50 protein-coding genes (1 of these 50 only partly in view) are annotated in these 55,701 nt (G+C 71.2%); 20 read left to right on the top strand and 30 right to left on the bottom strand.

The annotated features are described in order from the left end of the window. The 4 genes from ACE3Q2_RS00970 to ACE3Q2_RS00955 all read right to left on the bottom strand — a co-directional run. A protein-coding gene (locus tag ACE3Q2_RS00970; protein WP_231697389.1) for a CYTH domain-containing protein crosses the window boundary here: on the bottom strand, positions 1-397 show its 5' portion. Its footprint begins 107 nt before the window's first position; the window shows 397 of its 504 coding nt (coding positions 1-397); its start codon is at positions 395-397; its stop codon lies beyond the left edge, outside the window. 2 nt (positions 398-399) lie between these two features. Then, complete coding sequence (gene rlmD / locus ACE3Q2_RS00965) at positions 400-1,728, bottom strand: 23S rRNA (uracil(1939)-C(5))-methyltransferase RlmD (protein WP_231697388.1); 1,329 nt, start codon at positions 1,726-1,728, stop codon at positions 400-402. A 65-nt stretch (positions 1,729-1,793) separates the two neighbouring features. Then, on the bottom strand, positions 1,794-2,405 hold the full coding sequence (locus ACE3Q2_RS00960; RefSeq protein ID WP_231697387.1) for a YdbL family protein: 612 nt from the start codon (positions 2,403-2,405) through the stop codon (positions 1,794-1,796). A gap of 11 nt (positions 2,406-2,416) precedes the next feature. Continuing rightward, positions 2,417-4,468, bottom strand: a complete 2,052-nt coding sequence (locus ACE3Q2_RS00955; RefSeq protein ID WP_231697386.1) for a YdbH domain-containing protein — start codon at positions 4,466-4,468, stop codon at positions 2,417-2,419. Positions 4,469-4,491: 23 nt separating this feature from the next. On the opposite strand from ACE3Q2_RS00955, the gene ACE3Q2_RS00950 reads away from it, so the two are divergent. After that, entirely contained in the window at positions 4,492-5,142 is a 651-nt protein-coding gene (locus ACE3Q2_RS00950) for a response regulator (RefSeq protein ID WP_374472100.1), read from the top strand. A gap of 9 nt (positions 5,143-5,151) precedes the next feature. Here ACE3Q2_RS00950 and recO read toward each other — a convergent pair whose 3' ends face one another. The 11 genes from recO to rpoE form a co-directional block, all read right to left on the bottom strand. Next, a complete protein-coding gene (recO, locus tag ACE3Q2_RS00945; protein WP_231697384.1) occupies positions 5,152-5,865 on the bottom strand; it encodes a DNA repair protein RecO in 714 nt (237 codons plus the stop codon). A gap of 3 nt (positions 5,866-5,868) precedes the next feature. Then, positions 5,869-6,783: a GTPase Era gene (era, locus tag ACE3Q2_RS00940; protein ID WP_231697383.1), complete on the bottom strand. Its 915-nt coding sequence runs from the start codon at positions 6,781-6,783 to the stop codon at positions 5,869-5,871. Next, entirely contained in the window at positions 6,780-7,436 is a 657-nt protein-coding gene (gene rnc, locus ACE3Q2_RS00935) for a ribonuclease III (RefSeq protein WP_231697382.1), read from the bottom strand. The genes era and rnc overlap by 4 nt, the downstream gene beginning before the upstream one ends. Further along, on the bottom strand, positions 7,429-7,788 hold the full coding sequence (locus tag ACE3Q2_RS00930) for a DUF4845 domain-containing protein (protein WP_374472097.1): 360 nt from the start codon (positions 7,786-7,788) through the stop codon (positions 7,429-7,431). The genes rnc and ACE3Q2_RS00930 overlap by 8 nt, the downstream gene beginning before the upstream one ends. A gap of 44 nt (positions 7,789-7,832) precedes the next feature. Further along, a complete protein-coding gene (lepB, locus tag ACE3Q2_RS00925) occupies positions 7,833-8,648 on the bottom strand; it encodes a signal peptidase I (protein WP_231697430.1) in 816 nt (271 codons plus the stop codon). A 35-nt stretch (positions 8,649-8,683) separates the two neighbouring features. Continuing rightward, complete coding sequence (lepA, locus tag ACE3Q2_RS00920) at positions 8,684-10,477, bottom strand: translation elongation factor 4 (RefSeq protein WP_231697429.1); 1,794 nt, start codon at positions 10,475-10,477, stop codon at positions 8,684-8,686. A gap of 125 nt (positions 10,478-10,602) precedes the next feature. Beyond that, the gene (locus tag ACE3Q2_RS00915) at positions 10,603-12,084 is read right to left on the bottom strand and encodes a Do family serine endopeptidase (protein WP_231697380.1); all 1,482 of its coding nucleotides are present in this window, start codon (positions 12,082-12,084) and stop codon (positions 10,603-10,605) included. Continuing rightward, the gene (locus tag ACE3Q2_RS00910; protein ID WP_231697379.1) at positions 12,081-12,533 is read right to left on the bottom strand and encodes a SoxR reducing system RseC family protein; all 453 of its coding nucleotides are present in this window, start codon (positions 12,531-12,533) and stop codon (positions 12,081-12,083) included. The genes ACE3Q2_RS00915 and ACE3Q2_RS00910 overlap by 4 nt, the downstream gene beginning before the upstream one ends. After that, the gene (locus tag ACE3Q2_RS00905) at positions 12,526-13,458 is read right to left on the bottom strand and encodes a MucB/RseB C-terminal domain-containing protein (protein ID WP_374472094.1); all 933 of its coding nucleotides are present in this window, start codon (positions 13,456-13,458) and stop codon (positions 12,526-12,528) included. The genes ACE3Q2_RS00910 and ACE3Q2_RS00905 overlap by 8 nt, the downstream gene beginning before the upstream one ends. Then, on the bottom strand, positions 13,455-14,081 hold the full coding sequence (locus tag ACE3Q2_RS00900) for a sigma-E factor negative regulatory protein (RefSeq protein ID WP_374472092.1): 627 nt from the start codon (positions 14,079-14,081) through the stop codon (positions 13,455-13,457). Before ACE3Q2_RS00900 ends, ACE3Q2_RS00905 begins: the two co-directional genes overlap by 4 nt. Then, a complete protein-coding gene (gene rpoE, locus ACE3Q2_RS00895; protein ID WP_374472090.1) occupies positions 14,078-14,671 on the bottom strand; it encodes an RNA polymerase sigma factor RpoE in 594 nt (197 codons plus the stop codon). Before rpoE ends, ACE3Q2_RS00900 begins: the two co-directional genes overlap by 4 nt. A 141-nt stretch (positions 14,672-14,812) precedes the next feature. Between rpoE and ACE3Q2_RS00890 the strand changes: the two genes are divergently transcribed. Beyond that, positions 14,813-16,852: a 3-hydroxyacyl-CoA dehydrogenase NAD-binding domain-containing protein gene (locus tag ACE3Q2_RS00890; RefSeq protein WP_374472088.1), complete on the top strand. Its 2,040-nt coding sequence runs from the start codon at positions 14,813-14,815 to the stop codon at positions 16,850-16,852. 480 nt (positions 16,853-17,332) lie between these two features. Here the strand turns inward: ACE3Q2_RS00890 and ACE3Q2_RS00885 are convergent, their stop codons facing one another. Then, positions 17,333-18,766 (bottom strand): transglycosylase SLT domain-containing protein, encoded by a 1,434-nt coding sequence (locus tag ACE3Q2_RS00885; protein ID WP_231697375.1) that lies wholly within the window; start codon positions 18,764-18,766, stop codon positions 17,333-17,335. 118 nt (positions 18,767-18,884) lie between these two features. Here ACE3Q2_RS00885 and ACE3Q2_RS00880 point away from each other — a divergent pair, with 118 nt between their 5' ends. Beyond that, positions 18,885-20,384, top strand: coding sequence for a helicase HerA-like domain-containing protein (locus tag ACE3Q2_RS00880; protein WP_374472084.1), 1,500 nt, complete (start codon positions 18,885-18,887; stop codon positions 20,382-20,384). 4 nt (positions 20,385-20,388) lie between these two features. Here the strand turns inward: ACE3Q2_RS00880 and ACE3Q2_RS00875 are convergent, their stop codons facing one another. Further along, complete coding sequence (locus tag ACE3Q2_RS00875; protein ID WP_374472082.1) at positions 20,389-22,113, bottom strand: DUF2207 domain-containing protein; 1,725 nt, start codon at positions 22,111-22,113, stop codon at positions 20,389-20,391. After that, the gene (locus ACE3Q2_RS00870) at positions 22,113-22,655 is read right to left on the bottom strand and encodes a LemA family protein (RefSeq protein ID WP_231697372.1); all 543 of its coding nucleotides are present in this window, start codon (positions 22,653-22,655) and stop codon (positions 22,113-22,115) included. Before ACE3Q2_RS00870 ends, ACE3Q2_RS00875 begins: the two co-directional genes overlap by 1 nt. A 115-nt stretch (positions 22,656-22,770) precedes the next feature. On the opposite strand from ACE3Q2_RS00870, the gene ACE3Q2_RS00865 reads away from it, so the two are divergent. Further along, positions 22,771-24,312: an AbgT family transporter gene (locus ACE3Q2_RS00865; protein ID WP_374472080.1), complete on the top strand. Its 1,542-nt coding sequence runs from the start codon at positions 22,771-22,773 to the stop codon at positions 24,310-24,312. Between the two features lie 3 nt (positions 24,313-24,315). Next, complete coding sequence (gene greB / locus ACE3Q2_RS00860; RefSeq protein ID WP_231697370.1) at positions 24,316-24,819, top strand: transcription elongation factor GreB; 504 nt, start codon at positions 24,316-24,318, stop codon at positions 24,817-24,819. Position 24,820: 1 nt separating this feature from the next. On the opposite strand, the gene rimO is transcribed toward greB, so the two are convergent. Continuing rightward, positions 24,821-26,155, bottom strand: coding sequence for a 30S ribosomal protein S12 methylthiotransferase RimO (rimO, locus tag ACE3Q2_RS00855; protein WP_374472229.1), 1,335 nt, complete (start codon positions 26,153-26,155; stop codon positions 24,821-24,823). Between the two features lie 99 nt (positions 26,156-26,254). Between rimO and ACE3Q2_RS00850 the strand changes: the two genes are divergently transcribed. The 3 genes from ACE3Q2_RS00850 to ACE3Q2_RS00840 are packed head-to-tail and all read left to right on the top strand — an operon-like array spanning position 26,255 to position 27,517. Then, complete coding sequence (locus tag ACE3Q2_RS00850) at positions 26,255-26,917, top strand: dienelactone hydrolase family protein (RefSeq protein ID WP_374472077.1); 663 nt, start codon at positions 26,255-26,257, stop codon at positions 26,915-26,917. Positions 26,918-26,919: 2 nt separating this feature from the next. Continuing rightward, a complete protein-coding gene (locus tag ACE3Q2_RS00845) occupies positions 26,920-27,342 on the top strand; it encodes an HIT domain-containing protein (RefSeq protein WP_374472075.1) in 423 nt (140 codons plus the stop codon). Positions 27,343-27,355: 13 nt separating this feature from the next. Beyond that, the gene (locus ACE3Q2_RS00840; RefSeq protein ID WP_374472073.1) at positions 27,356-27,517 is read left to right on the top strand and encodes a LiaI-LiaF-like domain-containing protein; all 162 of its coding nucleotides are present in this window, start codon (positions 27,356-27,358) and stop codon (positions 27,515-27,517) included. A gap of 13 nt (positions 27,518-27,530) precedes the next feature. Here ACE3Q2_RS00840 and dcd read toward each other — a convergent pair whose 3' ends face one another. Together dcd and apbC are read right to left on the bottom strand one after the other, a co-directional pair. Next, complete coding sequence (gene dcd / locus ACE3Q2_RS00835) at positions 27,531-28,100, bottom strand: dCTP deaminase (RefSeq protein ID WP_043803983.1); 570 nt, start codon at positions 28,098-28,100, stop codon at positions 27,531-27,533. A gap of 40 nt (positions 28,101-28,140) precedes the next feature. Continuing rightward, a complete protein-coding gene (apbC, locus tag ACE3Q2_RS00830) occupies positions 28,141-29,229 on the bottom strand; it encodes an iron-sulfur cluster carrier protein ApbC (protein WP_374472071.1) in 1,089 nt (362 codons plus the stop codon). 193 nt (positions 29,230-29,422) lie between these two features. Here apbC and ACE3Q2_RS00825 point away from each other — a divergent pair, with 193 nt between their 5' ends. The 4 genes from ACE3Q2_RS00825 (at position 29,423) to rsxB (ending at position 35,523) form a co-directional block, all read left to right on the top strand. Beyond that, positions 29,423-32,191, top strand: coding sequence for a TonB-dependent receptor plug domain-containing protein (locus tag ACE3Q2_RS00825; protein WP_374472069.1), 2,769 nt, complete (start codon positions 29,423-29,425; stop codon positions 32,189-32,191). A gap of 125 nt (positions 32,192-32,316) precedes the next feature. After that, positions 32,317-34,407, top strand: coding sequence for a methionine--tRNA ligase (gene metG / locus ACE3Q2_RS00820; protein ID WP_374472067.1), 2,091 nt, complete (start codon positions 32,317-32,319; stop codon positions 34,405-34,407). A 7-nt stretch (positions 34,408-34,414) separates the two neighbouring features. Then, entirely contained in the window at positions 34,415-34,996 is a 582-nt protein-coding gene (gene rsxA / locus ACE3Q2_RS00815; RefSeq protein WP_374472065.1) for an electron transport complex subunit RsxA, read from the top strand. Next, complete coding sequence (gene rsxB / locus ACE3Q2_RS00810) at positions 34,996-35,523, top strand: electron transport complex subunit RsxB (RefSeq protein ID WP_374472063.1); 528 nt, start codon at positions 34,996-34,998, stop codon at positions 35,521-35,523. Before rsxA ends, rsxB begins: the two co-directional genes overlap by 1 nt. Here the strand turns inward: rsxB and ACE3Q2_RS00805 are convergent. From ACE3Q2_RS00805 to ACE3Q2_RS00780, 6 genes are all read right to left on the bottom strand, one after another. Then, positions 35,502-36,383 carry a TraB/GumN family protein gene (locus ACE3Q2_RS00805; RefSeq protein ID WP_231697360.1) on the bottom strand — a complete coding sequence of 294 codons (882 nt, stop codon included), beginning with the start codon at positions 36,381-36,383 and terminating at the stop codon, positions 35,502-35,504. The two genes, rsxB and ACE3Q2_RS00805, sit on opposite strands and share 22 nt — an antisense overlap. Before the next feature lie 16 nt (positions 36,384-36,399). Continuing rightward, the gene (locus ACE3Q2_RS00800; protein ID WP_374472060.1) at positions 36,400-37,347 is read right to left on the bottom strand and encodes a DUF1684 domain-containing protein; all 948 of its coding nucleotides are present in this window, start codon (positions 37,345-37,347) and stop codon (positions 36,400-36,402) included. 5 nt (positions 37,348-37,352) lie between these two features. Beyond that, positions 37,353-39,161 carry a DNA mismatch repair endonuclease MutL gene (gene mutL / locus ACE3Q2_RS00795; protein ID WP_374472058.1) on the bottom strand — a complete coding sequence of 603 codons (1,809 nt, stop codon included), beginning with the start codon at positions 39,159-39,161 and terminating at the stop codon, positions 37,353-37,355. Positions 39,162-39,212: 51 nt separating this feature from the next. Continuing rightward, positions 39,213-40,562, bottom strand: coding sequence for an N-acetylmuramoyl-L-alanine amidase (locus ACE3Q2_RS00790; protein ID WP_374472056.1), 1,350 nt, complete (start codon positions 40,560-40,562; stop codon positions 39,213-39,215). 109 nt (positions 40,563-40,671) lie between these two features. Beyond that, the gene (gene tsaE / locus ACE3Q2_RS00785) at positions 40,672-41,133 is read right to left on the bottom strand and encodes a tRNA (adenosine(37)-N6)-threonylcarbamoyltransferase complex ATPase subunit type 1 TsaE (RefSeq protein ID WP_374472054.1); all 462 of its coding nucleotides are present in this window, start codon (positions 41,131-41,133) and stop codon (positions 40,672-40,674) included. Beyond that, on the bottom strand, positions 41,130-42,608 hold the full coding sequence (locus tag ACE3Q2_RS00780) for an NAD(P)H-hydrate dehydratase (protein WP_374472052.1): 1,479 nt from the start codon (positions 42,606-42,608) through the stop codon (positions 41,130-41,132). The genes tsaE and ACE3Q2_RS00780 overlap by 4 nt, the downstream gene beginning before the upstream one ends. 23 nt (positions 42,609-42,631) lie before the next feature. Here ACE3Q2_RS00780 and queG point away from each other — a divergent pair, with 23 nt between their 5' ends. Beyond that, positions 42,632-43,696: a tRNA epoxyqueuosine(34) reductase QueG gene (queG, locus tag ACE3Q2_RS00775; protein WP_374472050.1), complete on the top strand. Its 1,065-nt coding sequence runs from the start codon at positions 42,632-42,634 to the stop codon at positions 43,694-43,696. Between the two features lie 806 nt (positions 43,697-44,502). On the opposite strand, the gene ACE3Q2_RS00770 is transcribed toward queG, so the two are convergent. The 3 genes from ACE3Q2_RS00770 to grxC form a co-directional block, all read right to left on the bottom strand. Continuing rightward, a complete protein-coding gene (locus ACE3Q2_RS00770) occupies positions 44,503-45,513 on the bottom strand; it encodes an isocitrate dehydrogenase (protein WP_231696262.1) in 1,011 nt (336 codons plus the stop codon). Between the two features lie 120 nt (positions 45,514-45,633). Beyond that, positions 45,634-46,026, bottom strand: a complete 393-nt coding sequence (locus ACE3Q2_RS00765) for a carboxymuconolactone decarboxylase family protein (RefSeq protein ID WP_043803936.1) — start codon at positions 46,024-46,026, stop codon at positions 45,634-45,636. Continuing rightward, positions 46,023-46,268: a glutaredoxin 3 gene (gene grxC / locus ACE3Q2_RS00760; RefSeq protein ID WP_374472227.1), complete on the bottom strand. Its 246-nt coding sequence runs from the start codon at positions 46,266-46,268 to the stop codon at positions 46,023-46,025. Before grxC ends, ACE3Q2_RS00765 begins: the two co-directional genes overlap by 4 nt. Before the next feature lie 177 nt (positions 46,269-46,445). On the opposite strand from grxC, the gene ACE3Q2_RS00755 reads away from it, so the two are divergent. From ACE3Q2_RS00755 to ACE3Q2_RS00725, 7 genes are all read left to right on the top strand, one after another. Beyond that, a complete protein-coding gene (locus ACE3Q2_RS00755; protein WP_374472047.1) occupies positions 46,446-48,050 on the top strand; it encodes a M48 family metalloprotease in 1,605 nt (534 codons plus the stop codon). Positions 48,051-48,133: 83 nt separating this feature from the next. Continuing rightward, positions 48,134-48,826, top strand: a complete 693-nt coding sequence (gene phoB / locus ACE3Q2_RS00750; RefSeq protein WP_374472045.1) for a phosphate regulon transcriptional regulator PhoB — start codon at positions 48,134-48,136, stop codon at positions 48,824-48,826. A 16-nt stretch (positions 48,827-48,842) separates the two neighbouring features. Then, entirely contained in the window at positions 48,843-50,171 is a 1,329-nt protein-coding gene (gene phoR / locus ACE3Q2_RS00745) for a phosphate regulon sensor histidine kinase PhoR (RefSeq protein ID WP_374472044.1), read from the top strand. 35 nt (positions 50,172-50,206) lie between these two features. Continuing rightward, complete coding sequence (gene ppk1 / locus ACE3Q2_RS00740; protein WP_231696257.1) at positions 50,207-52,285, top strand: polyphosphate kinase 1; 2,079 nt, start codon at positions 50,207-50,209, stop codon at positions 52,283-52,285. Positions 52,286-52,289: 4 nt separating this feature from the next. After that, positions 52,290-53,807, top strand: coding sequence for an exopolyphosphatase (gene ppx, locus ACE3Q2_RS00735; RefSeq protein ID WP_231696256.1), 1,518 nt, complete (start codon positions 52,290-52,292; stop codon positions 53,805-53,807). Between the two features lie 79 nt (positions 53,808-53,886). Further along, a complete protein-coding gene (locus tag ACE3Q2_RS00730; RefSeq protein ID WP_374472225.1) occupies positions 53,887-55,017 on the top strand; it encodes a glycosyltransferase family 4 protein in 1,131 nt (376 codons plus the stop codon). Next, positions 55,014-55,556 carry a phosphatase PAP2 family protein gene (locus ACE3Q2_RS00725; protein WP_231696254.1) on the top strand — a complete coding sequence of 181 codons (543 nt, stop codon included), beginning with the start codon at positions 55,014-55,016 and terminating at the stop codon, positions 55,554-55,556. The genes ACE3Q2_RS00730 and ACE3Q2_RS00725 overlap by 4 nt, the downstream gene beginning before the upstream one ends. The last annotated feature ends 145 nt before the right edge of the window (positions 55,557-55,701 follow it).

Here is a 55,701-nt window from a genome sequence, read left to right as displayed (position 1 = left end):
CGAAGGCCTCGTCGGCGGAGGCGAGCTCGAGCTCGGCCACCACCAGGCCGGCGTTGTCGCCGGCGAATTCGTCCACTTCCCAGGTATGGCCGGCGTTCCGGACGTAATGCCGCACCTTCTCGATGCGACCGCCCACGCACAGCGCCAGCAGCGCCTCGGCGTCGGCCACCGGGATCGGGTAGTCGAACTCCTGGCGGGTGCTGCCCAGCTCGCGCGACTTGAGGTTGAGGAAGGCGGCGTCGCCGGCGATGCGCACGCGCACCGAGGCGTTCTGCCGGCCCTCGCGCAGCGCGGCCATGTCGTTGATGTAGCCCTGCGCCATGCGCACCGACTTCACCGCCGCTGCGCGCCAGCCGTCGCCGGCCAGCAGGAACTTGCGCTCGATCTCGATGCCCATGCTCAGGCGCCCTTCTTCTCGAACAGTGCGATCGACTCCACGTGCGCCGTCTGCGGGAACATGTCCATGGCGCCGGCGGCGACCAGGGTGTAGCCGCGCTCGCGCACCAGGAAGCCGGCGTCGCGCGCCAGCGAGCCCGGGTGGCAGGACACGTAGACGATGCGGTGGATGCCCTTGAGCGGCAGCTGCGCCAGCACTTCGGCGGCGCCGGCGCGCGGCGGGTCGAGCAGCAGCTTGTCGAAGCCCGCCTTCATCCAGGGCTCGCCGCCCAGGTCCTTGGCCAGGTCGGCGGCGTGGAACTCCACGTTGCCCAGGCCGTTGCGCGCGGCGTTCTCGCGGGCGCGCGCCACCAGTCCGGCATCACCCTCGACGCCCACCACGGTGCCGGCCTTGCGCGCCAGCGGCAGCGTGAAGTTGCCCAGGCCGCAGAACAGGTCGAGCACGCGCTCGCCCGGCTGCGGATCGAGCAGCTCGAGCGCGCGGGCGATCATCTTGTCGTTGAGGCCGGCGTTGACCTGGATGAAGTCCAGCGGGCGGAACGCCAGGTGCAGGTCCCAGGCCGGCAGCGCGAAGCTCAGGTCCACCTGCTCCGGCCACAGCGCATGCACGGTATCGATGCCGCCCGGCTGCAGGAACACCGCGAAACCGCTGGCCTTGGCGAACTCCACCAGGCGGGCGCGGTCGGCCTCGCCCATCGGTTCGAGGTGGCGGAACACCAGGGCCACGCCCTGCTCGCCGGCGATGAATTCGATCTGCGGCAGCGTGCGCTTGCCGTCCAGGCTGTCCACCAGCGCGGCCAGCTCCGGAATGCGCGCGCCGATCTCCGGCAGCACGGTGTGGCAGGTGGTGAGGTCGGCGACGAAACGCGGGTTGGTTTCGCGGAAGCCCACCACCGCCTTGCCCTTCTTCTCGACGAAGCGCACCGAGAAACGGCCCTTGCGGCGGTAGCCCCAGGCGGCGTCGGTGAGCGGCTCGAGCACGCGCTGCGGTTCGACGTGGCCGATGCGCCGCAGGTTGTCCATCAGCACGCCGTGCTTGGCGGCGATCTGCCTGGGCTCGGAAAGGTGCTGCAGCACGCAGCCGGCGCAGGCGCCGAAGTGCGGGCAGCGCGGCTCGACGCGGTCGGGCGAGGCGCGGAGCACCTCCACGGTGCGGCCCTCGTCGAAATGCCGGTTCCGGCCCGTCTGCTCGACCCGCACGAGTTCGCCAGGCAGCGCGCCGGCGACGAAGATGGCCTTGCCGTCGCGGCGTCCGACGCCCCGGCCGTCATGGCTGAGGTCGGTGATCTCGAGTTCGAAGGGGGGCAACTGCCTGAGGCGGGTACGGGACACGGGAGACGCCGAAACGAAGGGGCGCGGATTGTCGCAAATCCGCGCCCCCGGTGCTTGGCGGGGCCTTACTTCTGCTTCCAGGCGCCGTCGGCGGACTGGTACCACCAGCCGGCGCGGGCGCTGGCCACCCACTGGCGGGCGAAGGTCTCGCGGATCTGGGCCTCCCACTCGGGGTGGTTGTTGGCCACGGCGATCTCGCGGTAGACGGCGTTGCGGTCGCGGTTGTCCTCGGCCACCAGCTGGTTCACGGCCACGCGGTCCTTCAGCGCCACCTTGGTGGCGTCGCGCAGCACCAGCAGGCCGTCCTTGCCGAAGCCCAGCGCGCCGGAATCGAAATGCGGCTGCAGGCTGGCCTGGAAACGCGCGGCCATGCGGTCCTGGATGGCCTGGATAGCCGGGGTGCGGATGGTGATGTCGGCTTCCTGGGCCGCGGCGTCGCTGATGAGCAGCGAGAGCAGGCTGAAGCGGGCCGGGGCCGGCGCGTGGAAGGCCTGCGGGTTGTCGCCCGCCGGGGCCGGCGCGGCCTCGTCGCCCAGCACCTTTTCCACGAACTCCTCGGCCGCCTGCTGCGCCTCGGCCGCCGGGAAGTAGACATTGATGGTGACGCAGGCGCCCAGCGCGAAGACGGCCAGCGCCATCGTCGCCACGCGCAGGAACTTGGTCTTGAACTTGCCCATGTGCCGCTCCTTCAGTCGATGACCGGGGCCGTGCCCTCGGTGGCCGCCACCAGGCGCGCCACCAGGGTGGGCCAATCCACCCGGCGCCGGAAGCCCACCACCTGGATGCGTGGCAGGCCCGCGCCTTCCACGATGGTATAGCCATCGCCCGCTGAATCGACGCCGTCCATCGTGCAGACGTTGTCGCGCAGCCGGCAGGCCAGGCCCAGGCGCGAATAGCGGAAGTCGTCGAACAGCCGCAGCGCCTGCGCCTGCAGGCCGCCCATGAGCCCGCCGCCGCCGCCGATCTTGGAAATGTCCTCGACCGCGCGCTGGCTGATGCGGCGCCGGCCCTTCCAGGCCGGGTCCGAGCCCAGGCGCGCGTCGAAGGCCACCGGCGACCAGTCCACCATGCGCAGCCCGGCGATGCGGCCGTCCATGCGCCCGGTGATGGCGCCGAAACCGAAGGCGCTGGTCATGGGCTCCATGTCTATGTCGTCGATGGCCACGTCGGCCGACAGCGTGGGCGCCACGCCGAACGGGCGCTCCATCACCAGCTCCGACAGCGACACCGTGCCGCCGAAGACCTGCATGGCCAGGCCGCCGTCGAGCGTGAGCACGTTGTTTTCGTAGCGCGCGGAGGGAATGCGCCCGCCCACGGTGCCGGTGAAGGCCGGCCAGCCCAGCCGCTGCGACAGGCTGGCGAGGTCCAGGGCCTCCAGCGAAGCGCCCAGCTGGAAGCGCGCGCCCTTGCCACCGCCGGGCGGCTGCCAGCGCAGGTGTTCCAGCCGCGCCTGGCCTTCCAGCACGGGCAGCGCCACCGGTTCGCGCAGGCGCAGCTGGCCCTCGGCGCTGGCGAAACCCAGCCGCGCCGGCCCCAGGCCGATGCCGAACAGCGCGGCGTTGTCCCAGCCCAGCGTGCTGGCCACCGCCTCGCCCGCGGCGGTCCAGCGCAGGCCGCCCTGCAGGCCGGCCAAGGTGAAGCGCTGGCGCGGGTCGACCGCGTTGACCTGCTCGAGCGAGAGCGACATGGCCCGCAGTTGCGCGTCCTGCATCGACAGGTGCGCGCTGGCGGCGCCGGCGAGCACCAGGTCGGGGAAACCGGCCGGCGCCAGGAAGCCGCTGAGGTAGCGGTCGCGCGCCACCGCCAGTTCGCCCAGCTCGAGGTCGAGCGCGAGGTCGGCGAGGCTGCCGTCGGCGCCCAGGCGGGCCTGGCCACTGGCCTGCAGCACCCGGCCGTCGCGCAGCGAGAACTGCGGCAGGCGCCATTCGCCGCCCGGCTGCTGCTGCAGCTCCACCTGCAGTTCCACCGGCGTCGCCGGCAGTTGCGCGTACAGGCCCTGGGCCAGGAATTCACCGCCGCGGGCGACGAAGCGCGTGTGCACCCGGGCCAGCTCGCCCGCGGGCAGGTAGTCGAGCTCCAGCCGGCCGCCCAGGCCGGCCGCGGCCAGCCAACCATCCGGGGTTTCGAGGCCAAGCTCGGCCAGGTCCAGGCGGGCCCGGGCCTGCAGCGGCGCGTCCTCGGGCAGCCAGAGATCTACGTGGCCGGAAGCGCGGCCGCTGGTCCACTGCCCCTCGGCCCACAGGCCGGCCAGGAAGGCCTTCAACCAGGCCACCGGCACGGCTTCGAGCGACAGGCGCGGACGGTCCGGCGCGGCCGCGCGCGAGGCATAGGCCACGCGGCTGGGACCGACCTGCAGGCTGGCGTCGAGCGCGGCCGCGGAGAGCGAAACGCTGGCCACGGCCTGCCCGGTGGCGCTGCGCACGGGACCCTCGCAGCGCCACTGGCCCTGCCCGTCCAGGCTCAGCGGACAGCGCCATTGGATGTCGGAAAACGACTCGCCGAGCGTCGGGACTTCGATGCGCCCGGCCTGCAGCACCAGTTCGCCCGCGGGCGCGCCCTCGGGCCAGTGCAGCTTCACGTCGAGCGCGGACACGCTGGCTGCCTCGCCGCGCACGGCGGCCACGGACACCTGCAGTTCGCGCGCGGCAAACGCCGGCCCGGCGAGCAGCAGCAGCGCGCCGAACACCACCTTGCCGAGCAGTAACCGTCGCCGCATGCTGGCCAGCATAGTGCCTTGCATGGGCCGATTGAACGGGACCCGGAATGAACCCGCGCCTGCTGCTGCTCGAGGACGACCCGGTCAGCGCCGCCTTCCTCGCCCAGGGCCTCGCTTCGCTGCCGGCCAGCGTGGAAACCGTGGCCACGCTGGCCGCCGCGCGCGACGCGGCCCGGCACGGCGACCACGCGCTGTGGCTGTTCGACCTGCGCCTGCCCGACGGTCGCGGCGAAGACCTGCTGGCGGAGCTGCGCGCCGCCGGCCTGCGGGTACCGGCCGTCGCGCTCAGCGCCGACCCCGCCCCTGGGCTGGCGGGATTCGCGCGCGTGCTGGCCAAGCCACTGGGCCTGCACGAACTGCTCGAGGCCGTACGCGACCTGCTGCCGCCGGAAGCCCTGCCGCCCTGGGACGACACCGCCGGGCTGGCCGCCGTGGCGGGCCAGGCGGCCGCCCTGGCCACGCTGCGGGCGATGTTCCGCGAGGAACTGCCGAGCCAGTGCCGCGCGGTGCAGGCGGCCTGCCGGGACGGCGATGCCGACGCCGCCCGCGCCCACCTGCACCGGCTCAAGGCCGGCTGCGGTTTCGTGGGTGCCCTGCCCCTGCTGGCCGCGGTGCGGGCACTGCACGAAGACCCCGGCGACGCGCTGGCGCTGGCCCGGTTCGAAGCCTGCGTGGAGCGGGCGTTGGAAGCCGGCTGAGCCGGGGTTTCAGTCGCGGCCCAAGCGGGCCAGCTCCGACAGCAGGCCCCAGGATTTCAGCTTCTGCGGACCGAGGTGCGCGGAAAGCACGCCGCGCAGCGCGCTGCGCAGTTCCAGAAGTTGCTCCGGCGGCGGCAGGCGGTCGGCGGCCAGCGCCAGCAGGGCCGCGCCGCTGGTGGAGCCGGCCTCGTGGCTGCGGTCGCGCACCGGGCCGCGCTCGGCGTCGAGCCGGTAGCGCGCGGCGGGGTCCACCGGCACGCCGTGTTCGTCTTCGTCCAGCGGCAGGCCGTAGCCCAGGATCTCGAGCAGGTCGCGTTCGAAGCGGCGCAGGGTCCAGGCCAGCTCGCCGGGGCGGGCGAATTCGCCGCGCAGCTCGCCGTAGCGTTCGTACAGCGCCGGCGCCGGGTCCTGGCGCGGCACCAGCCGCAGCAGCAGCTCGTTGATGTAGAAGGCGGCCATCAGCGCCTCGCCCTGCAGCATCGGCGCGGCGTCGACGGCCTCGGCCTGCAGCAGGCGGGCCATTTCGCCCTGGGGCAGGAAGTCGGCGCGCAGGTGCTGCAGCGGCTGCAGCGCCGCGCGCAGCGGGTGGCGCCTGGCGCCCTGCACGCCGCGCGCCACCACGGCCACGCGGCCGTGGTCGCGGCTGAGCAGTTCGACGATCAGGCTGGTCTCGCGCCAGGGGCGCGCGTGCAGCACGTAGGCCGGCTGCGCGAGCACGCGCATGGCTCAGTCCGAATAGCCGAAGCGCCGCAGCGCGGCCTCGTCGTCGGACCAGCCCTCGCGCACCTTGCACCAGGTCTCGAGGAAGACCTTCCGGCCGAACAGCTTCTCCATGCCGACGCGGGCGCCGGTGCTGATGGCCTTCAGGCGCTCGCCGCCCTTGCCGATGACGATGGGCTTCTGGCCCTCGCGCTCGACCCAGACCACGGCGGCGATGCGCAGCAGTTCGCCGTCTTCCTCGAATTTCTCGATCTCGACCGTGGTCGAGTAAGGCAGCTCCTCGCCCAGGCGCAGCATGAGCTGCTCGCGCACCAGTTCGCCGGCCAGGAAACGTTCGCTGCGGTCGGTGATCTCGTCCTCGCCGTAGTGCGGCGCCGACTCGGGCATCAGGAAGATCAGGTCCTTCACCAGGGCGTCCAGGCCCTTGGACTTCATCGCCGACACCGGGTGCACCGAGGCGAATTCGCGCTCGTGGGTGATCTGGGCGATGAAGGGCAGCAGCGCGGTCTTGTCGGCCAGCTTGTCCACCTTGTTCACCACCAACACCACTGGCACGCCGGCGGAATGCAGGGCGGCGTAGGCCAGGCCGTCTTCTTCCGTCCAGCGGCCGGCCTCGATGACCAGCGCCGCCGCATCCACGCCCTCGACGGCGCCACGCGCGGCGCGGTTCATCATGCGGTTCATGGCGCGCTTCTGTTCGCGGTGGATGCCCGGCGTGTCCACCAGCAGCAGCTGCCCGGCCTCGAAGGTGGCGATGCCCAGCAGGCGGTGGCGGGTGGTCTGCGGGCGCGGCGAGACGATGCTCACCTTGGCGCCGACCAGGGCGTTGACCAGGGTGGACTTGCCCACGTTCGGGCGACCGAGCACGGCGACGGTGCCGGCACGGAACGGCGCCTCCGGGGTTTCGGGGGTCGGGCTCACTTCTTCTCCAGTTTCGCCAGCACGCGTTCGGCGGCGAGTTGTTCGGCGGCGCGCAGGGAGCTGCCTTCGGCCTGCTCCTCGTGCGGCGGCTCGGCGGTTTCGCAGGCCACGCGGAACACGCGGGCATGGTCGTCGCCGAGGGTTTCCAGCAGGCGGTAGGCCGGGCGCGGCAGCTGCCGGCCCTGCAGCCATTCCTGCAGGCGGGTCTTGGGGTCTTTCTCGGCCTTGCCGGTAGGCAGTTCGGCCAGGCCGGGCTCGAACCAGGGCAGCACCGCGGCCCGGCAGGCCTCGAAGCCAGCGTCGAGGTGGATGGCCGCGACCACGGCCTCGACCGCGTCGGCCAGGATCGAATCGCGGCGATGGCCGCCGCTCTTCATCTCACCGGGACCCAGCTCCAGCTTGTCGCCCAGTTGCAGGCGGCGCGCCACTTCGGCCAAGGCGGATTCGCGCACCAGGCTGGCGCGCGCGCGGGTCAGGGTGCCTTCGTCGGCCTTGGGCCAACGCTCGTGAAGCGCCTCGGCGACGAGCAGGTTGACCAGCGCGTCGCCGAGGAATTCCAGCCGTTCGTTGTGCGGCGACCCGGCGCTGCGGTGCCTCAGCGCCTGCTGCAGCAGCTCGGGCCTGGCGAAGCGGTGGGTGATCCGGTCAGTCACTCGCCGCCTTGCCGGCAAGGTCGACGGTGTTGTCGAACTTGCCCACCACGTCGAGGTTGCCGAACAGCGGCACGCGCACCTCGTAGGCGATGTTGAGCTTGCTCACGCCGCCCTCGCGGATGATCTTGATGTGTTCCTTCTTGACCGAATCCACGTAGGCGATGCCGAAGCGGCGGTTGAGCTCGGTGTGCATCTGCGCCGGCGGGATGGAGGCGGAGTTGGGCTGCGCCGCGTACTCCTCCATCACGCCCTTGAGGTTGAAGTATTCGCTGTACATCGGGAACAGCTTCATGGCGACCAGGGCGAAGAAGCCCACGACCACCAGGACGATCACGAAACTCATCAACGTCATGCCACGCGGCTTGCGAGCCATTTCCCTTCCCCTGGTTGGACCGTTCAGCGGATGGTATCGCCAATCCGGGTGTAGTCAAACGCCCCGCTGCAGAACCAGCCCTCGCAGTTGAGCCAGATCACGAAGGCCTTGCCGACCAGGTTCTGTTCCGGCACGAAGCCCCAGTAGCGGCTGTCCTCGCTGCGGTCCCGGTTGTCGCCCATGACGAAATAATGCCCGGCCGGCACGTCCCAGACGCCCTCCGCCCGGGGGCTGGAGAACGGGCTGGTTTCCAGGGTCTTGTGCACGCGGCCGCCCAGGTCCACCTCGAACTGGGTGGCGCCGGTCATGGAGTCCCGGCCGCGGCTGCCGTCCACGTAGACGCCGTCGGGGGTCTTGGCCACCGGCTGGTCGTTCACGAACACGGTCTGGTCGCGGAACGCGATGCGGTCGCCCGGCAGGCCAACGATGCGCTTGATGTAGTCGGCGCCCGCCCGCGGGTCGTCCGGGCCCATGCCCGGGTAGCGGAACACCACCACGTCGCCGCGGGCCGGTTCGCCCACGGGCACGACCTTGGTGTTGGCCACCGGCAGGCGCAGGCCGTAGGCGAACTTGTTGACCAGGATGAAGTCGCCGACGAGCAGGGTCGGCATCATCGAGCTCGACGGGATGCGGAAGGGCTCGGCCAGGAAGCTGCGCAGCACCAGCACGATGAAGATCACCGGGAACAGCTGGCGGGCGTAGTCCACCCACACCGGCTCGGCGACTTCCTCGCCTTCGGCCTGCATGAGCTTGCGCCTGGGCGCGAAGGCCAGGCGGTCGATCAGCCAGACCAGGCCGGTCAGGGCGGCCAGCGACGTCAGGATCAGGGCAAGGTCGATTTTCACGCGTCGGGGTTCCTCGCGGCGGGGGCCGCTTACTTGTTGTCCACCTGGAGTACGGCGAGGAAGGCCTCCTGCGGGATCTCCACCCGGCCGACCTGCTTCATGCGCTTCTTGCCTTCCTTCTGCTTCTCCAGGAGCTTCTTCTTGCGGGTGGCGTCGCCGCCGTAGCACTTGGCCAGCACGTTCTTGCGCAGCGCCTTGACCGTGGAGCGCGAGATGATCTGCGAGCCGATGGCGGCCTGGATGGCCACGTCGAACATCTGCCGCGGGATCAGCTCGCGCATCTTCTCGCACAGGTCGCGGCCGCGGCGGTCGGCCTGGCTGCGGTGCACGATGAGCGAGAGCGCGTCCACCTTGTCGCCGTTGATGAGCGTGTCCACGCGCACGAACGGGCCGGCCTCGAAGCGCTGGAAGTGGTAGTCGAGCGAGGCGTAGCCGCGCGACACCGACTTGAGGCGGTCGAAGAAGTCGAGCACCACCTCGGCCATGGGCAGTTCGTAGCTGATCTGCACCTGCGAGCCGAGGTAGCTGATGCCGACCTGGGCGCCGCGCTTTTCCTCGCACAGCTTGATCACGGCGCCGACGTAGTCGGGCGGCGTGAGGATGTTGGCGCGGATGATCGGCTCGCGGATTTCCTCGATCTTGTTCACCGCCGGCAGCTTGGCCGGGTTGTCGAGCGAGAGGGTGGAGCCGTCGGTGAGCAGCACCTCGTAGATCACCGTGGGCGCGGTGGTGATCAGGTTGAGGTCGTACTCGCGCTCCAGGCGCTCCTGCACGATTTCCATGTGCAGCATGCCCAGGAAGCCGCAGCGGAAGCCGAAGCCCATGGCCTCGGAGCTTTCCGGCTCGAAGCGCAGGGCGGCGTCGTTGAGCTTGAGCTTCTCCAGCGCCTCGCGCAGCGCCGGGTAGTCCTCGGCGTCCACCGGGAACAGGCCGGCGAACACGCGCGGCTGCATTTCCTGGAAGCCGGGCAGCGGGCCCGGGGCCGGGTCGCTGGCCAGGGTGAGGGTGTCGCCCACCGGGGCGCCGTGCACGTCCTTGATGGAGGCGGTGATCCAGCCCACCTCGCCGGCGCCCAGCTTGGGCAGCACCTTGCGCTTGGGCGTGAACACGCCGACCGAATCCACCTGGTGGGTTCGGCCGGTGGACATCACCAGCATCTTGTCGCCGGGCTTGAGTTCGCCCTGCATCACGCGCACCAGCGAGACCACGCCCAGGTAGTTGTCGAACCAGGAATCGATGATCAGCGCCTGCAGCTTGTCGGTGTCGCGCGGCTTCGGCGGCGGGATGCGCTTGACGATGGCCTCGAGCACGTCCTCGACGTTCAGGCCGGTCTTGGCGCTGATGGCCACGGCATCCTCGGCGTCGATGCCGATGACGGCCTCGATCTCCTTCTTCACGCGCTCGGTGTCGGCGGTGGGCAGGTCGATCTTGTTGAGCACCGGCACCACTTCCAGGCCCTGCTCCACCGCGGTGTAGCAGTTGGCCACGGACTGGGCCTCGACGCCCTGGGCGGCGTCCACCACCAGCAGCGCGCCCTCGCAGGCGGCCAGCGAGCGGCTGACTTCGTAGCTGAAGTCGACGTGGCCCGGGGTGTCGATGAAGTTGAACTGGTAGGTGATGCCGTCCTTCGCCGTGTACGGCAGCGTGACGGACTGGGCCTTGATGGTGATGCCACGCTCGCGCTCGATCGGGTTCGAGTCGAGCACCTGGGCCTCCATCTCGCGCGCCTGCAGGCCGCCGCAGATCTGGATGATGCGGTCGGCGAGCGTGGACTTGCCGTGGTCCACGTGGGCGATGATGGAAAAGTTGCGAATGTGCTGCATGCGGGCGGTCGAGTGGCCGGTTCGTGGCTGTAAACGGTCCATTATCGCACAGCGCCCCCGGCCCGGCCGCCCTGAACGGCGCGGACCGGGGAGCGCTGGCGCCTAGACGCCGTACCCGCGCTGGCTCAGCGCAGGGTGTAGGTGATGAAACCGGTGCTGCGGGCGCTGCGGACCAGCAGGCGGACCTCGTCGCCGGCCCCCAGGCCCTCGATGGCCTGCTCGAACTCCTCGACCGAGCCGACGTCCTGCCTGTTCACGCGCAGGACCACGTCGCCGGCGTTCATGCCCGCCTGCCGGGCCGCCAGGCTGGTCACCCGGCCCACCAGCACGCCCTCGCCCGCGGCCAGGCCCATGGCGGCCCGGGCCGGGCCGTCGAGCTCCTCGACCACCAGGCCCAGCGGGTTGCCGGCCTCCGGGGCCGGCGCCGCGGCCGGGGCGCCGCCCTGCACGGACGCCAGGTCGAGCGCCGACAGGGTGACGACCACGTCGCGGGCCTTGCCGTCGCGCAGCAGGGTGACGCTGGCGCGGCTGCCCGGGGGCAGCGCGCCCACCATCGGCGGCAGGTCGGCCGAACGCCCGACCTCGCGGCCGTTGAAGCGGGTGATCACGTCGCCCGGGCGGATGCCGGCGCGGGCGGCGGCGCTGCCGTTTTCGACCGAGTCCACGAAGGCGCCCATCGGGCGGGCCAGGCCGAGTTCGGCCAGGCGCTCGCGGTCCACGTCCTGGATGCGCACGCCGAGCTGGCCGCGCACCACCTTGCCGGTCTCGCGCAGCTGGCGCACCGCGTTCATGGCCACCTCGATCGGGATGGCGAAGCTCACGCCCATGTAGCCGCCCGAGTTGGAGAAGATCTGGGAATTGATGCCCACCACCTCGCCGTGGGTATTGAGCAGCGGGCCGCCGGAATTGCCGCGGTTGATGGCCACGTCGGTCTGGATGAAGGGCACGTACTGCTGGCTGGGGTCGAGCGAGCGGCGGCCGACGCCGCTGACGATGCCGGCGGTGACCGAGTGGTCGAAGCCGAAGGGCGAACCGATGGCCAGCACCCACTGGCCGGGCTTGAGCCGGCGCGAATCGCCAATGCGCAGCACCGGCAGGTTCTTGCCGGCCACCTTGAGCAGGGCCACGTCGGACAGCGGGTCGCTGCCGACCAGCTCGGCCTCGAGCTCGTTGCGGTCGCTCAGGCGCACCACGATGCGGTCGGCGCCCTCCACCACGTGGTGGTTGGTGAGCACGTAGCCGTCGCTGGAAATCAGGAAGCCGGTGCCCTGCGAGACGCCGCCGCGCGGGATGCCGTCGGGCCGGCCGGGCATGCCGGGCTGGCCGAAGAAGCGGCGAAAGAACTCCGGCATGTCCTCGGGCATCGGCGGCTCGTCGGGGCCGGCCTTCTCGTTGTCGTCGCCGGCGGCGGCCTGGCGGCCGCGCTGGCCGCTGGTGGCCTCGATGTTCACCACGGCCGGGCCGGTGGCCTCCACCAGGCGGGTGAAGTCGGGAAGGTTGACGATCGGCGCGGCGTTGGCCGGCGCCGGGTCCGCGGCCTGCGCGAAGGCCATCGGCGTCGCCAGGGCGAGCGCGAGGACGAGGACGCGGGAAAGCGGCAGGTTCATGGGCGGTCACTCCGGGAGGATTCGGGGGGAAACACGCTGCCCGCGCGCTCGACGCGCGGCTCGGGCAACGTTGGCTTGGAAAAGCGCGCGGCCAGGAAAGTTCCCAGCACCAGGCCGGCGAGCGCGAACAGGTCGGCGGGGCCGCCGAGCAGACGCCCCAGGCCGTGGCCCACCACGGCGCCCAGCAGCAGGCCCGCCAGCGCCACGCCGTAACCGCGCCAGGCGGCGCGGCGCAGCGCCTCGTCGTCGATGCTCAGGCGCAGGCGCTGACCCGGCGCGAAAGCGGCGGCGTCTTCCACCACCACGTGGAAGACGCCGTCGTCGCCAGCGGCGAAAAGGTTGCAGCGCCCGCGGCAGCCGCCGGCGCAGCCCTCGCAGGCGCTGCCCAGCAGCGCGAGCCCGAGCTCGTCGCCGCGCCGGCTGCGGACTTCGGCCTCGCGCTCAGCCATCGTCGCCCACCGGGCGCACGGTGCGAGCGAAGCGGTCCACGGTGGCGGCCGGCACCTTGCCCAGGGCCAGCACCTGCCAGCCGTCGAGCCAGAACGAACGCGCATGCACCGCGCCGCGCTGGCGGCTGGCGCCGCCGCGCAGGCCGGCCTGGCCCTTTTCCACGTACACCGACACGCTGGCCAGCCCGTCGCTGTAGAGCAGGTGCACGCCGCCGTCCGGCAGCGGCTTGGCCGCGCGCAGCAGGAAACCCGGCGGCGGCGCCGGTACTTCCCAGCCCGGCGGGCTCGCTTCCGGTGCGGGCAGGCGGGTGACGCGCATCAGCTGGTCGGCGGCGCTGGGCGCCAGATCGGCGTCCGACGGCGTAACGCCGAGTTCGAGTTCGGTGAAGGCCACCTGTTCGATCGAGCGGCCGCCCTCGCCCAGCAGGTCCACCCGCAGCGGCAGGCCCGAGGATCTTTCCAGCCAGAGGCGGTAGCCGTAGCGCCAGCCGTCGGTGGCGATCACTTCCACCTGCTGCGCCGCATGCCCGGCCACCCGGCCCTCGCCGGCCAGGCGCGCGCGGTAGCCGCGCATGCCCGCCACTTCCGACACCGCCAGCGCGGCGCTCCAGCGGCCGGCCTGGCCCAGGTCGTAGGCCACCGGCGCGTCGCCGGTGCCGATGCACATCACCTTGCCGCCGTCGCGGATCACCTCGCGCGGCGGGCCGCTGAGCGCGACCAGGCGCTCCTGCTCGCGACCCTCGCGCACGCGGTGGAACACCTTCAGCGTGTCCACCCGGCCGTCGGCCACCACCACCAGGGTGCCCTGGTAGTCGAGCCCGCGCAGGGCCGGGCCCACCTTCGCCAGCCAGCCGGCGGCGTCGGTGGCCGCGGCGTGCAGCGGGCCGGCCAGGGCCAGCAGCAGCAGCGCGGCGAATCGCCTCACCGGCGCGCCCCGGCTTCGGCTTCGGCGTCGGCGTCGTGCGCCACCACGTCCACGTAGGGCATGAAGCCGCCCAGGCCGTCGGCGGCCATCATGGCGTTGTGGCGCACCAGGTAGGCCTCCATGGCGCGGTCGTCCTGGGCCAGCGGCGAACGCGGCCAGGGGCGCGCGCGCGGTTCACCCTCGAGCGCCAGCGCATCTTCCTGCCCCGCCGGCAGCGGCGACACCGGCGCCGGGCCGGTCGCCGGCGGGATCACCGGCGCCTCGCGTTCGGCCAGGCCGGGGCCAGGATCGGGCAGGCGCGGCGCATTGCCGGTGCCCAGCACGCCGGGCAGCAGCGCCGCCGCCAGCACCGCCGCCGCGATGCCCGCGGCCCACGGCCAGCGGTGGCCACGGCGCGGCTCGTCGGCCACGGCCTGGGCGATGCGCGCGGAAAGCGTTTCGGGCATGCGCCGCAGCGGCTGCCCGCGCAGGCCGGCCGCGGCCAGCTGCCAGCGCTCGAACCGAGCGCGCAGCGCGGGGTCGCTGGCCAGGCGGCGTTCCAGGAAGCGCGCCTCGTCGGCGGGCAGTTCCCCGTCCATCCAGGCACTGAGGTCTTCCAGCAGCTTCGCGTCGGTCTGGCTCATGGGCGCACCCGTTCGTTGTCCATCAGGGGCCTGAGGCGGGCGTCGATCGCCTCGCGGGCCCGGAAGATGCGCGAGCGGACGGTGCCGATCGGGCATTGCATCAGCTGCGCGATTTCCTCGTAGCTCAGGCCGTCCACCTCGCGCAGGGTGATGGCCTGGCGCAGTTCCTCGGGCAGGGCCGCCACCGTGTCGGTGACGGTCTGCTCGATCTCCTCGCGCAGAAGGTTGTGTTCGGGCGTGTCGTGGTCGTGCAGGCGGCCGGCACCGGCGTGGTGCTCGGCGTCCTCGGCCGCCACGTCGGCGGTCGGGGGGCGGCGCTTGGCGGCGACCAGGTGGTTCTTGGCGGTGTTCACGGCGATCCGGTAGAGCCAGGTATAGAACTGGGCGTCGCCACGGAAGTTCGCCAGCGCCCGGTAGGCGCGGATGAAGGCTTCCTGGACGATGTCCTGGCTCTCGGCGTGGTCGGGCACGAAGCGGTATACGACGGCGCCGATGCGGTGCTGGTACTTGCGCACCAGCAGGTCGAACGCCGAGTTGTCGCCTGCCTGCACACGCTTGACGAGGGCCAGGTCCAGTTCGTTGTCGCCCATCCGGGCCGCTGCTCCTGCGGCCATCCGGGCCGCTGCTGGGACATCCGTGGCCCGGGAAAGTTCCGCGCCGGCGCGATGCGGCGTTGACCCCCCGGGGTCCTGCCCCGATGATACGGCCTCCCCTCCCTACCCTGACGTATGGTGACCGCCATGTTCGACGGACTTCGCCTCGCCCACTGGCAGGCCGACCGCCGCCCCGACGGCATCCTGGTGCTGACCCTCAACCGCGCCGACCAGGGCGTGAACGCCCTGTCGCGGGCCGTGCTCGACGAGCTCGAGGCCATGGTCGAGCGCATCGCCCTGGAACTGCCCAAGGGCGTCGTGATCATTTCCGGCAAGGCTGCCGGCTTCATCCCGGGCGCCGACATCAAGGGCTTCGAGGAAATCGCCGCCAAGGGCCTGGTCGAGGACTGGATCCGCCGCGGCCAGCTGGTGTTCCAGAAGCTGGCCGAGCTGCGCTGCCCCACTGTGGCGGCCATCCACGGCCACTGCATGGGCGGCGGCACCGAAATCGCGCTGGCCTGCCGCTACCGCGTGGCCAGCAAGGACGAAAAGACCCGCATCGGCCTGCCCGAGATCAAGCTCGGCATCTACCCGGGCTGGGGCGGCAGCGTGCGCGCGCCGCGCCTCATCGGTGCGCCGGCGGCCATGGACCTGATGCTGACCGGCCGCAGCCTGTCGGCATCGGCCGCGAAGGCCATGGGCCTGGTCGACCGCGTGGTGGAACCCGCGGTGCTGCTGGATGAAGCCATCAAGCTGGCCCAGCGCGGCACGAAGCGCCCGTTCAAACAACGCTTCCTGGCATGGGCCACCAACACCGGCCTGGCCCGCGCCATCCTCGCGCCGCAGATGGCCAAGCAGGTCGCGCGCAAGGCCCGCAAGGACCACTACCCCGCCCCGTTCGCGCTCATCGACACCTGGCGCCGCAGCGGCGGCCTGCCCGTCCACGCCGCGCTAAAGGCCGAGGCCAGGTCGGTGGTGAAGCTGGCCGGCACGCCCACCGCGCACAACCTGGTGCGGGTGTTCTTCCTGATGGACCGGCTCAAGGGCCTGGGCGGCAAAGACCATGGCATCCGGAAGGTGCACGTCGTCGGCGCCGGCGTGATGGGCGGCGACATCGCCGCCTGGTGCGCGCTGCGCGGCTTCGAGGTGACCCTGCAGGACCGCGAGATGAAGTTCATCCAGCCGGCCCTGGACCGCGCGGCGACGTTGTTCGCGAAGAAGGTGAAGGACGAAGCCAAGCGCGCCGCCACCGCCGCGCGCCTGAAGGCCGACGTCGAGGGCGCTGGCGTGGCCGACGCCGACCTGGTGATCGAGGCCATCTTCGAGAACCTCGAGGCCAAGCAGGCGCTGTTCGCCAAGGTCGAGGAGACGCTCAAGCCGGGCGCCATCCTGGTGTCGAACACCTCCTCCATCCCGCTCACCGAGCTGCGCGCGGGCCGCAAGGACCCGGCGCGTTTCGCCGGCCTGCACTACTTCAACCCGGTGGCGCTGATGCCGCCGGTGGAAATCGTCCGCCACGACGGCCTCGACCCCGAAACCGAACGCCGCCTGGCCGCCTTCTGCAAGGCCATCGACAAGCTGCCGGTGCCGGTGGCGGGCACGCCGGGCTTCCTGGTCAACCGCATCCTGGCGCCGTACATGCAGGAGGCGATCCTGTGCTTCGCCGAGGGCATCCCGGGCCCGGTGATCGACAAGGCGGCGCTGAAGTTCGGCATGCCGATGGGACCGATCGAACTCGTGGACACCGTCGGCCTCGACGTGGCCGCCAGCGTGGGCAAGATCATGGCCGACTTCCACGGCCAGGCGCTGCCCGAGGCCTTCAAGGTCGAAGCCGGCAAGCGCGGCAAGAAGGACGGCCAGGGCCTGTACAAGTGGGAAAACGGCAAGCCGGTGAAGCCCGAGGTGCCCAAGGACTACCAGGCGCCGGAAGACCTGGAAGACCGCCTCATCCTGCCGCTGCTCAACGAAGCCGTGAGCTGCCTGCACGACGGCGTGGTGGCCGACGCCGAACTGCTCGACGCCGGCGTGATCTTCGGCACCGGCTTCGCGCCCTTCCGCGGCGGCCCCATCCAGCACATCCGCGCCACGGGCGCCGCCAGGCTCAAGGCGCGCCTGGAAACCCTCGCCGCCCGCCACGGCGGCCGCTTCTCGCCGCGGCCGGGCTGGGACCAGCTTTAAGCGTCCTCCGACCGGCCTTCATCGGCCGGTCGCTTCTTGGGCTTGCCGGTTGGCAAGAACATCCAGTACTCGTGGGCGGTTGATCTCGGCAGGCGTCATCGCACGCAGTGAGGGGAGGTTTGCCCGGCGTCTTGCTAGCGCCATCCCTGGCAGCAAACGCCGGCCGCTCCGGGCCTCCTGCCCTCCGCTTCAACCCTCCCCTCACTGCGTACGCTGCCGCAGTCGCGGCGCATTGGCGTTCCGCGGGGACAAGCGCGTGCGCTGCGCGCACGGGCTCGCCAGCCGGCTGGCCACGGCGTCTGGACTGCGGCAGCGTGCACATACCTCTATGGATGAAGCGGAGGCAGGATGCCGTAGCGGCCGCGCCTCGATGGGCAGGACGCCGCGTCGAGGCGCGGGCAGCCATAGAGGTGTGTGCGCGATGACGCCTGCCGAGCACAACCGCCCACGAGCAAGTGACCTGCCTGGCAAAGCCAGGCCTCAGCCGCACCCCACCAGCTTCAAACGCTGCCCGGCGCGGATCACGTAGGGCGAGCGCAGGCCGTTGGCCTTGGCCAGGGCGGTGGCGCCACCGCAGCCGTGGCGGCGCGAGATGGAGCTGAGCGTGTCGCCCGACTTCACCCGGTAGCTGCGGTCCGGGCCGCGGGTGGCCGTGGCCGGCACGGTGGGCTTGCTGGCCGCCATCAGGGCGATGGCCTGCTGCGCGCGCGGGCCGCTCACGCAGTGCTCGCGGTACAGCGGCGGCACCGCCACCGGCACGCGCAGCTCGGTGCCGGCGGTGATGGCCACGTGCGGCTCGTAGCGCGGGTTGAGGTTGCGCAGGGCGCGGAAGAAGCCGTCGCGCGGGCCGCCCAGGCAGATCGCCAGCTGGTAGATCGAGGCCGGCGCCTCGAGCTTGATCACCGTGGCCGCGCCGTCCACCTTCGGGAACTCCAGGCCGTATTCCTCCGGGTGCAGGAACAGCCAGGCCGCCGCCAGCACGTAGGGCACGTAGTCGCGCGTTTCCGGCGGCAGCTGCGCCTGCACCGACGGGTCCCAGAACGACTTCCCGCCCGCGGCCCGCTTGAGCCGCAGCGCGCGGCCTTCGCCACCGTTGTAGGCCGCCACCGCGAAGGCCAGGTCGTCGCCCAGTTCGGCGAAGCGCTCGTTGAAGTAGAGCACGCTCGCGCGCGCCGCCAGCTGCGGGTCGTAGCGGGTGTCGAAGCCGTCGCGCCAGCCCAGGCCGAAGCGCGCGCCCGTGGCCGGCATGAACTGCAGCGGGCCCGCCGCGCCCGCACGCGACACCGCGTGCACGCGGCCGTTCGACTCCTTGGCCAGGATGCCGAACAGCAGCGCCTCGGGCAGGCCCGCCTGCTCGTACTCGGGCCACATCAGGAAGCGCATCTGCTGGTAGTTCTCCCAGCTGGCCACCAGGCTGGGGCGCATCCAGGTGAGCCACTCGGCCATCGCCGCCTTCACCGGCTCGTTGAGTTCGATCACCTGGCGCAGGTCGCGGCCGCGCAGCATCGCCACCGGGCGCGCCGCGGCGGGCATGGCGCCCAGCACAGGCGAGGCCTCGTCGGCCGGACGGGCGCCGTCGGTGGGCGTGCTGAAGCCTTCGCCGCCGCCAGCCATTCCGGCGCCCTCCTGCACCAGCGCGTCGTAGGCGGCCAGGAAGCGCGCGGTGTCGCAGCCGCGGGTGTCGCCGCAGCGGCGGGCGGATTCGAGCAGCGTGGCCGAGGCCTCGCGGATCGCCTCGCGCCCCTGCACCGCCTCGCCGCGGCCGAGGCGCGCCAGGCCCTCGCGGAACTGTTCGCTGGCGGACTCGAGCTGGTCGTAGAGCTTCTGGGCGTTGGCCGGCACGCGGCGGGCTTCGGCGGGGGCGGACAGCAGCGCCACGGCGGCGCACAGGACCAGCAGGAATGAGGGACGCATCGGGGCCTTCCGGGAAACAGGGCGGCAGACTAGCGAGGCCACCGCGGCCGCGGCAAGCGCCATGCGCCATGGGCTGCGGCTAGAATCGGGGCGACACGACCCGACGGAGCCTTCCCTGATGAGCGACATCCTGATCGGCAAGGGCGAGCTGCCCGTGCGCCTGCTGGGCAAGTACGGCAACCGCCACGGCCTGGTCGCCGGCGCCACGGGCACCGGCAAGTCGGTGACGCTGATGGTGATGGCGGAGGGTTTTTCGCGGCTGGGCGTGCCGGTGGTGATGGCCGACGTGAAGGGCGACATCGCCGGCCTGGCCATGCCCGGCAGCAGCAACGAGAAGATCGCCGCGCGCGTGCAGCAGATCGGCGTCGAGGGTTACGCCAACGAAGCCAGCCCGGTGGTGTTCTGGGACCTGTACGGCAAGCTCGGCCACCCGCTGCGCACCACCGTGTCCGAGGTCGGGCCGGCGCTGATGTCGCGCATGCTCGAGCTCAATGACACCCAGTCGGGCGTGATGGACATCGCCTTCAAGCTGGCCGACGACCACGGCCTGCTGCTGCTCGACCTGGACGACCTGCGCGCCCTGCTCAACCACGTCACCGAGAACAAGGCCGACATCTCGAAGCAGTACGGCCTGGTCAGCCCGCAGTCGGTGGCCGCCATCCAGCGCGCGCTACTGCGGCTGGAACAGGACGGCGGCGAGCAGTTCTTCGGCGAACCGGCCCTTCAGCTGGCCGACCTGATGCGCCAGGACATGTCCGGCCGCGGCGTCATCAACCTCATCGCCGCCGACCAGCTGATCCTGCGCCCGCGCCTGTATTCGAGCTTCCTGCTGTGGTTGCTGAGCGAGCTGTTCGAAACCCTGCCCGAGGTCGGCGACCTCGAGGTGCCCAAGCTGGTGTTCTTCTTCGACGAGGCGCACCTGCTGTTCGACGACTGCCCGCCGGCGCTGCAGCAGCGCGTCGAACAGGTGGTGCGCCTGATCCGCTCCAAGGGCGTGGGCGTCTACTTCTGCTCGCAGAACCCCGACGACGTGCCCGACGAGGTGCTGGGCCAGCTGGGCAACCGCGTGCAGCACGCGCTGCGCGCCTTTACCCCGCGCGACCAGAAGGCCGTGCGCACCGCCGCCGAAACCTTCGTGCAGAACCCGAAGCTCGACGTGGCCAGGGTCATCGGCGAGCTGGGCGTGGGCGAGGCGCTGGTGTCGATGCTGCAGGACAAGGGCGTGCCGATGCCGGTGGAGCGCGCGCTGATCGCCCCGCCGCGCTGCCGCATGGGCGCCATCACCGAGGCCGAGCGCGCGCTGGTGCGCAGCCGCAGCCCGGTGGGCGGCAAGTACGACACCGCCGTGAACCGCGAGTCGGCCTTCGAGATGCTGGCCAAGCGCGCCGAGCAGGCCGCCGCGCCGGAAGCGCCCGCGCCCGCCGGCAATCCGGGCGCACCGGCGCCGCAGGCTGAAGCGAAAACGCCGTCGAAGCTGGACGAATTCCTCTGGGGCACCAAGCGCCGCCAGGGCGCGGTCGAGGCCGCGGCCAAGTCGGCCACGCGTACGGTGGCCAACGGCATCGGCCGGCAGATCCTGCGTGGTTTGCTGGGCGGGCTGCTGGGCGGGAAACGCTGAGCCGCTAGCGCCCGCCGCCTCCGCCGCCGCCACCACCGCCGCCGGAAAAACCGCCGCCGCCACTGCCCGAGCTCGATCCCGGCGGCGAGGCCGAGGACGAGATCGTCTGGCCCAGCGAGCCCGACAGCGCCTGGTTCACGCCGCCCAGGCTGAAGCCGGCGGCGCCGGTGCCGTGGTACCAGCCCAGGTTGCGCGCGGTTTCCGCCGCCGCCGCCGCGCCCACCGCGGCGGTGAAGCGGCCGGTCCAGGCGTCCTCGACGCCCAGGGCCATGGCGAAAGGCAACAGCGTTTCGTAGCGCCCGGCGTCGAGCGCGGGCTCTTCGGCCCCCGGGCCGGCCAGGCGGGCCAGCTCATCCTTCTCGGCCACGCTGAGGTAGAGCTTCAGGCCCTCGATGCGGTCCAGCAGCCGGCGGCCCTCGGCGGTGGGCGCCATCATCGCCCAGCCCGCCAGCACGTGCGCCACCAGCGACAGGCCCATGAGCACCAGGATGGCGGGCACGCCGTGGCCGGCGGCGACGATGAAGGCCAGCGCGCCATACACCACCGAAAACGCCAGGCCGCCCAACGCGGTGCCGCCGTTGCGCACGAAGTACTTCGGCCGCAGCCGGCGTTCGATGGACAGCATGTGCTGCAGGCGCGAATCACGCAGCACGGCGTGGTTCTCCTGCTTCAGCTCCAGCCGGGGACCATCCGTGAACAGGGGCGCGAACAGCGCCGCCTCGGGGCGCAGCGCCGGTGCCGGGGCGCCTTCCACCAGCTGCAGGTTCCACTCCTTGCCGCCGGGGTTGTGGAGCGTGAGTTGGCCGCGCACCGCCAGGTCCACCAGGTCGGCGTTGTAGCAGCGCGCGTCGTAGACCATGCGGGTCAGGCAGCGCAGCTCGCCGGGCGAAAAACCTTCGGGCGGTTCGTACTGGGGGAACACCGGGCCGGGCGCGGGGTCGCGGCCATGCCGGCTCCAGCGGCGCCAGTAGAAGGCCAGCAGCAGCACCAGGCCCACCAGGGCGATGCCGACGCCGGCGTTGTCGCGGAAGAACCAGGTGGCACGCTGCGAGCGGGTGGGCTCGGGCACTACGCCCTTGGGGAAACGCAGCACCACGCTCAGGCCCAGGCCATTGCCCAGCGCCCGGGTGGCGTCGAAGCGGGCGCCGCCATCGCGCACTTCCGCGCGGTAGTCCTGGCCGCGCACGCCGTAGGCGCCGGTGTAGGCCTCGGCGCCCAGCTGCGCCGCCGGCACCGGTTTGGGCAGGAACACGGTGGCGCCGGCGTGGTCGATCGGGAAGCCCCAGCCCAGGCCGGTGACGTTCCAGTACAGCTCGTCGTGCCTGTCGAAGAAGCCCAGCTGGCGCGTGGTGCGGTAGCGGATGACGTAGCGGTGTTCGGCCGGAACCTTCAGGAAGTCGTCGGTGCCCAGGCTGATGCGCACGCCGTTGGCGATGCGCTCCACCGTGGCCGGCTCGGGCTGGCCGTTGCGCTCGGCGCCCAGGAATTCGAAGTCCACCTCGACGCGGTTGCCCAGCGGGTCCTCGTAGCGGGTGGGGAAGTCGCGGTAGATGCCGCGCCGGATCAGCACGCCCTCGGCGCGCACCACGATGGTTTCGGCCACCAGCAGGCTGCCGTCGGGCTGCACGCGCAGGTCGGCGTCGAAGGACAGGATGCGCTCCTGCGCCGCGGCGCCCGGCGCCAGCAGCGCCAGCGCGAAGGCCAGGACCAGCGCGAACGCGACGCGCATCAGCCACCCACCCGCGGCGCCTGCCGCCCGCCGTCGCCGGCCTCGAAGAATTCCGCCTCGCCGAAACCGAAGGCACGCGCCACCAGCAGGTCGGGGAAACGCTGCACGCCGTCGTTGTTGGCGCGCACGGCGCCGTTGTAGAAGCGGCGCGCGTACTGCAGGTGGTCCTCGACCTCGACCAGGTCGGCCTGCAGCTTCAGGAAGTTCTGGCTGGCCTTGAGCTCGGGGTAGGCCTCGTTGAGCACCACCAGCCGGCCCAGCCCGGCCTCGAGCTCGCGCTCGAGCCCGGCCAGCGCGGCCGGCGAGGACGTGGCCAGGGCCCGGGCGCGCAGCTCGGTGACGTTTTCCAGCAGGGCCTTCTCATGGCCGGCGTAGGCGCGCACGGCCTCCACCAGCCGGGGCACGAGGTCGTGCCGCCGCATCAGTTGCACGTCGATGTCGCTCCAGCCGGCGCGCACCTGGTTGCGCAGGCGCACCAGCCGGTTGAAGGCGAACACGGCCCAGGACAGCCCCACGCCAAGAACAACCACCAGCCAGGCCATGGCCCCTCCCCTTCGATTCCCGGCCCCGATTATCCACGCCTCACGTGCCGCGCGCGCCCCCTCGGGTATATTCGCCAGCCCCGGGCCGAGCCTGCCCCCGACACCGGAGAGTCCAATGACCGATACGACGCCCACCCGCCCGAGCGCGGTGGACCGCTTCCTGGCCGTGGTCGAACGCGCCGGCAACACCCTGCCCCACCCGGCGACGCTGTTCTTCCTGCTCACGGTGGTCGTAGTCATCGCCAGCGCCGTGGTGGCCCAGTTCGACGTGGGCGTGGTGCACCCCAAGACCGGCGAGACCGTGACCTCGGTCAACCTGCTGAGCGTGGACGGCCTGCAGCGCATCATGGGCGGCCTGGTCACCAACTTCACCGGCTTCGCGCCGCTGGGCACGGTGCTGGTGGCCCTGATCGGCATCGGCGTGGCCGAGCACAGCGGCCTGATCGGCGCCTGCCTGCGCATCGTGGTGCTCAACGCGCCGCGTTTCCTGCTCACCCCCATCGTGGTGTTCGCCGGCGTGATGTCGAACATGGCCAGCGAGATCGGCTACGTGCTGTTGGTGCCGCTGGCGGGCCTGCTGTACGTGGCCGCGGGCCGGCACCCCATCCTGGGCATCGCCGCGGCCTTCGCCGGCGTGTCGGGCGGCTATTCGGCCAACCTGCTGCTGGGCACCATCGACCCGCTGCTCTCGGGCCTGTCGCAGGAAGCCGCGCAGATCGTCGACCCCGAGTACACCGTCAGCCCGGCCGCCAACCTGTTCTTCATGCAGGCCTCGACCCCGCTGATCACCCTGCTGGGCTGGTTCGTGACCGAGAAGATCGTGGCGCGGCGCTTCCCGGACGGGAACTACGGCCGCGGCGACGAGAAGATCGAGCCGCTGAGCCCGGCCGAAAAGCGCGGCCTGGCCTATGCCGGCATCGCCACCGTGGTGCTCGCGGCGCTGGTGCTGTGGGCCACGGTGCCGGCCGACGGCGCGCTGCGCATCGCCGGCGAGAGCGACGTGCTCAAGTCGCTGGCGCCCTTCCTGCACGGCATCGTGGCGCTGATCTTCGTGGCCGGCGGCCTGGTGGGCATCGCCTACGGCGTGGGCGCCGGCACCATCCGCAACGACACCGACGTGGTCAACGGCATGTCCAAGTCCATGGGCACGCTGGCCAGCTACCTGGTGCTGGTGTTCTTCGCGGCGCAGTTCGTGGCCCTGTTCAACTGGACCCAGCTGGGCCTGATCTTCGCGGTCGAGGGCGCCGAATTCCTCAAGGCCGTCGGCCTGCCCAAGATCCCGCTGCTGCTGTGCTTCATCCTGCTCACGGCGGTGGTGAACCTGGCCATGGGCTCGGCCTCGGCCAAGTGGGCGCTGATGGCGCCGGTGTTCGTGCCCATGTTCATGCTGCTGGGTTATTCGCCGGAAGTGACCCAGACCGCCTACCGCGTGGGCGACTCGGTGACCAACATCATCTCGCCGATGATGAGCTACTTCGCCCTGGTCATCGCCTTCCTGCAGCGCTACGAGCCCAAGGCCGGCATCGGCACCGTGGTGGCGACGATGATCCCGTACTCGATCACCTTCCTGCTGGGCTGGTCGCTGCTGTTCGCGCTGTGGATCGCCCTGGGCCTGCCGCTGGGCCCTGGCGCGCCGCTGGTCTACCCGGCGGGCTGAGCCATGGCGCGCTGGCGGCCGCCGGGAGAGAAGTCCACGGCGATCATCACCCGCGCCGGCTTCGAGCGCCTGCGCGCGGAGCTCGACGACCTGTGGCGGGTGCGCCGCCCCGAGGTGGTGCGCGCGCTCGCCGCGGCCGCGGCCGAGGGCGACCGCAGCGAAAACGCCGAATACACCTACCGCAAGAAGCAGCTGGGCGAAATCGACCGCAGGGTGCGCTACCTGAGCAAGCGCCTGGAGGTGCTGAAGGTGCCCGAGGGCCGGCCGGCCGACCCGGAGGCGGTGTTCTTCGGCGCCTGGTTCGAGATCGAGCACTGCGACAGCGGCGAATGCCTGCGCTACCGCATCGTCGGCCCGGACGAAACCGACGCCAAGGCCGGGCACATCAGCGTGGACTCGCCGCTGGCGCGCGCCGTGCTGCGCCGGCGCCTCGACGACGAGGTCGAGGTGCACCTGCCGGCCGGGCCGGCGCGCTACGTCATCGTCGTGGTCGAATACCCCGACTGACTCAGTCTTCCTCGTCGCCGACCAGGCCGAACAGGTCGTGCTCGTCGCTGCCCATGATGCGCACTTCGCAGAAGTCGCCGGGCTTCAGGCCCGCCGCGGCGCCGTCCTGGATCTGCACCAGGCCGTCGATCTCGGGCGCGTCGGCCTTGGAGCGGCCGATGGCCAGCTCGCCGTCGATCTCGTCCACCAGCACCGTCTGCATGGTGCCCACCTTGCGTTCGAGCTTTTCGGCGCTGATCTGCGCCTGCAGCTCCATGAAGCGGGCCAGGCGCTCCTGCTTCACTTCCTCGGGCACGGCGCCCGGCAGGTCGTTGGCGCTGGCGCCTTCCACCGGCGAATAGGCGAAGGCGCCGACGCGGTCGAGCTCGGCCTGGTCCAGGAAGGACAGCAGCTGCTCGAAGTCCTCTTCCGTCTCGCCCGGGAAACCGACGATGAAGGTGCTGCGGATGGTCAGCTCGGGGCAGATGTCGCGCCAGCGCTGGATGCGCTCGAGGGTCTTGTCCACCGCGCCCGGCCGCTTCATCAGCTTCAGGATGCGCGGGCTGGCGTGCTGGAACGGGATGTCGAGGTAAGGCAGCACCTTGCCCTCGGCCATCAGCGGGATCACGTCGTCCACGTGCGGGTACGGGTAGACGTAGTGCAGGCGGGTCCAGAGGCCCAGCTCCGACAGGCCCTCGCACAGGTCCTTCATGCGGGTGGCGTACTGGCGGCCGCGCCACTCGCCCGGGGCGTACTTCAGGTCCACGCCGTAGGCGCTGGTGTCCTGCGACACCACCAGCAGCTCCCTGACGCCGCCGCGGGCCAGCTTCTCGGCCTCGCGCAGCACGTCGTCCACCGGGCGCGAGACCAGGTCGCCGCGCATCGAGGGGATGATGCAGAAGCTGCAGCGGTGGTTGCAGCCCTCGGAAATCTTCAGGTAGGCGTAGTGCTTGGGGGTCAGCTTCAGGCCGTAGTCCGGCACCAGGTCCACGAACGGGTCGTGTTTCGGCGGCAGGGCCTGGTGCACCGCGCTCATGACGCTGGCGTAGTCCTGCGGGCCGCTGATCGAGAGCACGCCCGGGTGGGCCTCGCGGATCTGCTCGGGGCGCTTGCCCAGGCAGCCGGTGACGATGACCTTGCCGTTCTCGGCCAGGGCCTCGCCGATGGCGTCCAGACTCTCGGCCACGGCCGAATCGATGAAGCCGCAGGTGTTGACCACCACCACGTCGGCGGCGTCGTAGGTGGGGACGATCTCGTAGCCCTCGACCCGTAGCTGGGTCAGAATGCGTTCGGAGTCTACGAGGGCCTTCGGGCAGCCGAGGCTGACGAAGCCCACCTTGGGGTGGCTGGCGGACATGGGCATGCGGGGTTCGGGCGGGGGGCGGAGTATACCCCTCGCCGACGCCCCGGCCGGTGTAGGCTAGCCCAACGGACCAACGCGGCAGGGGAGCCAGCCATGGGCCAGACCATTTCCATCAGCACCCGCCACGGGCGCATTTCCGGCTGGCAGGCCAAGCCGCACGACAAGCCGCGCGGCGCCCTGATCGTGGTGCAGGAAATCTTCGGGGTGAATCCGCACATCCGCCAGGTGGCCGACCGCTTCGCCAACTACGGCTACCTCGTGGTGGCCCCCGCCCTGTTCGACCTGGTCAAGCCCGGCACCGAGCTGGCCTACGACGAGGCCGGGGTGAAGGAAGGCCGGGCCCTGGCCGAGGAACTGGGCTTCAACGGCGCCCTGGACGGCGTGCGCGGCGCCTACGACCTGCTCGAGGCCGAGCACCGGGTGGGCGTGGTGGGCTACTGCTGGGGCGGCAGCGTGGCCTTCCTGGCCAACACCCGGCTGGGCCTGCCCGCGGTGAGCTACTACGGTGGCCGCACCGTGCCCTTCCTGCACGAGCGCCCCAAGGCGCCGCTCATGATGCATTTCGGCGAAAACGACCCGCTGATCCCGCCCGAAGACGTGACCAAGCACCGCGAGGCCCTGTCCTCGGCCGAAATCCACGTCTGGCCCGGCGCCGGCCACGGCTTCAACTGCGACCAGCGCGCCGACTACAACGAGGAAGTCTCGAAGCAGGCCCTGGAACGCACCCTGTCCTTCTTCCAGAAGACCCTGCGCTGACCGTGGCCGGCTTCGAACTCGACCCGCGCCTGGCGGGCGACACCCTGCTGGTGGCCGACGGCCCGCTCAGCCAGCTGCGGCTGATGGACGACGCGCGCTTCCCCTGGCTGGTGCTGGTGCCGCGCGTGCCCGGCGCCGTGGAATGGCTCGACCTTTCCGGCGACCAGCAGCGCCTGCTGCTGGCCGAACTCAACCTGGCCGGCCGGCTGCTGCGCGGCCTGGGCCCGGTGCACAAGCTCAACATCGGCGCGCTGGGCAACGTGGTGCGCCAGCTGCACGTGCACGTGGTGGCGCGCCAGGAAGGCGACGCGGCCTGGCCCGGCCCGGTCTGGGGCGCCGGCGCGCGCCAGCCCTACGTGGCGGAACAGCGCACGGCGCTGCTATCGTCGCTGCGCCAAGGCCTGGGCGACTTCCCGGGCGACTGACCCGGAGCAGACCATGAAATCCAACCTCGTCCCCGCCCTGATCCTGATCGTGCTGGGCGCGCTGCTGCTGGCCAACAACCTGGTGCCCGAGTTCCGCATCTGGGCGGTGCTGATCGACTGGTGGCCGCTGGCCCTGATCGTGCTGGGCGTGAGCATGCTGTTCCGGCGCAGCTGAGCCCCGCGCCGGCTCAGGTGCGGGGCAGCGTGACCCCGGTCTGGCCCTGGTACTTGCCGCCGCGGTCCTTGTAGCTGGTTTCGCAGACTTCGTCGGACTGGAAGAACAGCATCTGGGCCACGCCCTCGCCGGCGTAGATCTTGGCCGGCAGCGGCGTGGTGTTGCTGAATTCCAGGGTCACGTGGCCTTCCCACTCGGGCTCGAGCGGCGTGACGTTGACGATGATGCCGCAGCGCGCGTACGTGCTCTTGCCCAGGCACACCACCAGGGTGTCGCGCGGGATGCGGAAGAACTCCACCGTGCGCGCCAGCGCGAAGCTGTTGGGCGGGATGATGCAGACGTCCGACTCGATGTCCACGAAGCTCGACGGATCGAAGGCCTTGGGATCGACGATCGTCGAGTTGATGTTGGTGAATATCTTGAACTCGCGCGCGCAGCGCACGTCGTAGCCGTAGCTCGAGGTGCCGTAGCTGACGATGCGGTGGCCGTCGGCGGCGTGCTTGACCTGCCCCGGCTCGAAGGGCTCGATCATGCCCTGCTGCTCGGCCATGCGGCGGATCCACTTGTCGGACTTGATGCTCATGCGGTTCGGGCTCGGGGGCGAAAGGCCGGATTCTACCGGCTCAGGTGTTGCTGATGACGATGTTCGGCAGGCCGATGGCCTTGTTCCGGGCCTGCAGCGACAGCCGGGCCGCGGTGCGGCGGGCGATGTCGCGATAGGCCAGGGCCAGCGGCGAGCCCGGGTCGGCCGCCACGGTGGGGGCGCCCGAATCGGCCTGCTCGCGGATGCGGATGTCCAGCGGCAGCGAGCCCAGCAGGGGCACGCCGTACTGGGCCGCCATGCGCTCGCCGCCGCCGGCCCCGAACACATGCTCGGCGTGGCCGCAGTTCGAGCACACGTGCACGGCCATGTTCTCGACGATGCCCAGCACCGGCACCTCCACCTTGGCGAACATCTGCAGCGCCTTGCGGGCGTCGAGCGTGGCGATGTCCTGCGGGGTGGTGACGATGACCGCGCCGGAAACCGGCACGCGCTGGCACAGGGTGAGCTGGATGTCGCCGGTGCCGGGCGGCAGGTCGATGACCAGGTAGTCCAGGCCCTGCCAGCGGGTGTCGTTGAGCAGCTGCTGCAGCGCCTGGGTGACCATGGGGCCGCGCCAGATCATGGGCGTGTCCTCGCCGATCAGCAGGCCGATGGACATGGCCTGCAGGCCGTGGTTTCGCTTGGGTTCGATGGACTTGCCGTCGGGGCTGTCCGGGCGGCCTTCCAGACCCAGCATCTTCGGGATGGAGGGGCCGTAGATGTCGGCGTCGAGCACGCCCACCGTGGCGCCCTCTGCCTGCAGGGCCAGGGCCAGGTTCACGGCGGTGGTGGACTTGCCCACGCCGCCCTTGCCCGAGGCCACGGCGATGATGTTGCGGACCTCGGGCATCGGGGTCAGGTCCTTCTGGACCTTGTGGGCATGGACCCGGGAGCCGACCGAGACCGTCGCCTGCTCCACCCCGGGCAGGGCCTCCAGGCAGGCCCGGGCCTCGGCCGCCAGGGCCTCGTGCCAGCCGCGGGCCGGGTAGGCCAGCTGCAGCTCCACGGCCACCCGGCCGCCGTCGATGCCGATGCCGCGGACGCTGCCCTGCTCCACGAGGCCCAGGCCGGTGTGCGGGTCGCGCAGGGCGGCCAGCGCGGCGGAAACGGTGGATTGGCTGGGGAACATCGGCAAGCTCCTGCAACGAAAGGGTTTTCCGGGCCCGCGGAGGGCGGGTTCAGGTTCGCGAAATGGCAAAAACCGCATATGTTTTCGGTACCGGCATTGTGTTACGTTCCAGTTAAGGCAGGAGGGGTTTCGACCTGCCGGATCGCAAAACAACCAGTTACAGACAACAACAGCGACCATTCTAGGGGGTCCAATGAAGACTGCTCCAATCGCCGGGTATCGCCGTTCGGTGCTTGCCCGTTCGCTTGCCCTCGCCCTGACGCTCCCGTTCGCTTTCTCCGCCGCCGCGCAGGAAGCCACGGACGAGGACGAGGAATCCACCGATGAGACGACCCAGCTCGACGCCGTCGAGGTCGTGGGCTCCCGCATCAAGCGCGCCGAGATCGAGGGCCCGTCCCCGGTCACCGTGATCACCTCGGCCCAGATCGAGGCCGAAGGCTTCAACACGGTCTACGACGCGCTCAACACGCTGACCCAGACCACCGGCTCGATCCAGAACGAGCTGACCCAGAACGGCTTCACCCCGAACGCCCAGGTGCTGAACCTGCGCGGCCTCGGCCCGGGCCGCGTGCTGACCCTGATCAACGGCCGCCGCGCCGCCGACTACCCGCTGCCCTACAACGGCCAGTCGAACTTCGTGAACCTGTCCTCGGTCCCGACCGCGGCGGTCGAGCGCATCGAGCTGCTGGCCGGCGGCGCCTCCGCCATCTACGGTTCGGACGCGGTCGCGGGCGTGATCAACATCGTCCTCAAGACCAACTTCGAGGGCCAGTACCTTTCCTACCTCACCGGCAAACCCAGCCGTGGCGGCGCGCCGACCAACGACGTGCAGTGGGTCGGTGGCAGCACCGGCGAACGCTGGAGCCTGACCTACGCGGTGGAGTACTTCGACCGCGGCGCGATGTACGCGTCCGAGCGTGACTTCATGGACTCCTACCGCGACGACCCGAGCGTCGACCCGTCCGCCGCCACCGCCGTGCAGGGCATCCGCCTGCGCGACCGCCTGATCGGCACCGGCGCGAACAGCCAGGTCTGGCAGGACGGCGAAAACCTCGAGTCCACCTGCGCCCGCTGGGGCGGCGACTTCGAGATCGACGCCCGCCCGACCGGCTCCTGGTGCGGTTACTACGGCTACCCGGCGACCCAGGCCATCCGCAACTCGGACGAGAACATCTCCGGTTACATCTACGGCACCCTGGACATCAACGACAACCTGCAGGGCTTCGCCAGCCTGAACGTGTGGGATTCGCAGGCCTCGGCCGCGTCCGCCACCCAGTTCTGGTCGGTGCCGCTGTACTACGACGTGAACTTCGGCTCGATCATGGACGGCCAGCGCATCTTCACGCCGAGTGAAGTCGGCGGCTTCGATGCGCAGCAGACCGTGTTCAACGAGCAGTCCATCGACTTCTCGGCCGGCCTGCGCGGTTCGATGATGGACAACCGCTTCGATTGGGACTTCACCGTCAGCCACTCGCGCTACGAAACCAACAACGACCGTCCGCGCTTCCTGGCCCAGGCCCTGACCGACTTCTTCCTTGGCCCTCGCCTCGGCACCGTGGCCGGCTTCCCCGCCTACGCGCTGAACCAGGATCGTTACTTCAACCCGATCACCCCGGCCGAGTTCAACGCGCTGTCCACCATCGTCAAGACCCGCGCCGATTCCAGCGCCTCGACCGCGCAGTTCGTGCTCTCCGGCGACCTGTTCGAGCTGCCGGCCGGCCCGCTCTCCTTCGCCGCCGTGCTCGAAGCCGGCACGCAGGAGTACGAGCTCAACGCCGACCCGCGCATCCTCCCGGGCCAGAACATCATCTACAACCTGACCGGCACCGGCGGCGGCGGCGACCGCAACCGCTACGCGCTCGGCTCCGAGTTCGCGATCCCGGTGACCGACAGCTTCAAGGCCACGCTGGCGGCGCGCTACGACCTGTACGACGACATCACCCAGGTCGACAACGCGTTCACCTGGAACGCCGGCCTCGAGTGGCGTCCGTTCGACAACCTGCTGTTCCGCGGCGCCTACAGCACCTCGTTCCGCGCCCCGGACATGCACTACATCTTCGCCGACGAGTCGGGCTTCTTCTCGACCGTGTTCGACGAATACGCCTGCCGCAACGCCGGCAACACCGTCACCCAGTGCGGCAACAACGCCACCTGGAACTACTCCGCGTTCGGCGTCCGCCAGGGCAACCCGGACCTCGAGGAGGAAGAGGGCAACTCGTTCACCGTCGGCATGGTGTGGGACATCGTCGACAACCTGTCGTTCACGGTCGACTACTACCAGGTCGAACTCGAGGGCGTGGTCGGCGACATCAGCTCGGCCTACATCCTGCAGAACGAAGCCGACTGCCGCCTGGGCTCCGACCGCCAGGGCAACACGGTGGACGGCAGCTCCGCGTTCTGCCAGTTCATCCTCGACAGCGTGATCCGCACCGTGGGTGGCCCGAACGACGGCCGCATCGAGCAGGTCAACCGCGGCCCGATCAACCGTTCGTACATCTCGAACGAGGGCATCGACGCCAGCCTGCGCTACGACATGGACACCGACCGCTACGGCAACTTCAGCTACCAGCTGTCGTGGTCGCACGTCCTTGACCAGAAGTTCGCCGAGTTCGCCGGCGAGCCGCGCGACAGCTACCGCGACGACCTGACCAACTTCGACTTCCGCTCCCGCATGCGCGGCAGCGTGTCGTGGGAGTACAAGGACCTGAACGTCACGGTGTTCGGCATCCGCTACGGTTCGCTGCCGAACTGGGAGGAGACCGGCCGCATCGCGCCCTACCACGTCTACAACCTCAACGTCGGCTACGAGTTCACCGAGAACTTCAGCGCCAACCTGATCGTCAACAACGTGCTGGACAAGATCGCCCCGAAGGACGACAGCTTCTTCACCTACCCGTTCTTCTGGCGCGCCTACAGCCCGATCGGCCGCGAGGTCTTCGTGCAGGCGAACTTCCGCTGGTAATACCGCTGCATCGGTCCACGTGACCCGAGGCCCGGCGAAAGCCGGGCCCTTTTTTTGCGCCCGCGGCGGCCGCCCCGGCGGCGCGATCTGGGATAATGGCGCCCCCGCCGAGGAAGCCCCGCCCGATGACGCCCCGCCCCGCCCTGGTCACCACCGCCCTGCCCTATGCCAACGGCCCCCTGCACCTGGGCCACCTGGTGGGCTACATCCAGGCCGACATCTGGGTGCGCGCGCGGCGCATGTCCGGCGGCGAGACCCATTTCGTCTGCGCCGACGACGCCCACGGCACGCCCATCATGCTGGCCGCCGAGAAGGCCGGCATGGCCCCCGAGGACTTCATCCGTGGCATCCAGGCCGGGCACGAGGCCGACTTCGCGGCCTTCCGGGTCGACTTCGACCACTACCACTCCACGCATTCGGACGAGAACCGCGAACTCGCCAGCCTGATCTACACGCGCCTGCGCGACGGCAGCCACGGCGCGAAGGCCATCGCCGTGCGCTCGATCCAGCAGCTCTACGACCCCGAGCGCGGCATGTTCCTGCCCGACCGTTACATCAAGGGCGAATGCCCGAACTGCGGCGCGGCCGACCAGTACGGCGACAACTGCGAGGTCTGCGGCAAGGCCTATGCCCCCACCGACCTGAAGAACCCGCGCTCGGTGGTATCCGGCGCCACACCCGAGCTGCGCGATTCCGAGCACTACTTCTTCGAGCTGGGCAAGTTCGAGGCCTTCCTGCGCGAGTGGCTGGCCGGCGACGTGGCCCACCCGGCGGTGAAGGCCAAGCTGGCCGAATGGCTCGAAGGCGGCCTGCGCGACTGGGACATCAGCCGCGACGCGCCCTACTTCGGCTTCCCCATCCCCGACGCGCCCGGCAAGTTCTTCTACGTCTGGCTCGACGCGCCCATCGGCTACCTGGCCTCGTTCAAGGCCCTGTGCGCGAAGACCGGCACCGACTTCGCCGCCTTCACCGACGCCGCCCGCGCCGGCGACACCGAGATGCACCACTTCCTCGGCAAGGACATCATCAACTTCCACGGCCTGTTCTGGCCGGCCATGCTGCACGGCGCCGGTTTCCGCGCGCCCACCGCGCTGCACGTCAACGGCTACCTGACGGTGAACGGCGCGAAGATGAGCAAGTCGCGCGGCACCTTCGTGATGGCCCGCACCTACCTCGACGCCGGCCTCGACCCGGAGGCGCTGCGCTACTACTTCGCGGTCAAGACGGGCGCCGGCGTGGTCGACCTCGACCTCAACCTCGAGGACTTCGTGGCGCGCGTGAACGCCGACCTGGTCGGCAAGTTCGTCAACATCGCCAGCCGCTGCGCCGGCTTCATCACCAAGCGCTTCGACGGCCGCCTGGCCGAGGCGCTGCCGGAGCCGGCCATGTACGAGCGCTTCGTCGCCGGCGTGCGCGAGGTGGCCGCCAGCTACGCCCGCGACGAGGTTGGCCAGGCCATGCGGCAGGTGATGGCGCTGGCCGACGAGGCCAACCGCTACATCGACGAGCGCAAGCCCTGGGTGATCGCCAAACAGGAAGGCACCGACGCCGAACTGCAGGCCGTGTGCAGCCAGGGCCTGAACCTGTTCCGCCTGCTGGCCGCCGCGCTCAAGCCGGTGCTGCCGGGCACGGTGGCGCGCGCCGAGGCCTTCCTGCGCGCGCCCGTGCCGCGCTGGGACGACGTGGCCGCGCCCCTGCTGGGCCACGCCATCGCGCCCTTCGAACCCCTGATGACCCGCATCGACCCCAAGCAGATCGAATCCATGACCGACGCCAGCAAGGAAGACCTCAAGCCTGTGGGAGGGCCTTCAGGCCCGACTGATGGCAAGGCAAGCAAGAAGCAAGTCGGGCCTGAAGGCCCTCCCACAGAGGCGAAGGGCGTGGCCTTCATCGGCATCGACGACTTCGCCAAGCTCGACCTGCGCATCGGCAAGGTGCTCGAGTGCGGCTTCGTGGACGGCTCCGACAAGCTGCTGCGCTTCCTGCTCGACGCCGGCGAACTCGGCCAGCGGCAGATCTTCAGCGGCATCCGCGCCAGCTACGGCGAGCCGGAGAAGCTGGTGGGCCGCAGCGTGGTGTTCATCGCCAACCTCGCGCCGCGCAAGATGCGCTTCGGCCTGAGCGAGGGCATGATCCTGTCGGCCGGCTTCGACGGCGGCGCGCTGGCCCTGCTGGGCGCCGACGACGCCGCCGCGCCGGGCATGCCGGTTCGGTAAGCGCGCCATGGACGACATCGCCCTGCTGCTGGTCGGCGCGGTGTTCGTCAATAACTTCGTGCTGGTGAAGTTCCTGGGGCTGTGCCCCTTCATGGGCGTGTCGCGCCGGCTCGACGCCGCCTACGGCATGGCCCTGGCCACCGGCTTCGTGCTCACGCTGTCGGCGGCGCTGGCCTGGGGCGTGCACCACTGGCTGCTGGCGCCGCTGGGGCTGGAACACCTGCGCACCCTGGGCTTCATCCTGGTCATCGCCGCCGTGGTGCAGTTCACCGAGACGGTGATGAACCGCCAGAGCCCGCGCCTGTACCGCGTGCTGGGCCTTTACCTGCCGCTGATCACCACCAACTGCGCGGTGCTGGGCGTGGCCCTGCTGAACGTGCAGGAGCGCCGCGGGCTGCTGGAAGCGGCGCTGTACGGCTTCGGCGCCGCGGTGGGCTTCGGACTGGTGCTGGTGCTGTTCTCGGCCATGCGCGAACGGCTGGAAGCCGCCGACGTGCCCGCCAGCTGGCGCGGCACGCCCATCGCCCTGGTCACGGCCGGGCTGATGTCGCTGGCCTTCATGGGCTTCGGCGGCATGGTGGCGGCCTGATGCTGGAAGCGGTGCTCGTGGTGGTGGGGCTGGCCGCGGCGCTGGGCGCGCTGCTGGGCTGGGCCACGGTGCGCTTCCGCGTGCAGGGCGACCCGATGGTGGAGCGCATCGACGCGCTGCTGCCGCAGACCCAGTGCGGCCAGTGCGGCTACCCGGGCTGCAAGCCCTATGCCCGCGCGATTGCTTCCGGCGAGGCCGACATCAACCAGTGCCCGCCCGGCGGCGAAGCCGGCGTGCGCGCCCTGGCCGAACTGCTGGGCCGCGAACCCAAGCCGCTCAACCCCGACAACGGCGTGGCCAAGCCGCCGCTGGTGGCGCTGATCGTCGAGGAAGACTGCATCGGCTGCACCAAGTGCATCCAGGCCTGCCCGGTGGACGCCATCGTCGGCGCGCCCAAGCGCATGCACACCGTCATCGCCGAGCTGTGCACGGGCTGCGAGCTGTGCCTGCCGCCCTGCCCCGTGGACTGCATCGACCTGGTGCCGCCGCGGCCGCGGCCCGTGCTTCAGAGCCGCTCGACGGCGTAACCCTTCGCGCGCAGCAGTTCCACCACGCCGTCCTCGCCCAGCAGGTGCATGGCGCCCACCACCACCAGGGCGTCGTCGTCGCGGCTTTCGTCCAGCAGCGCCTGCAGGCGCGGCAGCCAGGCCAGGTTGCGGTCGCGGTTCAGGCGCTCGTACAGGTCCGGGTACTCGGCCTTCATCTTCGCGGCGCTCTCGGCGTGCAGCGCCTCGGCGTCGCCGGCGCGCCAGAGCGCGTGCATGCGGCTGATCTCCTGCTCGAGCGCGCCCAGGTCGGACAGCACGTCGTCCAGCGCCTGCTCCTGCTGCGCCGCGTCCATGCCGTCGAACAGCGCGATCTGCTGCGCGCCGGTTTCCAGCCCGGCCACCGGCTTGCCGGCCGCCACGGCGCGGTTGGCGAAGTGCTTGTCCAGGCCCAGGGCCGGGTCCAGGCCCAGGCGCTGCATTTCGGTCACCGAGATGATGAGGCTGACGAACCACGCCTCGTGCGCCTGCAGGAACTCCAGCGCCATGCCGCGGCTGGCGGCGTGCGCCTGCAGCCGCGCCCAGGTGTCGGCGGGCAGGCGCGACTGCAGCGTGGCGCCACCTTCGAAGCGCGCGGCGGCGGCCATGGCCTGGCCCAGGGCCGGGTCGGCCATCTCGGCCGGCGTCAGTTCGAACACCAGCTTCTCGGCGTCTTCGAAGGCGGCGTCGGTGCTGGCGGCCAGCGGGTAGTCGCCCTCGCGCAGCAGGTGGAAGGAACCGAGCAGGTACAGCGAATTGTCGCCGTCGCTCACCTTCCACAGCAGCGGCCTGGGCGGCTCGGCGCCCGCGCAACCGGGCAAGGCCAGGGCCAGCAGCAACGCGGCGATCCAGGAGTGGCGCATGGGGTCGTCCTTGGGCTTATTCGGGGAAAGGCAGCGGCTTCTTCTCGCCGGCGGTGACGGCCAGGTCCAGGCGGTTCTCCGGCGGCGGCATCGGGCAGGTCGAGTACGGCGTGTAGGCGCAGGGCGGGTTGTAGGCACGGTTGAAGTCGAGCACCACCTTGCCGTCGGCGCCGGCCGGCTTCGCGTACAGGAAGCGCGAGGCGGGGTAGCTCTGGTGGCCGCTGGTGCGGTCGGCGAACACGAAGAACAGTTCGCCGTCGCCCTCGTCCAGCGCCTCGAGGCTGAACTGCGCGCCGTTCTTTTCGAACAGCACGCGCCCGGGGTTGGCCATGGGCTCGACCATGCCCAGCATGTTGACGATGTCGAGGGTCTTGCCGGGCGGGTGCGCCTCGAAGCGGGCTTCGAAGCGGAAGCCCGGGTCGATGTCGAAGTAGTCGATGCCCGGGAAGCTGGTACGGGTGCGCGCCATGGCATTGCGCACGCGCAGGGCGAAGCGGCCGCCGCGCTCGATCAGCACGAAGCTGGCGTCGCCGCGGTTGAAGCCCACCACGGTGGGCTTGCCCTGCGAATCGGGCACCAGCGTCACCGTGCCTTCGGCCGGTTCGCCATCCACCGTCACCTCGGCGCCGTCGGCGACGCGCAGGGTGACGGTGCCGTCCTTGCGCACGTCGAGCATGCCGATCTGCGGCGGGCCCAGGGCCAGGCGGGTGCCGTTGTCCTGGGCCGAACCGACGTAGGTGGCGCCCGGGTTCAGCCAGTGCAGCCCCACCAGCGACAGGAAACCGTCGGGCCGCAGCAGGCGCTCCTGCCGCTCGTGGCGCCAGTCGCGGACCTCGCGCTCGTAGGCCAGTTTGGCGTCGCGCGCGGCCTTGGCCGCGGCGGCTTCGTCGGCGGCGGCCTGGTCGGAAGACCCGCCGCAGCCGGCGAGCAGCAGCGACAGCGCCAGCAGAGGCAGCAACTTCACGCGCATCAGCGTCCCCTCAGGAAAAGTCGGTCGAGTTCGGCCTTGCTCAGCTGCACCCAGGTGGGCCGGCCGTGGTTGCACTGGCCGCTGCGCTCGGTGGCTTCCATGTCGCGCAGCAGGGCGTTCATTTCCGGCAGCGTGAGGCGACGGTTCGCGCGCACCGAGGTGTGGCAGGCCAGGGTGGAGAGCAGCTCGTTGCGCGCTTGCTCGAGCCGCCGGGTCGCGCCGTGTTCGCGCAGGTCGGAGAGCACGTCCAGGGCCAGCGCGCGCGGGTCCAGGTCGGCCAGAAGCGTGGGCACGCTGCGGATGCTCAGCGCCTGCGGGCCGGCGCGGCGGATCTCGAAGCCGTAGCTGGCCAGGGCCTCGGCGTGCTGCTCGGCGGCGTCGGCCTCGCGCTCGCTCACCGCCAGCGACACCGGCACCAGCAGCGGCTGGCTGCGGATGCCCTCGCCGTCGAGCGCGGCCTTCAGGCGTTCGTAGGTGATGCGTTCGTGCGCGGCATGCATGTCCACCAGCACCAGGCCCTGGGCGTTCTCGGCCAGGATGAATACGCCGTGCAGCTGCGCCAGCGCGAAGCCCAGCGGCGGCGCCTCGGCTTCGTTGGCGGCCGGCAGCGGCGCGGGCATGGCGGGCCCACCGCCGCCGCGCGAACCGTAGAGCGCGGCGTAGGCCGGCAGTACTTCGCGCACCGGCAGGCCCAGGCCCGACTGCTGCGGCGCCCAGGCCGCGGGCGACGAACCCGGCGCGGCCATCGCCTCGCCCGCCGCGGCCGGCGCGTAGGCCGCGCCCACCGCTTCCTGCGCCAGCGCGCCACCGGCGCGGGTGGACGCCAGCGCGGCGTGCAGCGTGCGGTAGATGAATTCGTGCACCAGCCGCTGCTCGCGGAAGCGCACCTCGTGCTTGGCCGGGTGCACGTTCACGTCCACGCCGCGCGGGTCGCATTCCAGGAACAGCACGAACGCGGGATGGCGGCCATGGAAGAGCACGTCGGCATACGCCTGGCGCACCGCGTGCGCCACGGTGCGGTCGCGCACGGCGCGGCCGTTGACGTAGAAATACTGCTGGTCGGCGCTGGAGCGCGCGGCGGTGGGCAGCCCCACCCAGCCGTGCAGGCGCAGGCCGGCCGCGGCGTGTTCCACTTCCAGGCACTGGCGGGTGAAGTCCTCGCCCAGCGCCTCGGCCACGCGGCGCAGGCGCTCGCCGCCGTCGCGCACCGGCTTGTAGTGGCGCGAGAGCCGGCCGTTGTGGCTCAGGCGCAGCTCCACGTCCGGGCGCGCCAGCGCCAGCGAGCGCAGCCATTCCTCGACGTGGCCCAGCTCGGTGCGCTCGGCGCGCAGGAACTTGCGCCGCGCCGGCACGTTGAAGAACAGGTCGCGCACCTCGACCGTGGTGCCCTCGGGGTGCGGGTGCGGCACCGGCGTACCGACGCGGCCGCCGTCCACTTCCAGGCGCGCCCCGTGGCCCTCGCCGCGCGCGCGGGCGCTGATGGCGAAGCGGCTCACCGAGGCGATCGACGGCAGCGCTTCGCCGCGGAAGCCCAGCGTGGCCACTTCCTCGAGGTCCTCGATGGAGGCGATCTTGCTGGTGGCGTGGCGCGAGATGGCCAGCGGCAGTTCGTGCGGCGGGATGCCGCCGCCATCGTCGCGGATGCGCACCAGCCGGATGCCGCCTTCCTCGAGGTCGATGTCCACCCGGGTGGCGCCGGCGTCGAGCGCGTTCTCGACCAGTTCCTTCACCACCGAGGCGGGCCGTTCGACCACCTCGCCGGCGGCGATCTGGTTGACCAGGGTGTCGGGAAGCTGCTGGATCGGCACGTATCGCGGTCTCGGGAGGTCCGAGGCCGATGATAGCAGCGGCGGCGCGGCTTACTCGGGCAGGCCGGCCATGGCGCCGGCCATGGGAATGGTCAGGCGCTCGCCGACCTTCACGGTGTCGCCCTTGAGGTGGTTGGCGGCGCGGATCGAGTTCATCGGCACGCCGTGGCGGGCGGCGATGAGGCTCAGGGTTTCGCCGCGGCTGACCACGTGCTGGCGGCTGCCGCCCAGCGTGCCCTGGCGGGCGGCGTACCAGGTGCCCGGGGGCGCCTGGTTGGCGAAGTAGTTGCGCACGCCGCCGACGATGGCGCTGGCCATGCGGCTGCGGTAGGCGGGGTCGCTCAGGCGCGCCTCCTCGCCCGGGTTCGAGATGAAGCCGGTTTCCACCAGCATCGAGGGCACGTCGGGCGAACGCAGCACCACGAAGTTGGCGCGCTCGATCTGCGGCTTGTGCGCCTTGCCCACGCCCTTGAGCGAGGCCAGCACTTCGCCGGCGACGTCGTCGGAGACGCGCATGGTGGCGTTCTGCGAGAGGTCGAGCAGCACGGCGGCAAGGTTCTTGTCGCGCGCGTCGAGCTCGACGCCGCCCACGAGGTCGGCGGCGTTCTCCTGGTCGGCCAGCCAGCGCGCGGCCTCCGACGAGGCGCCGCGCAGCGAAAGCACGTACACGGACGCGCCGTTCGCGGCGCGGTTGTGCGCGGCGTCGGCGTGGATGGAGATGAACAGGTCGGCCTGCGCCTCGCGCGCGCGCTGGTAGCGCTCGTGCAGCGGGATGAAGACGTCGCCGTCGCGCACCAGGTAGGCCTGCATGCCCGGGTCGGCGTTCACCTGTTTGGCCAGCTCGCGCGCCATGGCCAGGGTGATGTCCTTCTCGAACTTGCGGGTGGGGCCGATGGCGCCGGGGTCCTTGCCGCCGTGGCCGGCGTCGATGGCGACGATGAGCTTGCGCTCGCCCTTGCCGATCACGTCCTCGACGGTGCGCGCGGGCGCGGGCTTGCCGGCCACCGCGGGCGCGCTGCCCAGCAGTTCCACCACCAGGCGCGCGGAATCCCCTTCGCGCTCGAGCCGGCTGCGCGGCTGCACGCCGCGGCCGAGGTCGAACACCACGCGCAGGTCGCCTTCGGCCGGCTTGCCGGTGCGCACGCCGGAGACCACGCCGTTCGGCGCGGGCGCCTTGAAGCCGCCGGCCAGCGAGGAGCGCGAGAGGTCGAGCACCAGGCGGTCGGGGTTGGCGAGGGTGAAAAGCTTGTAGTCCGCCGGGCCCGAGAGCTCGAGCACCGCGCGGGTGCCGTCCTCGCCTTCCACCAGGCTCAGGCCGCGCAGCTGGGCGGCCTGCGCCGACGCGGCGGCCAGGCCCGCGAAGGCGGCGAGGGACAGGGCAATGGCGGAAATCCGGCGCATACGGCGGATTGAAGCACCGGGTTCAGGGAAAAGCAAGAGTTTTCCCTTTGGAATCCGATACCTGCCGGACCTTCCTCGGATTTGGGTCAGAAGATGCCCGGAAAGCCCCTCAAACCGGGGCCCGGGCCAGCCAGGCCTCGCCCGCCGGGCTGGCCGCCTCGAGCCGGGCGCGGCGGCCGGTGCCGTCCACGGCCAGGCGCAGGCGCAGGTCGGGCGCCGGCAGGCCGCCCTGGCCGCGGCCGGGCCACTCCACCAGCCACAGCGCGGCCTCGGCGGCCAGTTCGTCCAGGCCCAGGAAATCCAGCTCGGCGGCGCCGGCCAGGCGGTACAGGTCGAGGTGCGCGGCCTCGCCGCCGGGCAGCGGGTAGCGTTCGACCAGGGTGTAGGTGGGGCTCTTGATGGCGCCGCGCACGCCCAGCGCGCGCAGCCAGGCGCGGGCCAGGCTGGACTTGCCGGCGCCCAGGTCGCCCTCGAGGTAGACCACGGCGCGCGGCGGCTGGCTGGCGGCCAGCGCGACGGCCAGGGCCTCGGTGGCGGACGGGTCGGGCAGGAAGGTTTCGCGCGCGCTCATTCGGGGTTGGCCAGGCGGCGCAGGTAGGGGAACAGGTCGGAAGGCAGCAGGCCGCGTTCGCCGCCGATGCGCGCGGCCGTGTCGCCGGCGGCGGCATGCAGCAGTGCGCCGGCCACCGCGGCTTCGAACGCGGGCAGGTGCTGCGCGTGCAGCGCGGCGACCACGCCGGAGAGCACGTCGCCCATGCCGCCCGTGGCCATGCCCGGGTTGCCGGCGCCGATCACCACCGGCACTTCGCCGGGCGCGGCCACCACGGTGCCCGCGCCCTTGAGCAGCACCACGCATTCGTAGCGGCGCACCAGCGCGGCGGCGGCGGCGAAACGGTCGGCCTGCACCTCGGCGCTGGTGAGGCCGAGCAGGCGCCCGGCCTCGCCGGGGTGCGGCGTGAGGATGGCCTGCGGCAGCGGCCGCGGCGCGGCGGCGAGCAGGTTCAGGCCGTCGGCGTCGAGCACCAGCGGCTTGCCGCTGGCGAGCGCGGCCGCGTACAGCGCGCGGCCCCAGTCGCCCTGCCCCAGGCCCGGGCCCACGGCCAGCACGGTGGCGCGTTCGAGCAGCGGCGCCAGCGCGGCGGCGTCTTCCACGGCATGCGTCATCGCCTCCGGGCGCGCAGCCACCAGGGCCGCCACGCCGGCGCTGCGCGTGGCCACGCTGGCCAGGCCCACGCCGGTGCGCAGCGCGGCTTCGGCGCACAGGCGCACGGCGCCGCCCATGCCCACTTCGCCGCCCACGCACAGCACGTGGCCGTGTTCGCCCTTGTGCGCGTTGGCGTGGCGCGGCGCCAGCCAGCGCGACAGGCCGTCGGGGCGGATCAGCCACGCGGCGGGCGCGTCGTCGGTGAGGCGCGCGGTGTCCAGGCCGAGGGCATCCACCCGCACTTCGCCGTCGAAATCGCGGGCCATGCCGGTGTAGAGGCCGCGCTTGGCGGCGATGAAGCTCAGCGTCACGTCGGCGCGCACCACGGCGCCGGCGGCATGGCCGGTGTCGGCGTCCAGGCCCGAGGGCACGTCCAGCGCCAGCACAGGCCGGTGGCTGGCGTTGACGCGCTCGATCATGGCGCGCGCGGCGTCGGAGGGCGGGCGCGCCAGGCCGATGCCGTACAGCGCGTCGACCCAGACGTCGGCTTCGGGCAGCAGGCCGTCGAAGGTTTCCACCCGACCGCCGGCGGCGCGCCAGTCGGCCAGGGCCTGGCGGGCCTCCTTTGCACGCGGGCTGGTGCCCGGCGGCGCCAGCACCACGACGGTGAACCCCTCGGCCTTCGCCAGGCGGGCGAGCACGTAACCGTCGCCGCCGTTGTTGCCCGGCCCGCAGGCCACGCCGATGCAGCGCGCCGCGGGCCAGCGCTGCCGCAGCAGGCGCCAGGCCGCCTCGCCGGCGCGGCACATCAGGGTGTAGCCGGGGATGCCCAGGGTCTCGATGGCCGTGCGGTCCATCGCCTTCACCTGGGCGCCGCGGTACAGGGGCATCAGCTCGTTCATGCCGGGATTCTATACTTGCCCGCATGCGCGACCCGGCCGACATGACCGCCCTCGCCCGGGCCATCCGCGCCTGGGGCGCCGAACTGGGCTTCCAGCAGGTGGGCATCGCCGGCGTCGAACTGGGCGAGGACGAGGCGCACCTGCGCGACTGGCTGGCCAAGGGCCAGCACGGCGCGATGGACTACATGGCCCGCCACGGCGACAAGCGCTCGCGCCCGGCCGAACTGGTGCCCGGCACGCTGCGCGTGCTGTCGGTGCGCATGGACTACGGCACCGGTGACGACGCCGCGGCCTGGGCCACGCTCGAACGCGGCGAGGACGCCTACGTGGCGCGCTACGCGCTGGGCCGCGACTACCACAAGGTGATGCGCAACCGCCTGCAGAAGCTGGCCGACCGCATCGCCGGCGAAATCGGCCCGTTCGGCTACCGCGCCTTCGTCGATTCCGCGCCGGTGCTCGAGCGCGCGCTGGCGCGCGACGCCGGCCTGGGCTGGATCGGCAAGCACAGCTGCCTGATCAACAAGTCGGCCGGCAGCTGGTTCTTCCTGGGCGAGATCTACACCGACCTGCCGCTGCCGGTGGACGCGCCCGCCAGCGCGCACTGCGGCACCTGCACGCGCTGCATCCAGGTTTGCCCCACCCAGGCCATCGTGGCGCCCTACCGCGTGGACGCGCGCCGCTGCATCAGCTACCTCACCATCGAGCTGAAGGAATCGATCCCCGAGGAACTGCGGCCGCTGATGGGCAACCGCATCTTCGGCTGCGACGACTGCCAGCTGGCCTGCCCCTGGAACAAGTTCGCGGTGCGCCACGACGAGCCCGACTTCGTCGCGCGCAACGGCCTCGAACGCGCCAGCCTGGCCGAGCTGTTCGCCTGGGACGAGGAAGAATTCCTGCGCCGCACCGAAGGCAGCGCCATCCGCCGCACCGGCCACGAGGGCTGGCTGCGCAACATCGCCGTGGCCCTGGGCAACGCGCCCACCACGCCGTCGGTGCTGGCGGCGCTGGCCTCGCGCCGCGACCACCCCAGCGCCCTCGTGCGCGAACACGTCGCCTGGGCGCTATCTCAGCACGAAGTTGAGAGATAGGTTTTTGTCGAAATACCTGGATGACCGGGGCGACGCTTCTCTAACAATTGATCTGGCGTCGGCCCCACCGCGAAGGCGAGTCCGGACCGGGTCATCCGGTTGGCTGGACGGAAGGCCCGTGGCTGTTCGCTCCGATGCTTGCGCGTCACGGTCGGGGGCCAAGGCGGCACATTTTTCTTGCGGATCCGGTTGGGTTGACTCGGCTCGGGCACGAACCAGGGCATGACCTGTCGTTCGCGTCCCTCCGGACGCGGGGTGTGGCTGCTTCGCCAGCATGGAAGACGGCCAGTACGAACCGGCTCGCCGCCCGGCGGCGGGTGTGGGTTCGCGGCGGGCACACCGAAGCCTCCGGCATCTGAGCAGACTATCCGGGTTGGCGACGAGCCCTTCGCCTCAGCCCCGCACCCGCCGCCGGGCGGCGAGGACTCTCACGCTGGCCACCTTCCACGCTGGCCCTGCCGTCGCATCAAGTGTCCGAAGGGACACGCAGGCGCGCACGTGCTGGCGGCAAACACCTGGACCCGTTTCACCCACCGGATCGGCAAGAGAAATCGTTCCCTGCGGCCCGGGTCGAGACGCGCAAGCATCGGAGCGCGGCCCCGCCTGCCCTTCGTGGGGCGCCCATGCCGGCAGGTACCGGCGGCGCGGTGGAAGCGAGGGTCGCTTCCCGCGAAATAAAGGCTCCACTGAGTGGGAAGCGACCCTCGCTTCCACCGTGGCGACGGCGCCGGCCCCGGATCTGGGAGAAGGAAAAAAAGAAGGGCGCCATCGGCGCCCTTCTTCTTCCAGCCGGCGGGAAACCCGGCTCAGGCCGCGGCGCGGCGCGCGATGGCCTGGGCGAAGGACTGGGTGGTGCCGGTACCGCCGAGGTCGGGCGTCAGGTTGTCCTTGGCCGCCATGGTGTCGACGATGGCCTGGCGCAGGCGCGCGGCCTCGGCGACCTTGCCCAGGTGCTCGAGCATCTGCACCGCGCCCAGCAGCAGGGCCACCGGGTTGGCGATGCCCTTGCCGGCGATGTCCGGGGCCGAACCGTGCACGGCCTCGAAGATGGCCGCCTCGGTGCCGATGTTGGCGCCCGGAGCCAGGCCCAGGCCGCCCACCAGGCCGGCGCAGAGGTCGGAGATGATGTCGCCGAACAGGTTGGTGGTGACGATCACGTCGAACTGCTCGGGCTTCATCACCAGCTGCATGCAGGTGTTGTCCACGATCATCTCGTTGCACTGGATGTCGGGGTACTCGGCCGCCACCTGGCGCGCCACCTTCAGGAACAGGCCCGAGGTGGACTTGAGGATGTTGGCCTTGTGCACGATGGTGACCTTCTTGCGGCCCACGCGGCGGGCCAGGTCGAAGGCGTAGCGCACGATGCGCTCGGAGCCGCGGCGCGTGACCTTCTGCGTGAGCGTGGCGGTCTCGCCGTCGGCGGTGAGGTTCTGGCCCTCGCCGATGTAGGCGCCCTCGGTGTTCTCGCGCACCGTGATCAGGTCGATGTTCTCGTAGCGCGACTTGGTGTTCGGGAAGGTGATGGCCGGGCGCACGTTCGCGTACAGGTCGAAGCGCTTGCGCAGCTCGACGTTGATGGACGAGAAGCCTTCGCCCACCGGCGTGGTGAGCGGGCTCTTGAGCGCCACGCGGTGCTTGTGGATGGCCTCGAGGGTGGCGGCCGGCAGCAGCTCGCCCTGGGTCTCGTAGGCCTTCAGGCCGGCTTCCACGAAGTCGTACTGCAGCCCGAGCTTCATCGCGTCGAGCACCGACAGGGTGGCGTCCATGATTTCCGGGCCGATGCCGTCGCCACGGATCACCGCGATCGTCTGGGTCATAAGTTGTTGTTCTTCCAAAAGGTTTCCGCAGCCGGGCGGCCGCGAGGGGCGCGGTATTATGCCAGAAGCGGCGCCACCCCCGCCCACTGGACCTTGGTAGGGTCCCGGGCGGGGCCGGGCTCAGTGGCCGTGTTCGGCCGGGGCCGGGGCGTGCGCGCCGGCCCCCTCGAGCTGGTCGAGGAAGTCCACGCCGCGGCGCAGGTGCGGGATCACGATGGAGCCGCCCACCACCAGGGCCACGCTGAAGGCCTCGAAGAATTCGTCGCGATTGACGCCGGCTTCCTTGCACTGGGCGATGTGGTAGCTGATGCAGTCGTCGCAGCGCAGCACCATCGAGGCCACCAGGCCCATCAGCTCCTTGGTCTTGAGGTCGAGCGCGCCGGCCTTGTAGGTCTGGGTGTCGAGCGCGAAGAAGCGCCGCACCACCTGGTTGTCCTGGCCCAGGATGCGCTCGTTCATGCGCTGGCGGAATTCGGTGAATTCGCGCACGCGGTCCTTTTCGCCGGCGCTCATGCCTTGGCCTCCAGCAGCGGGGCCAGGCCGCCGGCGCGGTCGAGCGCCACCAGGTCGTCGTAGCCGCCCACGTGGGTGTCGTCGATGAAGATCTGCGGCACCGAGGTGCGCTTGGCGCGGTCGAGCATCTCCTGCCGGCGCGCCAGGTCGACGTCCACGCGCACTTCTTCCCAGCTGGCGCCGCGGGACTTGAGGAAATTCTTGGCCGCCACGCAGTAGGGGCAGACGGCGGTGGTGTACATCACGACCTTGGGCACGGGGTTCCTCCGGTTTGACCCGGCCAGTTTGGCGGCGCGGGGCCGGCATTTCCACCCGCGCCCTGCAACGCTGAGGCGCGCGCGGCGGCCGGGTTAACGGCGGGTTCACCCCCGGCGAAGGCCCCAGCCGCTATCCTGAGCCATCGTCCGAACGGAGCCGCCGTGCGCATCCTCGCCCCCGCCGTCCTCACCCTGGCCCTCGCCCTGGCCTGCGGCGCCCGCGCGCAGGAGGGCCAGCTGCCGGACATCGGTTCGTCGGCGGCGGAGATGATCGACCCCGGCACCGAGGCCGAGTACGGCGCCTACCTGATCTACGAACTGCGCCGCCTGAACCTGCTGGTCGAAGACCCGCTCGTAGACGCCTGGCTGCAGGGCATGGGTTACCGGCTGGCCGCGAACAGCGACACGCCGGAGCACGGCTTCACCTTCTTCATGATGCGCGACCGGCAGATCAACGCCTTCGCCACGCTCGGCGGCTACGTCGGCATGAACGCCGGCCTGGTGCTCACGGCCGAAAACGAGGCCGAGGTGGCCGGCGTGATGGCGCACGAAGTGGCGCACGTCAGCCAGCGCCACGTGCTGCGCGCCTACGAACGCGCCCAGAAGGACCAGGTGCCGATCATGCTGGCCATGCTCGGCGCCATCGCCGCCTCGCAGGCGGTGGGCGACAGCGGCGGCCGCGACAATTCCAGCGGCAACGCCAGCATGGCCGCGGTGGCCGGCGCGATGGCGCTGATGCAGCAGCGGCAGATCGACTACACGCGCTCGAACGAGTCCGAGGCCGACCGCATCGGCATCCAGACCCTGGCCCGCGCCGGCTACGACCCCAACGGCATGGCCGACTTCTTCGAGCGCATGCAGCGCGCCAGCCGCAGCAATTCCGGCGGCTACCAGGTGCCCGAATACCTGCGCACGCACCCCATCACCACCACCCGCATCAGCGAAACCCGCCAGCGCGCCAGCCGGCTGATCGAATCGCGCCCCGCCGGCGTCGCCGCGGTGCGGGCGCCGTCGCCGCTGCTGCTGCCCGGCAGCCTGAGCCTGGCCGGCGCCGACGGCGCCCTGCCCGGCCGCGAGGAAACCTTCCCCTGGGCGCGCGAGCGCCTGCGCGTGCTCAGCGCCAGCAGCGCCAGTGCCGCCGTGCTCGAGTACCAGGCCCTGGCCCGCGCCCCCGGCAACGAGGTGGACGACGCCCAGCGCTACGGCCTGGCCCTGGCCCTGTCGCGCTCCGGCCGCCACGCCGAGGCCGAACGCACCCTCGCCGAACTGGCCGGACGCCACCCCGGCGACCTGTGGCTGGAACTGGCCCAGGCCGAGGCCGCCGCCCTGGCCCGCCACGACGCCGTGGCCACCGAGCGCTTCGAATCCCTGCTGCGCCGCCATCCGGAAAGCCGGCCGGTGCGGCTGGCCTACTCGCAGGCCCTGGGCGAACGGGCCACGCCGGAGGCCGGCCGCCGGGCCCAGGACGTGCTGCGGCCGCTGCTGTCGGAAAGCGGCGACGACCCCCTGTTCCAGCGCAATTTCGCCCGTGCCAGCGAACTGGCCGGCGACGAGGTCCGGGCCAGCGAGGCCTATGCCGAGGCCGCCTTCCTCAACGGCCGCGCGGTGGACGCCCTGAACCAGCTCGACCGGCTCAAGCAACGCGAGGACCTCACGTACTACCAGCGCGCCCGCATCGAGGCCCGCATGGCCGCCATCACCCCCGTGGTGCTGGAGATGCGCCGCCAGGGCATCCGCGCCGAGGAACAGCGCCCCGACATGCGCTGAGGCCGCCCGGCGGCCCTGTCACCGGCTGGTCACAAAAGTTTTATCTACTTGCGCGCAGGCCCCTCCGGTGACACGGTAAACCTGTGCAGAAACGCATCCTCATCGTCGACGACGAACCCGCCATCCGCGAGATGGTGGCCTATGCCCTGCGCAAGGCCGAGTACGAGCCGGTGCACGCCGGCGACGCCCGCGAGGCCCAGGTGGCCATCACCGAGAAGGTGCCCGACCTGATCCTGCTCGACTGGATGCTGCCCGGCAGCAGTGGCCTGGAGCTGGCCCGGCGCTGGCGCAAGGACGAGCTCACCCGCGACGTGCCGATCATCATGCTCACCGCCCGCGGCGAGGAAAACGACCGCGTTTCCGGCCTGGAATCGGGCGTGGACGACTACGTGGTCAAGCCCTTCTCGGCCCGCGAGCTGCTGGCGCGCATCCGCGCCGTGATGCGCCGCTCGCGCGACGACGAGGATGACGGTTCCGTGACCGTGGGCGGCCTGCGCATCGACGGCGCCGCCCACCGCGTGTTCGCCGGCGACCAGCCCGTGCACGTGGGCCCCACCGAATACCGCCTGCTGCATTTCTTCATGACCCACGCCGAACGCGTGTACACCCGCACCCAGCTGCTCGACCATGTCTGGGGCGGCAACGTGTACGTGGAAGAGCGCACCGTGGACGTGCACATCCGCCGCCTGCGCAAGGCGCTCGAGCCCTACCAGCTCGACGAGATGGTGCAGACCGTGCGCGGCGCCGGCTACCGCTTCTCCGCGGCGGCAGGCTGAAGGAGCGCCCGGCCGGATGAGCGTTTCCATGCTGCTGCGGCTGGCCTGGCGCCAGTCCCTGATCCGGCTGCTGCTGTTCTACGCCGTCGCGCTGGGGCTGGGCCTGGCCGTGGGCGAACCCTGGTGGGCCCTGGGCCTGGCCACCGCGGCCCTGGCGGCGCGCGCCTACTGGCGGCTCTACCGCGTGCTGCGTTTCCTTGACTGGCGCAAGCAGCTGCGCACCGTGGACGGCCAGGGCCTGTGGGCCGCGCTGGAAACCCTGATCCACCGCCGCCAGACCGAAAACCGCAGCCGCGGCCGCCGCCTGGTGCGTCTGCTGCGCGCCTACCGGCAGGCCGCCACCGCCATGCCCGACGGCGCCCTGGTCATCAACCGCCGCGACGGCCGGCTGGTTTGGTTCAACAAGACCGCGCGGCACCTGGTGGGCCTGCGCTATCCGCAGAGCCTGGGCGAGCCCTTGATCGACTTCTTCGCCGGCAGCCCGCGCGTGCGAGAGTGGCTGGCCGCCGGCCACACCGACGAACCGCTCACCGACCTGGCCAGCCCCGCCGACCCGATGGTGCGGCTGAGCCTGCGCCTGATCCCCTATTCCGCCACCCAGTGGATGCTGGTGGTGCGCGACGTGACCAAGCTCATGCGGCTCGAGCAGGTGCGGCGCGACTTCGTGGCCAACGTCTCGCACGAGCTGCGCACGCCGCTCACGGTGGTGCACGGCTACCTGGACATGATCGAGCCGGAGGAGCACCCCGAGCTGGCGGTGATGGTGGAGGAAATGCGCCGCCAGTCCCAGCGCATGACCCAGCTGGTGGAAGACCTGCTCACGCTCTCGCGCCTCGAGGCCCAGGAACACCTGCCCGAGGAGCCGCTGGCGATGGCGCCCATGCTGGTCACCCTGCGCCGCGAGGCCGAGGCCCTGAGCCAGGGCCGGCACCAGGTGAGCGTGGAGGACCACGCCGGCATCGACCTCACCGGCTCGACCAAGGAGCTGCACAGCGCCTTTTCGAACCTGGTGAGCAACGCGGTGCGCTACACGCCCACCGGCGGCCGCATCGCCGTGCGCTTCGAGCGCACCGCCGACGGCGGCGCCCGGCTGGCGGTGCAGGACAGCGGCTACGGCATCCCCGAACAGCACCTGCCCCGCATCACCGAGCGCTTCTACCGGGTGTCCACCAGCCGTTCGCGCGAATCCGGCGGCACGGGCCTGGGCCTGTCCATCGTCAAGCACGTGCTGAGCCTGCACCAGGCCCGGCTGGACGTGGAAAGCGAAGTGGGCCGCGGCAGCACCTTCACCTGCGTGTTCGGCCCGGCCCGGGTGCGCATGCGCCAGGCACCCGGCGAGGCCTGAGGCCGCGCGCCGCGGGAAAGTCGTAAAGTAGCGCCATGAGCCCCGACAGCCCCGAACCGATCGACCTGCACGCCCCGGACCTGTACCTCAACCGGGAACTTTCTCAGCTGGAATTCAACTTCCGCGTGCTGGCCCAGGCCCGCGACCCGCGCGTGCCGCTGCTCGAGCGCCTGAAGTACCTGTGCATCAGCTGCACCAACCTCGACGAGTTCTTCGAGATCCGCGCCGCCACCGTGCGCACCGCCCAGCAGTTCGGCGGCCCGCTGCCGCCCGACGGCATCGCGCCCACGCGCGCGCTGGAGCTGATCCACGACAAGGCCGCGATGCTGGTGGAGCAGCAGTACCGCTACTGGAACGAAACCCTGCGGCCCGAGCTCAACGCCGCCGGCATCCGCATCCTGGCGCATTCGTCCTGGAACGCGCGCCAGCGCAAGTGGCTGCACAAGTACTTCCAGGACGAGCTGCTGCCGGTGCTGTCGCCGCTGGGCCTCGACCCGGTGCATCCGTTCCCGCGCATCCTCAACAAGTCGCTGAACGTGGTGGTGGTGCTGGAAGGCAAGGACGCGTTCGGCCGCAGCGGCGGCATGGCCATCGTGCGCGCGCCGCGCTCGCTGCCGCGCATCATCCAGCTGCCGCCGGAAGTGTCGGGCGGCAAGCACGACTTCGTGCTGCTCTCGGCCGTGCTCACCGCCTTCGTGGACGACCTGTTCACCGGCATGAAGGTCAAGGGCGCCTACCAGTTCCGCGTCACCCGCAACTCCGAGCTGTTCGTGGACGAGGAGGAAGTGGAGAACCTCGCCAGCGCGCTCAAGGACGAACTGGCCAGCCGCGGCTTCCGCCCGGCGGTGCGGCTGGAGATCGCCGAGCACTGCCCCAAGCCCATCGTCGAGACGCTGCTGCAGAACTTCGGCCTGACCGAAAACGCGGTGTACCGCATCAACGGCCCGGTGAACCTCAACCGCGTCACCCAGGTGTACGACCTGGTGGACCGCCCGGAGCTCAAGTTCCCGGCCTTCAAGCCCGGCGCCGTGGCGCTGGACGCCGACGCGCCCTTCGACACCCTGCGCCAGCGCGACGTGCTGCTGCACCACCCCTACCAGAGCTTCCAGTCGGTGCTCGACCTGCTCCAGCACGCCGCCCACGACCCGGACGTGCTGGCCATCAAGCAGACGCTGTACCGCACCGGCAAGGACAGCAAGATCATCGACCACCTGATCGCCGCCGCCCGCAACGGCAAGGACGTGACGGTGGTGGTGGAGCTGCGCGCGCGCTTCGACGAGGAGGCCAACATCCGCCTCGCCGACCAGCTGCAGGAAGCCGGCGTGCAGGTGATGTACGGCGTGGTGGGCTACAAGACCCACGCCAAGATGATGCTCATCGTGCGCCGCGAGGGGAAGAAGCTGCAGCGCTACGTGCACCTGGGCACCGGCAACTACCACGCCGGCACCGCCCGCGTGTACACCGACATCGGCCTGATGACCGCCAACCCGGACATCGCCGCCGACGTGCACGACATCTTCCACCAGCTCTCGGGCCTGGCGCCGGCCATCAAGCTGCGCAAGCTGCTGCAGTCGCCCTTCACCCTGCACAAGGGCCTGCTGCGCAAGATCGGCCACGAGGCGAAGCTGGCGCGCGAGGGCAAGCGCGGCCACATCATCGCCAAGATGAACGCGCTCAACGAGCCCACCGTGATCCGCGCGCTCTACGAGGCCTCGCAGGCCGGCGTGAAGATCGAGCTGATCGTGCGCGGCGCCTGCTGCCTGCGCCCGGGCGTGCCCGGGGTGTCGGACAACATCACGGTGCGCTCGCTGGTGGGGCGCTTCCTCGAGCACAGCCGCGTGTACTGGTTCGGCAACGACGGCAAGCCCGAGATTTACTGCTCCAGCGCCGACTGGATGGAGCGCAACCTGATGCGCCGGGTGGAAACCTGCTTCCCCATCCTGGACCCGAAGCTGGCCGAGCGCGTGTTCGAGGAGGAGCTGGCCAACTACCTGGCCGACAACCTCCAGGCCTGGACCCTGCGCGAGGACGGCAGCTACCAGCAGGTCTCCCCGGCCGAGGGGGAGATGCCTTATTCTGCGCAGGGCGCGCTCCTGGCCAAACTCTGCGGATGACCGAATGCCGACCGACTCCCCGCCGCTGAAGGACGGAGACCTCCTGGCGGCGGTCGACCTCGGCTCCAACAGCTTCCACATGGTCGTCGCCCGCTACGTGCTGGGCCAGCTGCGCATCGTCGACCGCATCAAGGAAACCGTGCGCCTGGCCGAGGGCCTGGACGGCCGCGGCGGCCTCGACCCGGCCGTGATGCCGCGCGCGCTCGACTGCCTGGCCCGCTTCGGCCAGCGCCTGCGCTCCATCCCGCCCCGGCGCGTGCGCGCCATCGCCACCAACACCGTGCGCCAGCTCGCCAACCCGCAGGCCTTCCTGATGCCCGCGGAAACGGCGCTGGGCCACGGCATCGAAGTGGTTGCCGGCCGCGAGGAGGCGCGCCTGATCTACCTTGGCGTGGCGCACGGCAACCCGCCCGAGCCCGGCAAGCGCCGGCTGGTGATGGACATCGGCGGCGGCTCCACGGAATTCATCATCGGCGAGGGCCTGGACGCCATCGAGCGCGAAAGCCTGCAGATGGGCTGCATCGCCACCACCCGGCGCTTCTTTGCCGACGGCAAGCTCTCGCGCAAGCGCTGGAAGGACGCCCGCACCGAGATCACCGCCGAGTTCCAGCAGTTCGCCTCGGCCTACCGCCAGCGCGGCTGGCACGACGCCATGGGCTCGTCGGGCACCATCAAGGAAATCTGCGACATCTCGGTGAAGATGAAGCTCACCAAGGTCTCCATCACCGACGCCAGCCTGGGCGTCATCCGCGACAAGCTGCTGGAATTCGAAACGCTCGACGCCATCCGCCTGCCCGGCCTGTCGGCCGAGCGCCGGCCCATCATCGCCGGCGGCCTGCTGGTGCTCGACGCCGCCTTCACCGAACTGGGCATCGAGCGCATGTACGTCAGCGACCACGCCATGCGCGAGGGCGTGCTCTACGACCTGATCGGCCGCGACCGCGAGGCCGACCCGCGCGAGGACTCCATCCGCGCCCTGTGCGACCGCTACGGCGTGGACACCGCCCAGGCCGCGCGCGTGGAAGCCACCGCGCTCAGCCTGTTCGACCAGGCCGAAACCGCCTGGAACCTCGACCCCGACAGCCGCCGGCAGCTGGCCTGGGCCGCGCGCATCCACGAGATCGGCCTGGCCATCGCGCACAGCCAGTACCACCAGCACGGCGCCTACCTGGTCGAGCATTCCGACATCGCCGGCTTCTCGCGCACCGAACAGCAGACCCTGGCCGCGCTGGTGCGCAACCAGCGCCGCGGCTTCCACCCGCCCAGCTTCGACAAATTGCCCGACCGCCTGGTGGCGAACGTGCAGCGCTGCGCCCTGCTGCTGCGCCTGGCCGTGCTGATGCACCGCAGCCACGACAGCGACCCGCTGCCGGTGGTGGAGCTCGACGTGGACGGCGACGAACTGCTGCTGCGCCTGCCGCGCCGCTGGCTCGACGGCCATCCGCTCACCCACCTCGACCTCGAGGGCGAGCGCGAGCAGCTGGCCGAGATCGGCCGGCGCCTCGTGATCAAGGCCATCTGAGCCGCTGTCACGCCGGCGCAATGGCGCCGTAACGCGGCTTCCATGCGGCCCCGCCAGAGTGCTGGCCATGGAACCGAGCCTGCACGTCGAACTGGTCACCGAAACCTACCCGCCCGACGTCAACGGCGTCGCGCTCACCGTGCAGTCGCTCGAGCAGGGCCTGCGCCGGCTGGGCCATTCGGTGGGCCTGGTGCGCCCCGAGCGCGAGGACGACGGCCCGCGGCCCGACCCTTCGCTGATGCTGGTGGAAGGCGCGCCCATCCCGCGCTACCCGGGCCTGCGCTTCGGCCTGCCGGCCGGCAAGCGGCTGGCGGCGCGCTGGGCGACACAGCGGCCGGACGCGGTTTACATCGCCACCGAGGGCCCGCTGGGCTGGTCGGCGCTGAAGGCCTGCCGGCGCCTCGGCATCCCCGTGGCCACCGGCTTCCACACCCGCTTCGACGACTACGTGGGCCGCTACGGCGCCGGTTTCCTCAGTCCCTGGGTGTTCGCCTGGCTGCGCCGCTTCCACAACCGCGCCGACGCGACCCTGGTGCCCACCCGCGAACTGCAGGAAACGCTCTCGCAGCAGGGCTTCCACCGCGCCGTGCGGCTGGGCCGCGCCGTGGACACCCGCGCCTTCCACCCGGGCTGGCGCGACCCGGTGCTGCGCGAAAGCTGGGGGGCCACGGAAGGCGCCCCGGTCGTGGTGCACGTGGGTCGCATCGCGCCCGAGAAGAACCTGCCGCTGGCCGTTCGCAGCTTCCGGCGGCTGCAGCAGGCGCAGCCGGACGCACGCTTCGTCTGGGTCGGCGACGGCCCGGCGCGCGCCGCGCTGCAGGAGGCCAATCCCGACTTCGTGTTCACCGGCGTGCAGCGCGGCGACGCGCTGGCGCGCAGCTTCGCCAGCGCCGACGTCTTCTGCTTCCCCAGCCTGTCCGAGACCTTCGGCAACGTGACGCTCGAGGCCATGGCCAGCGGCATCGCCACCGTAGCCTTCGACTATGGCGCCGCGCGCGAGCACCTGGTTCACGGCGTGCACGGCGCCACGGCGGCCTTCGGCGACGAGCCCGGCTTCACCGACGCGCTGGTGGGCACCGCGCTGCGGCCCGACCTGCGCCAGCTGGGCGAAAACGCCCGGGCGGCCGTGCAGCACCTGCACCCCGACACCGTCGCGGCGGAATTCGCCGCGCTGCTGGCGGCGCTGGGCGAGCGGGAGCAGGCGGCGTGAACGACCGCACCCGCCGGCTCGTGGACCGCGAGCAGGGCTGGTGCCTCGCCGCCAACCGCTGGGGCGCGCGCGCCGCCGTGCGCGCCTACTTCCGCGCCGTCAGCCGGCTGGGCGACGGCGCCTTCTGGTATGCGCTGATGGCGGCGCTGGTGCTGTTCGACGGCTGGCGCGGGCTCAGCGCCTCGGCGCACCTGGCGGCGACCGGCCTGGTGGCGCTGCTGCTGTATCGCAGGCTCAAGCGCTGGACGCGCCGGCCGCGTCCCTTCGCCGCCGACGGCCGCATCCGGGCCTGGATCGCGCCACTGGACGAATTCAGCTTCCCCTCCGGCCACACGCTGCACGCCGTGGCCTTCACCCTGGTGGCGCTGGCGCACTACCCCGCGCTGGCGCCGCTACTGGTGCCTTTCGCGGCCAGCGTGGCGGTTTCGCGGGTGGTGCTGGGACTGCACTACCCCAGCGACGTGCTCGCCGCCACGGCCATCGGCATCACCCTCGCCTCGCTCTCGCTCTGGCTGATCCCGGGCGTCACCCTGCTCTGACCCCTATTTTTTGTTCTTCATCCAAGTCCGGGACCGGCGCCGTCGCCACGGCGGAAGCGAGGGTCTCTTGCCGATCCGGTGGGTTGAACGGGTCCGCGTACTTGCCGCCAGCACGTGCACGCCTGCGTGTCCCTTCGGACACTTG

It is taken from the genome of Arenimonas sp. (assembly GCF_041913985.1).
Classification (GTDB): Bacteria; Pseudomonadota; Gammaproteobacteria; order Xanthomonadales; family Xanthomonadaceae; genus Arenimonas.
Note: the sequence above shows the minus strand (reverse complement) of the source record. Positions and strands in the feature narration are given on the sequence as shown.

Bases quoted from the DNA above. Each gene is read 5' to 3' on its own strand.
- queG (WP_374472050.1), top strand. From the start codon at position 42,632: ATGCGCGACCCGGCCGACATGACCGCCCTCGCCCGGGCCATCCGCGCC.
- metG (WP_374472067.1), top strand. From the start codon at position 32,317: ATGACGCCCCGCCCCGCCCTGGTCACCACCGCCCTGCCCTATGCCAAC.
- ACE3Q2_RS00915 (WP_231697380.1), bottom strand. From the start codon at position 12,084: ATGAACCTGCCGCTTTCCCGCGTCCTCGTCCTCGCGCTCGCCCTGGCG.
- ACE3Q2_RS00805 (WP_231697360.1), bottom strand. From the start codon at position 36,383: ATGCGCCACTCCTGGATCGCCGCGTTGCTGCTGGCCCTGGCCTTGCCC.
- ACE3Q2_RS00850 (WP_374472077.1), top strand. From the start codon at position 26,255: ATGGGCCAGACCATTTCCATCAGCACCCGCCACGGGCGCATTTCCGGC.
- ACE3Q2_RS00930 (WP_374472097.1), bottom strand. From the start codon at position 7,788: ATGACGTTGATGAGTTTCGTGATCGTCCTGGTGGTCGTGGGCTTCTTC.
- ppk1 (WP_231696257.1), top strand. From the start codon at position 50,207: ATGAGCCCCGACAGCCCCGAACCGATCGACCTGCACGCCCCGGACCTG.
- ACE3Q2_RS00870 (WP_231697372.1), bottom strand. From the start codon at position 22,655: ATGGCCTGGCTGGTGGTTGTTCTTGGCGTGGGGCTGTCCTGGGCCGTG.
- ACE3Q2_RS00765 (WP_043803936.1), bottom strand. From the start codon at position 46,026: ATGAGCGCCGGCGAAAAGGACCGCGTGCGCGAATTCACCGAATTCCGC.
- rsxB (WP_374472063.1), top strand. From the start codon at position 34,996: ATGCTGGAAGCGGTGCTCGTGGTGGTGGGGCTGGCCGCGGCGCTGGGC.
- ACE3Q2_RS00875 (WP_374472082.1), bottom strand. From the start codon at position 22,113: ATGCGCGTCGCGTTCGCGCTGGTCCTGGCCTTCGCGCTGGCGCTGCTG.
- ACE3Q2_RS00900 (WP_374472092.1), bottom strand. From the start codon at position 14,081: ATGAGCCAGACCGACGCGAAGCTGCTGGAAGACCTCAGTGCCTGGATG.
- ppx (WP_231696256.1), top strand. From the start codon at position 52,290: ATGCCGACCGACTCCCCGCCGCTGAAGGACGGAGACCTCCTGGCGGCG.
- apbC (WP_374472071.1), bottom strand. From the start codon at position 29,229: ATGTTCCCCAGCCAATCCACCGTTTCCGCCGCGCTGGCCGCCCTGCGC.
- ACE3Q2_RS00865 (WP_374472080.1), top strand. From the start codon at position 22,771: ATGACCGATACGACGCCCACCCGCCCGAGCGCGGTGGACCGCTTCCTG.
- tsaE (WP_374472054.1), bottom strand. From the start codon at position 41,133: ATGAGCGCGCGCGAAACCTTCCTGCCCGACCCGTCCGCCACCGAGGCC.
- recO (WP_231697384.1), bottom strand. From the start codon at position 5,865: ATGCGCGTGCTCGCGCAGCCGGCCTACGTGCTGCACGCGCGCCCCTGG.
- lepA (WP_231697429.1), bottom strand. From the start codon at position 10,477: ATGCAGCACATTCGCAACTTTTCCATCATCGCCCACGTGGACCACGGC.
- rpoE (WP_374472090.1), bottom strand. From the start codon at position 14,671: ATGGGCGACAACGAACTGGACCTGGCCCTCGTCAAGCGTGTGCAGGCA.
- rimO (WP_374472229.1), bottom strand. From the start codon at position 26,155: ATGTCCGCCAGCCACCCCAAGGTGGGCTTCGTCAGCCTCGGCTGCCCG.
- ACE3Q2_RS00770 (WP_231696262.1), bottom strand. From the start codon at position 45,513: ATGACCCAGACGATCGCGGTGATCCGTGGCGACGGCATCGGCCCGGAA.
- ACE3Q2_RS00790 (WP_374472056.1), bottom strand. From the start codon at position 40,562: ATGCGCCGGATTTCCGCCATTGCCCTGTCCCTCGCCGCCTTCGCGGGC.
- ACE3Q2_RS00950 (WP_374472100.1), top strand. From the start codon at position 4,492: ATGAACCCGCGCCTGCTGCTGCTCGAGGACGACCCGGTCAGCGCCGCC.
- phoR (WP_374472044.1), top strand. From the start codon at position 48,843: ATGAGCGTTTCCATGCTGCTGCGGCTGGCCTGGCGCCAGTCCCTGATC.
- ACE3Q2_RS00825 (WP_374472069.1), top strand. From the start codon at position 29,423: ATGAAGACTGCTCCAATCGCCGGGTATCGCCGTTCGGTGCTTGCCCGT.
- greB (WP_231697370.1), top strand. From the start codon at position 24,316: ATGGCGCGCTGGCGGCCGCCGGGAGAGAAGTCCACGGCGATCATCACC.
- ACE3Q2_RS00960 (WP_231697387.1), bottom strand. From the start codon at position 2,405: ATGGGCAAGTTCAAGACCAAGTTCCTGCGCGTGGCGACGATGGCGCTG.
- ACE3Q2_RS00840 (WP_374472073.1), top strand. From the start codon at position 27,356: ATGAAATCCAACCTCGTCCCCGCCCTGATCCTGATCGTGCTGGGCGCG.
- dcd (WP_043803983.1), bottom strand. From the start codon at position 28,100: ATGAGCATCAAGTCCGACAAGTGGATCCGCCGCATGGCCGAGCAGCAG.
- ACE3Q2_RS00955 (WP_231697386.1), bottom strand. From the start codon at position 4,468: ATGCAAGGCACTATGCTGGCCAGCATGCGGCGACGGTTACTGCTCGGC.
- ACE3Q2_RS00910 (WP_231697379.1), bottom strand. From the start codon at position 12,533: ATGGCTGAGCGCGAGGCCGAAGTCCGCAGCCGGCGCGGCGACGAGCTC.
- ACE3Q2_RS00885 (WP_231697375.1), bottom strand. From the start codon at position 18,766: ATGCGTCCCTCATTCCTGCTGGTCCTGTGCGCCGCCGTGGCGCTGCTG.
- ACE3Q2_RS00780 (WP_374472052.1), bottom strand. From the start codon at position 42,608: ATGAACGAGCTGATGCCCCTGTACCGCGGCGCCCAGGTGAAGGCGATG.
- grxC (WP_374472227.1), bottom strand. From the start codon at position 46,268: ATGTACACCACCGCCGTCTGCCCCTACTGCGTGGCGGCCAAGAATTTC.
- rsxA (WP_374472065.1), top strand. From the start codon at position 34,415: ATGGACGACATCGCCCTGCTGCTGGTCGGCGCGGTGTTCGTCAATAAC.
- ACE3Q2_RS00880 (WP_374472084.1), top strand. From the start codon at position 18,885: ATGAGCGACATCCTGATCGGCAAGGGCGAGCTGCCCGTGCGCCTGCTG.